This is a genomic window from Streptomyces sp. NPDC031100, assembly GCF_055570785.1.
This window is the reverse complement of record NZ_JBVIGN010000005.1, coordinates 343,960-399,144: the sequence shown is the minus strand read 5'-3', so window position 1 is coordinate 399,144 and position 55,185 is coordinate 343,960. Positions and strand designations below refer to the sequence as shown.

General features: G+C 72.0%; 55 protein-coding genes and 1 tRNA gene (1 of these 56 only partly in view). 31 read left to right on the top strand and 25 right to left on the bottom strand.

The features are described 5' to 3' along the window. On the bottom strand, nt 1-417 hold the 5' end (the start) of the coding sequence (hmgA, locus tag ACZ5DS_RS17675) for a homogentisate 1,2-dioxygenase (protein ID WP_468239056.1). It extends 897 nt beyond the left edge of the window; the window shows 417 of its 1,314 coding nt (coding positions 1-417); the start codon lies at nt 415-417; the stop codon falls past the left edge of the window. Between the two features lie 156 nt (nt 418-573). On the opposite strand from hmgA, the gene ACZ5DS_RS17670 reads away from it, so the two are divergent. From ACZ5DS_RS17670 to ACZ5DS_RS17620, 11 genes are all read left to right on the top strand, one after another. Next, nucleotides 574-1,095, top strand: a complete 522-nt coding sequence (locus ACZ5DS_RS17670; RefSeq protein ID WP_468239054.1) for a hypothetical protein — start codon at nt 574-576, stop codon at nt 1,093-1,095. Nucleotides 1,096-1,159: 64 nt separating this feature from the next. Beyond that, nucleotides 1,160-1,777: a TetR/AcrR family transcriptional regulator gene (locus tag ACZ5DS_RS17665; protein ID WP_468239052.1), complete on the top strand. Its 618-nt coding sequence runs from the start codon at nt 1,160-1,162 to the stop codon at nt 1,775-1,777. Between the two features lie 117 nt (nt 1,778-1,894). Beyond that, nucleotides 1,895-4,126 carry a molybdopterin oxidoreductase family protein gene (locus ACZ5DS_RS17660; protein WP_468239050.1) on the top strand — a complete coding sequence of 744 codons (2,232 nt, stop codon included), beginning with the start codon at nt 1,895-1,897 and terminating at the stop codon, nt 4,124-4,126. A 123-nt stretch (nt 4,127-4,249) separates the two neighbouring features. Further along, entirely contained in the window at nt 4,250-5,638 is a 1,389-nt protein-coding gene (locus ACZ5DS_RS17655) for a CitMHS family transporter (RefSeq protein WP_468239047.1), read from the top strand. A 22-nt stretch (nt 5,639-5,660) separates the two neighbouring features. Continuing rightward, a complete protein-coding gene (locus tag ACZ5DS_RS17650; protein ID WP_468239045.1) occupies nt 5,661-6,905 on the top strand; it encodes an MFS transporter in 1,245 nt (414 codons plus the stop codon). Nucleotides 6,906-7,005: 100 nt separating this feature from the next. Beyond that, on the top strand, nt 7,006-7,713 hold the full coding sequence (locus tag ACZ5DS_RS17645) for a hypothetical protein (RefSeq protein WP_468239042.1): 708 nt from the start codon (nt 7,006-7,008) through the stop codon (nt 7,711-7,713). Beyond that, the gene (locus ACZ5DS_RS17640; protein ID WP_468239040.1) at nt 7,700-8,452 is read left to right on the top strand and encodes a class F sortase; all 753 of its coding nucleotides are present in this window, start codon (nt 7,700-7,702) and stop codon (nt 8,450-8,452) included. The genes ACZ5DS_RS17645 and ACZ5DS_RS17640 overlap by 14 nt, the downstream gene beginning before the upstream one ends. 88 nt (nt 8,453-8,540) lie before the next feature. After that, complete coding sequence (locus ACZ5DS_RS17635) at nt 8,541-9,893, top strand: ABC transporter ATP-binding protein (protein WP_468239038.1); 1,353 nt, start codon at nt 8,541-8,543, stop codon at nt 9,891-9,893. A 52-nt stretch (nt 9,894-9,945) separates the two neighbouring features. Further along, complete coding sequence (locus ACZ5DS_RS17630; protein WP_468239035.1) at nt 9,946-10,395, top strand: DUF3574 domain-containing protein; 450 nt, start codon at nt 9,946-9,948, stop codon at nt 10,393-10,395. 93 nt (nt 10,396-10,488) lie between these two features. Then, nucleotides 10,489-11,877, top strand: coding sequence for an aldehyde dehydrogenase family protein (locus ACZ5DS_RS17625; RefSeq protein WP_468239033.1), 1,389 nt, complete (start codon nt 10,489-10,491; stop codon nt 11,875-11,877). Between the two features lie 15 nt (nt 11,878-11,892). Beyond that, nucleotides 11,893-12,975 carry a Zn-dependent alcohol dehydrogenase gene (locus ACZ5DS_RS17620; RefSeq protein WP_468239031.1) on the top strand — a complete coding sequence of 361 codons (1,083 nt, stop codon included), beginning with the start codon at nt 11,893-11,895 and terminating at the stop codon, nt 12,973-12,975. Between the two features lie 235 nt (nt 12,976-13,210). Here the strand turns inward: ACZ5DS_RS17620 and ACZ5DS_RS17615 are convergent, their stop codons facing one another. The 3 genes from ACZ5DS_RS17615 to ACZ5DS_RS17605 all read right to left on the bottom strand — a co-directional run bounded on the left by ACZ5DS_RS17615 (nt 13,211) and on the right by ACZ5DS_RS17605 (nt 15,753). Then, nucleotides 13,211-14,143, bottom strand: a complete 933-nt coding sequence (locus tag ACZ5DS_RS17615) for a DMT family transporter (RefSeq protein ID WP_468239028.1) — start codon at nt 14,141-14,143, stop codon at nt 13,211-13,213. Between the two features lie 211 nt (nt 14,144-14,354). Beyond that, nucleotides 14,355-15,065 (bottom strand): ArsR/SmtB family transcription factor, encoded by a 711-nt coding sequence (locus tag ACZ5DS_RS17610; protein ID WP_468239026.1) that lies wholly within the window; start codon nt 15,063-15,065, stop codon nt 14,355-14,357. Between the two features lie 46 nt (nt 15,066-15,111). Then, entirely contained in the window at nt 15,112-15,753 is a 642-nt protein-coding gene (locus ACZ5DS_RS17605; protein ID WP_468239023.1) for a TetR/AcrR family transcriptional regulator, read from the bottom strand. Between the two features lie 89 nt (nt 15,754-15,842). On the opposite strand from ACZ5DS_RS17605, the gene ACZ5DS_RS17600 reads away from it, so the two are divergent. The 3 genes from ACZ5DS_RS17600 to ACZ5DS_RS17590 all read left to right on the top strand — a co-directional run bounded on the left by ACZ5DS_RS17600 (nt 15,843) and on the right by ACZ5DS_RS17590 (nt 18,065). Then, entirely contained in the window at nt 15,843-16,994 is a 1,152-nt protein-coding gene (locus tag ACZ5DS_RS17600; RefSeq protein WP_468239304.1) for an acyl-CoA dehydrogenase family protein, read from the top strand. A gap of 67 nt (nt 16,995-17,061) precedes the next feature. Beyond that, nucleotides 17,062-17,349 (top strand): YiaA/YiaB family inner membrane protein, encoded by a 288-nt coding sequence (locus tag ACZ5DS_RS17595; RefSeq protein WP_468239021.1) that lies wholly within the window; start codon nt 17,062-17,064, stop codon nt 17,347-17,349. Nucleotides 17,350-17,441: 92 nt separating this feature from the next. Then, nucleotides 17,442-18,065, top strand: a complete 624-nt coding sequence (locus ACZ5DS_RS17590) for a TetR/AcrR family transcriptional regulator (RefSeq protein WP_468239019.1) — start codon at nt 17,442-17,444, stop codon at nt 18,063-18,065. Between the two features lie 13 nt (nt 18,066-18,078). Here the strand turns inward: ACZ5DS_RS17590 and ACZ5DS_RS17585 are convergent, their stop codons facing one another. Beyond that, nucleotides 18,079-18,540: a MaoC family dehydratase gene (locus tag ACZ5DS_RS17585; RefSeq protein WP_468239016.1), complete on the bottom strand. Its 462-nt coding sequence runs from the start codon at nt 18,538-18,540 to the stop codon at nt 18,079-18,081. 118 nt (nt 18,541-18,658) lie between these two features. Between ACZ5DS_RS17585 and soxR the strand changes: the two genes are divergently transcribed. After that, nucleotides 18,659-19,111 (top strand): redox-sensitive transcriptional activator SoxR, encoded by a 453-nt coding sequence (gene soxR / locus ACZ5DS_RS17580; RefSeq protein WP_468239014.1) that lies wholly within the window; start codon nt 18,659-18,661, stop codon nt 19,109-19,111. Nucleotides 19,112-19,177: 66 nt separating this feature from the next. Here soxR and ACZ5DS_RS17575 read toward each other — a convergent pair whose 3' ends face one another. The 3 genes from ACZ5DS_RS17575 to ACZ5DS_RS17565 form a co-directional block, all read right to left on the bottom strand. Further along, nucleotides 19,178-20,245 carry an RNA ligase (ATP) gene (locus ACZ5DS_RS17575; RefSeq protein WP_468239012.1) on the bottom strand — a complete coding sequence of 356 codons (1,068 nt, stop codon included), beginning with the start codon at nt 20,243-20,245 and terminating at the stop codon, nt 19,178-19,180. Between the two features lie 30 nt (nt 20,246-20,275). Further along, nucleotides 20,276-21,112 (bottom strand): 3-keto-5-aminohexanoate cleavage protein, encoded by an 837-nt coding sequence (locus ACZ5DS_RS17570; RefSeq protein WP_468239010.1) that lies wholly within the window; start codon nt 21,110-21,112, stop codon nt 20,276-20,278. Between the two features lie 123 nt (nt 21,113-21,235). After that, nucleotides 21,236-21,838: a hypothetical protein gene (locus ACZ5DS_RS17565; protein WP_468239008.1), complete on the bottom strand. Its 603-nt coding sequence runs from the start codon at nt 21,836-21,838 to the stop codon at nt 21,236-21,238. 255 nt (nt 21,839-22,093) lie between these two features. Between ACZ5DS_RS17565 and ACZ5DS_RS17560 the strand changes: the two genes are divergently transcribed. Further along, on the top strand, nt 22,094-24,883 hold the full coding sequence (locus ACZ5DS_RS17560) for a penicillin acylase family protein (RefSeq protein WP_468239005.1): 2,790 nt from the start codon (nt 22,094-22,096) through the stop codon (nt 24,881-24,883). A gap of 18 nt (nt 24,884-24,901) precedes the next feature. Here ACZ5DS_RS17560 and ACZ5DS_RS17555 read toward each other — a convergent pair whose 3' ends face one another. Both ACZ5DS_RS17555 and ACZ5DS_RS17550 read right to left on the bottom strand, forming a co-directional pair. After that, nucleotides 24,902-26,176 carry a serine-threonine protein kinase gene (locus tag ACZ5DS_RS17555; RefSeq protein ID WP_468239003.1) on the bottom strand — a complete coding sequence of 425 codons (1,275 nt, stop codon included), beginning with the start codon at nt 26,174-26,176 and terminating at the stop codon, nt 24,902-24,904. 79 nt (nt 26,177-26,255) lie between these two features. Next, nucleotides 26,256-27,476 (bottom strand): exo-beta-N-acetylmuramidase NamZ family protein, encoded by a 1,221-nt coding sequence (locus tag ACZ5DS_RS17550; protein WP_468239001.1) that lies wholly within the window; start codon nt 27,474-27,476, stop codon nt 26,256-26,258. A 179-nt stretch (nt 27,477-27,655) separates the two neighbouring features. On the opposite strand from ACZ5DS_RS17550, the gene ACZ5DS_RS17545 reads away from it, so the two are divergent. The 3 genes from ACZ5DS_RS17545 to ACZ5DS_RS17535 are packed head-to-tail and all read left to right on the top strand — an operon-like array spanning nt 27,656 to nt 30,712. After that, complete coding sequence (locus ACZ5DS_RS17545; RefSeq protein ID WP_468238998.1) at nt 27,656-28,429, top strand: SDR family oxidoreductase; 774 nt, start codon at nt 27,656-27,658, stop codon at nt 28,427-28,429. Further along, complete coding sequence (locus ACZ5DS_RS17540) at nt 28,426-30,093, top strand: class I adenylate-forming enzyme family protein (protein ID WP_468238996.1); 1,668 nt, start codon at nt 28,426-28,428, stop codon at nt 30,091-30,093. The genes ACZ5DS_RS17545 and ACZ5DS_RS17540 overlap by 4 nt, the downstream gene beginning before the upstream one ends. A gap of 25 nt (nt 30,094-30,118) precedes the next feature. Further along, nucleotides 30,119-30,712: a TetR/AcrR family transcriptional regulator gene (locus tag ACZ5DS_RS17535; RefSeq protein WP_468238993.1), complete on the top strand. Its 594-nt coding sequence runs from the start codon at nt 30,119-30,121 to the stop codon at nt 30,710-30,712. A 53-nt stretch (nt 30,713-30,765) separates the two neighbouring features. Here the strand turns inward: ACZ5DS_RS17535 and ACZ5DS_RS17530 are convergent, their stop codons facing one another. The 7 genes from ACZ5DS_RS17530 to ACZ5DS_RS17500 all read right to left on the bottom strand — a co-directional run bounded on the left by ACZ5DS_RS17530 (nt 30,766) and on the right by ACZ5DS_RS17500 (nt 35,827). Beyond that, nucleotides 30,766-31,989, bottom strand: a complete 1,224-nt coding sequence (locus ACZ5DS_RS17530) for an acyl-CoA dehydrogenase family protein (protein WP_468238991.1) — start codon at nt 31,987-31,989, stop codon at nt 30,766-30,768. A 6-nt stretch (nt 31,990-31,995) separates the two neighbouring features. After that, a complete protein-coding gene (locus ACZ5DS_RS17525) occupies nt 31,996-33,018 on the bottom strand; it encodes a phosphotransferase family protein (RefSeq protein WP_468238988.1) in 1,023 nt (340 codons plus the stop codon). Between the two features lie 170 nt (nt 33,019-33,188). Beyond that, the gene (locus ACZ5DS_RS17520; protein ID WP_468238986.1) at nt 33,189-33,488 is read right to left on the bottom strand and encodes a hypothetical protein; all 300 of its coding nucleotides are present in this window, start codon (nt 33,486-33,488) and stop codon (nt 33,189-33,191) included. Between the two features lie 157 nt (nt 33,489-33,645). Next, complete coding sequence (locus ACZ5DS_RS17515; protein ID WP_468238984.1) at nt 33,646-33,969, bottom strand: DUF202 domain-containing protein; 324 nt, start codon at nt 33,967-33,969, stop codon at nt 33,646-33,648. Further along, on the bottom strand, nt 33,957-34,349 hold the full coding sequence (locus ACZ5DS_RS17510; RefSeq protein ID WP_468238981.1) for a YidH family protein: 393 nt from the start codon (nt 34,347-34,349) through the stop codon (nt 33,957-33,959). Before ACZ5DS_RS17510 ends, ACZ5DS_RS17515 begins: the two co-directional genes overlap by 13 nt. 21 nt (nt 34,350-34,370) lie before the next feature. After that, complete coding sequence (locus ACZ5DS_RS17505; RefSeq protein WP_468238979.1) at nt 34,371-34,886, bottom strand: NUDIX hydrolase; 516 nt, start codon at nt 34,884-34,886, stop codon at nt 34,371-34,373. 47 nt (nt 34,887-34,933) lie between these two features. Next, a complete protein-coding gene (locus ACZ5DS_RS17500; RefSeq protein ID WP_468238977.1) occupies nt 34,934-35,827 on the bottom strand; it encodes a DMT family transporter in 894 nt (297 codons plus the stop codon). A gap of 352 nt (nt 35,828-36,179) precedes the next feature. Here ACZ5DS_RS17500 and ACZ5DS_RS17495 point away from each other — a divergent pair, with 352 nt between their 5' ends. The 3 genes from ACZ5DS_RS17495 (at nt 36,180) to ACZ5DS_RS17485 (ending at nt 38,593) form a co-directional block, all read left to right on the top strand. Further along, nucleotides 36,180-37,181: a hypothetical protein gene (locus ACZ5DS_RS17495; RefSeq protein ID WP_468238975.1), complete on the top strand. Its 1,002-nt coding sequence runs from the start codon at nt 36,180-36,182 to the stop codon at nt 37,179-37,181. Nucleotides 37,182-37,248: 67 nt separating this feature from the next. Then, nucleotides 37,249-37,983, top strand: a complete 735-nt coding sequence (locus ACZ5DS_RS17490) for a molybdopterin-dependent oxidoreductase (RefSeq protein WP_468238972.1) — start codon at nt 37,249-37,251, stop codon at nt 37,981-37,983. Continuing rightward, nucleotides 37,967-38,593, top strand: coding sequence for a cytochrome b/b6 domain-containing protein (locus ACZ5DS_RS17485; protein WP_468238970.1), 627 nt, complete (start codon nt 37,967-37,969; stop codon nt 38,591-38,593). Before ACZ5DS_RS17490 ends, ACZ5DS_RS17485 begins: the two co-directional genes overlap by 17 nt. Nucleotides 38,594-38,689: 96 nt before the next feature. Here the strand turns inward: ACZ5DS_RS17485 and ACZ5DS_RS17480 are convergent, their stop codons facing one another. Further along, nucleotides 38,690-40,141 (bottom strand): GntP family permease, encoded by a 1,452-nt coding sequence (locus tag ACZ5DS_RS17480; RefSeq protein WP_468238968.1) that lies wholly within the window; start codon nt 40,139-40,141, stop codon nt 38,690-38,692. 39 nt (nt 40,142-40,180) lie between these two features. Further along, a complete protein-coding gene (locus ACZ5DS_RS17475) occupies nt 40,181-40,699 on the bottom strand; it encodes a gluconokinase (RefSeq protein ID WP_468238965.1) in 519 nt (172 codons plus the stop codon). A gap of 140 nt (nt 40,700-40,839) precedes the next feature. Between ACZ5DS_RS17475 and ACZ5DS_RS17470 the strand changes: the two genes are divergently transcribed. Next, nucleotides 40,840-41,541, top strand: coding sequence for a FadR/GntR family transcriptional regulator (locus ACZ5DS_RS17470; protein ID WP_468238963.1), 702 nt, complete (start codon nt 40,840-40,842; stop codon nt 41,539-41,541). 5 nt (nt 41,542-41,546) lie between these two features. Here the strand turns inward: ACZ5DS_RS17470 and ACZ5DS_RS17465 are convergent, their stop codons facing one another. Beyond that, nucleotides 41,547-41,921 (bottom strand): YchJ family protein, encoded by a 375-nt coding sequence (locus ACZ5DS_RS17465; RefSeq protein ID WP_468238961.1) that lies wholly within the window; start codon nt 41,919-41,921, stop codon nt 41,547-41,549. A 115-nt stretch (nt 41,922-42,036) separates the two neighbouring features. Between ACZ5DS_RS17465 and ACZ5DS_RS17460 the strand changes: the two genes are divergently transcribed. From ACZ5DS_RS17460 to ACZ5DS_RS17450, 3 genes are read left to right on the top strand one after another with little or no spacing between them, the layout of a single operon-like run. Further along, nucleotides 42,037-42,348, top strand: a complete 312-nt coding sequence (locus ACZ5DS_RS17460; RefSeq protein ID WP_468238959.1) for a dsRBD fold-containing protein — start codon at nt 42,037-42,039, stop codon at nt 42,346-42,348. 12 nt (nt 42,349-42,360) lie between these two features. Beyond that, on the top strand, nt 42,361-43,665 hold the full coding sequence (locus tag ACZ5DS_RS17455; RefSeq protein WP_468238957.1) for a phosphoribosyltransferase family protein: 1,305 nt from the start codon (nt 42,361-42,363) through the stop codon (nt 43,663-43,665). A 9-nt stretch (nt 43,666-43,674) separates the two neighbouring features. After that, entirely contained in the window at nt 43,675-44,790 is a 1,116-nt protein-coding gene (locus tag ACZ5DS_RS17450) for a CapA family protein (protein ID WP_468238954.1), read from the top strand. 10 nt (nt 44,791-44,800) lie between these two features. Here ACZ5DS_RS17450 and polX read toward each other — a convergent pair whose 3' ends face one another. Then, a complete protein-coding gene (gene polX, locus ACZ5DS_RS17445; protein ID WP_468238952.1) occupies nt 44,801-46,528 on the bottom strand; it encodes a DNA polymerase/3'-5' exonuclease PolX in 1,728 nt (575 codons plus the stop codon). A gap of 61 nt (nt 46,529-46,589) precedes the next feature. Next, a tRNA-Leu gene (locus ACZ5DS_RS17440) sits at nt 46,590-46,677 on the bottom strand. A gap of 198 nt (nt 46,678-46,875) precedes the next feature. Here ACZ5DS_RS17440 and ACZ5DS_RS17435 point away from each other — a divergent pair. From ACZ5DS_RS17435 to ACZ5DS_RS17425, 3 genes are all read left to right on the top strand, one after another. Next, a complete protein-coding gene (locus ACZ5DS_RS17435) occupies nt 46,876-48,201 on the top strand; it encodes a M20/M25/M40 family metallo-hydrolase (protein WP_468238950.1) in 1,326 nt (441 codons plus the stop codon). A gap of 146 nt (nt 48,202-48,347) precedes the next feature. Beyond that, entirely contained in the window at nt 48,348-48,581 is a 234-nt protein-coding gene (chpH, locus tag ACZ5DS_RS17430) for a chaplin ChpH (RefSeq protein ID WP_468238947.1), read from the top strand. 142 nt (nt 48,582-48,723) lie between these two features. Next, a complete protein-coding gene (locus ACZ5DS_RS17425) occupies nt 48,724-49,560 on the top strand; it encodes a chaplin family protein (RefSeq protein WP_468238945.1) in 837 nt (278 codons plus the stop codon). 70 nt (nt 49,561-49,630) lie between these two features. Here the strand turns inward: ACZ5DS_RS17425 and ACZ5DS_RS17420 are convergent, their stop codons facing one another. Continuing rightward, nucleotides 49,631-49,819, bottom strand: coding sequence for a DUF5703 family protein (locus tag ACZ5DS_RS17420; protein ID WP_046732800.1), 189 nt, complete (start codon nt 49,817-49,819; stop codon nt 49,631-49,633). A 47-nt stretch (nt 49,820-49,866) separates the two neighbouring features. Here ACZ5DS_RS17420 and ACZ5DS_RS17415 point away from each other — a divergent pair, with 47 nt between their 5' ends. Beyond that, entirely contained in the window at nt 49,867-50,595 is a 729-nt protein-coding gene (locus tag ACZ5DS_RS17415; protein WP_468238942.1) for a hypothetical protein, read from the top strand. A gap of 96 nt (nt 50,596-50,691) precedes the next feature. Here the strand turns inward: ACZ5DS_RS17415 and ACZ5DS_RS17410 are convergent, their stop codons facing one another. Both ACZ5DS_RS17410 and ACZ5DS_RS17405 read right to left on the bottom strand, forming a co-directional pair. Continuing rightward, a complete protein-coding gene (locus tag ACZ5DS_RS17410; protein ID WP_468238940.1) occupies nt 50,692-52,857 on the bottom strand; it encodes a helix-hairpin-helix domain-containing protein in 2,166 nt (721 codons plus the stop codon). Further along, a complete protein-coding gene (locus ACZ5DS_RS17405) occupies nt 52,854-53,837 on the bottom strand; it encodes an aldo/keto reductase (protein WP_468238937.1) in 984 nt (327 codons plus the stop codon). The genes ACZ5DS_RS17410 and ACZ5DS_RS17405 overlap by 4 nt, the downstream gene beginning before the upstream one ends. A 173-nt stretch (nt 53,838-54,010) precedes the next feature. On the opposite strand from ACZ5DS_RS17405, the gene ACZ5DS_RS17400 reads away from it, so the two are divergent. Next, nucleotides 54,011-55,066, top strand: coding sequence for an LLM class F420-dependent oxidoreductase (locus ACZ5DS_RS17400; RefSeq protein ID WP_468238935.1), 1,056 nt, complete (start codon nt 54,011-54,013; stop codon nt 55,064-55,066). The last annotated feature ends 119 nt before the right edge of the window (nt 55,067-55,185 follow it).

Below are 55,185 nucleotides of genomic sequence, written 5' to 3'. Positions count from 1 at the left end.
GAGGTGCACGGCCATGCCGGTGCGCTGCGTCGCGTCGCCGTTGCCGCCCAGGGTCCACAGGCCCGCCAGGAAGTCCGTGCCCGCCGGCGGCTCGGGCAGCGGGTTCCAGCGCAGCCGGTTGGGGTCGGGCACCGTCTCGGCGAAGGGAGCCGTCCGGATCGCGCCGTTGCCGGTGCGGGTGAAGGCCGGGTGCGCGGCCGACGGGCGGATGCGGTACAGCCAGGAGCGGCGGTTGTGCGCCCGCGGCTCGGTGAACGCCGTACCGCTCAGCTGCTCCGCGTACAGGCCGAGCGGCGCGCGCTGCGGCGAGTTGCGGCCCTCGGGCAGGGCGCCCGGCACCGCCTCCGAGACGTGTTCGTTGCCGAACCCGGAGAGATACGACAGTCCCTCGGCGGTCTTCCGTGCATCCCCGCTCATGATCGCTCCCTTGCGCTCCCGATTCCTATGTAACACCGTAGGAATCAGCAGAGGGCGAGCGCAAGAGGGTCTTGGGCCGTCCTCCCTCCGGGGGTGGGGCGGGAACCAGACTTCAGGGGGATTCGGGTGCCGGAGCGTTTCACTAACCTCCCGGGCATGTCGTGGACGCGCAGAACTCTCATCGCGCTCGCGGCCTGTGTCCTGCTGCCGCTCGGAGCGCAGGGCTGCGGGACCGGCGAGGCGCACGGGCAGGGCGACACCGTCTCGCCCTCGCCGGTGGGCAAGGTCCTGGACGACACGGACGGGACCGGCCGGCACCTGCGCGAGGTCAAGCAGGGGAACGCACCCGAGGTCGGCGTCGAGGTCACCCCGGACGCCGCCGGCGGCTGGGACGTCCTGCTGACGCCGCGCCACTTCCGCTTCTCGCCGGCCGGCACGCAGCCGAGGGCGGTCCCCGGGCGCGGGCACGCAGGCCTCTTCGTCGACGGCCACTTGGTGACCCGGCTGCGGGGGCCTGCGTACCACCTGGCCGGCCGGCTCGTCCCGCACGGCACCCACCACGTCACCGCCCGCCTGTACGCCGACGACGGCACGGTGTGGGCCGTGCACGGCAAGCCGGTCGAGAGCACCGCCGACCTCACGGCGTCCGGTGCGGAGACGGACACCGCCGCCCGATGAGTGCACCGGCCACCCTTTTCCGTACCGGGGGGCGAGGTTCACCTCACCCCGGCGGAAAGGCATCATGAAGTCCGTGCCCCACGCGACCTCCCTTCGCCGCGCGCCCGTCCAGCGGCGCAGCGCCGAACGGCTGACCAGGATCCTCGACGCCTGCGCCGACCTCCTCGACGAGGTCGGCTACGACGCGCTGAGCACCCGGGCGGTGGCCCTGCGCGCCGGCGTGCCCATCGGCTCGGTCTACCGGTTCTTCGGCAACAAGCGGCAGATGGCCGACGCGCTCGCCCAGCGCAACCTGGAGCGGTACACCGAACGCGTCACCGAGCGGCTGAAGCAGGCGCAGCACGGGGACTGGCGAGCGGCCATGGACGCCGTCCTGGACGAGTACCTGAGCATGAAGCGCACCGCGCCCGGCTTCTCCCTCGTGGACTTCGGCAACCAGATCCCGGTCGGCGTCCGCCAGGCCGAGCCCAACACCCGCGTCGCCGAACGCCTCACCGCCCTGCTCTCCGGCTACCTCGGCCGCACCCCGGACGAGGAGCTGCGGCGCGTCTTCCTGGTCGCCGTGGAGAGCGCGGACACCCTCGTGCAGCTGGCCTTCCGGGTCGATCCCGAGGGGGACGAGGCGATCATCCACGAGACGCGGGAGCTGCTGCGGGCGTATCTGGGGCGCGTACTCGACTGAGAGCCTTTCGCAGCTTCCGCAGAGGGCTCCCCTCCATGCCTACTGGTCGGTATGCTCGGGTCCGAGCCCGCCCGTGCTTGAGCGGCACCGACGCCGCCGACCCCCTGGGGAGGACCCGTGTCCCGCACCGCCCTGCGAATCTGCCCCCTGTGCGAGGCCACCTGCGGGCTGACCCTCACCATCGAGGGCACCCGTGTCACCGGCGCCCGCGGCGATCGCGAGGACGTCTTCAGCAAGGGTTTCATCTGCCCCAAGGGCGCCTCCTTCGGCGCCGTCGACGGCGACCCCGACCGGCTGCGCACCCCGCTCGTGCGCGAGGACGGCGTCCTGCGCGAGGCCACCTGGGAGGAGGCCTTCGACGCGGTCGCCGCGGGCCTGCGCCCGGTCGTGGAGCGGTACGGCCCCGACGCCCTCGGTGTCGTCCTCGGCAACCCCAACGTGCACACCATGGCGGGTGCGCTCTACCCGCCGGTCCTCCTCGGCGCCCTGCGCACCCGCAGCCTGTTCACCGCCTCCACGGTCGACCAGATGCCCAAGCACGTCTCCAGCGGGCTGCTCTTCGGCGACGCGAACGCCATCCCGGTGCCGGACCTCGACCACACCGACCACCTGCTGCTCATCGGCGCCAACCCGTTGGAGTCCAACGGCAGTCTGTGCACCGCCCCCGACTTCCCCGGCAAGCTCAAGGCCCTCAAGGCCCGCGGCGGCCGGCTCACCGTGGTGGACCCGCGCCGCACCCGCACCGCCAAGCTCGCCGACCGGCACCTCGCCATCCGGCCCGGCGCCGACGCCCTGTTGCTCGCCGCGATGGCCACCGTGCTGTTCGAGGAGGGCCTGGTCGACCTCAAGGACCTCGCCCCGCACGTCCAGGGGGTCGAGCACGTGCGGGACGCCCTGCGGGAGTTCACCCCCGAAGCCGTCGCCGGGGCCTGCGACGTCGACGCGTCCGTCATCCGCACTCTCGCCCGCGAACTCGCCGCCGCCCCCACCGCCGCCGTCTACGCCCGCATCGGCAGCTGCACCGTCCCGCACGGCACCCTGGCCAGCTGGCTGGTCGACGTCCTCAACGTGCTGACCGGCAACCTGGACCGCCCGGGTGGCGCCCTGTTCCCGCAGGCCGCCACCGACAGGACGCCCCGCCCGGCGGGCCCCGGCCGCGGCTTCGCGCTCGGCCGCTGGCACTCCCGGGTGCGGCACCTGCCCGAGGCCAAGGGCGAGTTGCCGCTCTCCGCGCTCGCCGAGGAGATCGACACGGCCACCGCGGAGGGCGAGCCGATCCGCGCGCTCGTCGTGGTCGCGGCCAACCCGGTGCTGTCCGCGCCCGACGGCGACCGCCTCGACAAAGCCCTGGACTCACTGGACTTCATGGTCAGCGTCGACCCCTACCTCAACGAGACCTCCCGCCACGCCGATGTCGTACTGCCCCCGCCGCCCCCCTCGCAGAGCCCGCACCACGACTTCGCCTTCAACACCCTCGCCGTCCGCAACCAGGTCCGCTACAGCCGCCCCGCCGTCCCCCTCGAACCCGGCCGCATGGCCGAGACCGAGATCCTCGCCCGGCTGATCCTGGCCGCCACGGGCATGCAGGGCGCCGACCCGGCCGCCGTCGATGCGATGGTGATCGAGCAGACCCTCGCCAAGGCCGTCCAGGAGCCCCACTCCCCGGTGCACGGCCGTGACCCGAAGGAACTCGCAGGCCTGCTCACCGGGGACACCGGCCCCGAGCGCCGGCTCGACCTCATGCTGCGCCTCGGCCCCTACGGCGACGGCTTCGGCGTACGGCCCGACGGGCTGACCCTGGCCCGGCTGCTCGACCATCCGCACGGCATCGACCTCGGCCCGCTGCGCCCCCGCCTGCCGCAGCCGCTGAAGACCGTCAGCGGCAAGGTCGAGCTGCTGCCCGAGCCGATCGCCGGCGACCTGCCCCGGCTCCGGGCGGCCCTGGGTGAGCGCCCCGCGGGGCTCGTCCTCGTCGGCCGCCGCCATCTGCGCTCCAACAACAGCTGGATGCACAACGTGCCCGCCCTCACCGGCGGCAGCAACCGCTGCACCCTGCACATCCACCCCGAGGACGCGGAGCGCCTGGGAGTGCGCGACGGGGCGGACGTACGCGTGAAGGGAGCCGGGGGAGAGGTGGTCGCCCCCGCCGAGGTCACCGACGGCGTCCGGCCGGGCGTGGTGAGCCTGCCGCACGGCTGGGGCCACGACCGTCCCGGGACCCGGATGAGCCACGCGGTCCGGGAGCCCGGCGTCAACGTCAACCAGCTCCTCGACGGCAGCCTGCTCGACCCGCTGTCGGGCAACGCGGTCCTCAACGCAGTGCCCGTCGATCTCACCGCACAGCTGTGACCTGGAGTTTTGCGCTTATTGCTCGCGTGTCAACGTCTTGTTAACGCCGTTTGACGGGACCTAACGTCATCGCACCGCCAGCCCCCGGTGGGATGTTCAAGGGCGAACGTTAGGTATCCATTCATGCTGACCATCCTCGGCTTCGCCATGATCGCGACCTTCCTGGTCCTGATCATGCTGAAGAAGATGTCGCCGATCGCGGCGCTCGTACTGATCCCGGCGCTGTTCTGCGTCGTCGTTGGCAAGGGCGCCCAGCTCGGCGACTACGTCATCGACGGCGTCACCGGCCTCGCCCCCACCGCGGCGATGCTCATGTTCGCGATCGTCTACTTCGGTGTGATGATCGACGTGGGCCTCTTCGACCCGGTCGTCCGGGCGATCCTGAGGTTCTGCAAGGCCGACCCGCTGCGGATCGTCGTCGGCACCGCCGTCCTCGCCGCGATCGTCTCGCTCGACGGCGACGGCTCCACCACCTTCATGATCACGGTCTCGGCGATGTACCCGCTGTACAAGCGCCTGAAGATGAGCCTGGTCGTGATGACCGGCGTGGCCGCCATGGCCAACGGCGTCATGAACACACTCCCGTGGGGCGGTCCGACCGCCCGGGCCGCGACCGCGCTGAAGCTGGACGCCGGCGACATCTTCGTGCCGATGATCCCGGCCCTCGCCGTGGGCCTGCTCTTCGTCTTCTGCCTCGCGTACGTGCTCGGCCGCCGCGAGCGGCGGCGGCTCGGCGTGCTGACGCTGGAGGAGGCGCTGGCGGAGGAGACGGAGACGGTGCTGGTGGGCGCCGGTTCCGGCAAGGGCACCAAGAGCACCGGAGGTTCCGGCAGCGGCGCCGGCCTGCCGCAGGAGCCCGAGGAGGACGGCTTCCAGGGCCTCGACCCGAACCGCGCCAGCCTGCGCCCCCGGCTCTACTGGTTCAACGCCCTGCTCACGGTCGCCCTGCTCACCGCCATGATCATGGAGTGGCTGCCGATCCCGGTGCTGTTCCTGCTCGGTGCCGCGCTCGCGCTGACCGTCAACTTCCCGCACATGCCGGACCAGAAGGCCCGCCTGGCCGCGCACGCCGACAACGTCCTCAACGTCTCCGGCATGGTCTTCGCCGCCGCCGTCTTCACCGGTGTCCTGCAGGGCACCGGCATGGTCGACCACATGGCGAAGTGGCTGGTGGACAACATCCCCGACGGCATGGGCCCGCACATGGCCCTGGTCACCGGCGTGCTGAGCATCCCGCTCACGTACTTCATGTCCAACGACGGCTTCTACTTCGGCATCCTGCCGGTGCTCGCCGAGGCCGGGCAGGCACACGGCGTCTCCTCCCTCGAGATCGCCCGGGCCTCCCTCGTCGGCCAGCCGCTGCACATGTCCAGCCCGCTCGTCCCGGCCGTGTACGTCCTCGTCGGCATGGCCAAGGTCGAGTTCGGCGACCACACGCGCTTCGTCGTGAAGTGGGCGGCGCTGACCTCGCTGGTGGTCCTCGGCGCGGGAATCCTGTTCGGCATCATCTGACCACCAGAGGGAGGATGTACCCATGAGGCCCGGTAAGAGCCGCGGCTGGCTGATCCGCCTCGTCATCGCCTTCGGCTTCGCGCAGGGGGCGGTGTCGATGGCCCGGCCCGCCGTCTCCTACCGGGCGCTCGCCCTCGGCGCCGACGAGTGGGCCGTCGGCGTCATCGCTGGTGTGTACGCCCTGCTCCCGCTCTTCGCCGCCGTACCGCTCGGCCGCCGTACCGACCACGGCCGCTGCGCGCCCCTGCTGCCGGTGGGCGTGGTCCTCATCTCCGGCGGCTGTGTCCTCAGCGGACTCGTGAACTCCCTCTGGGCCATGGCCCTGTGGAGCGGAGTGATGGGGCTCGGCCACCTCAGCTTCGTGATCGGCGCCCAGTCGCTGGTGGCCCGCCGGTCCGCGCCGCACGAACAGGACCGCGCCTTCGGGCACTTCACCATCGGCGCCTCCCTCGGCCAGCTCATCGGCCCCATCGCCGCGGGAGCCCTGATCGGCGGCCCCGACCTGGCGGACAGCAGCGCCCTCGCCCTCGTCGTGGCGGGCGCCGGCGGGGCGGTCGCGCTCACCTCGCTGTGGCGCATCGAGGACCGTGCGGCCGTCAACTCCCGCTCCCCGCACGGTGACCCGGTGCCCGTAGGCAGGATCCTGCGTGCCCGGGGCGTGCCCGCGGGCATGCTCATCAGCCTCTCCGTGCTGTCCGCCACCGACATCCTCACCGCATACCTCCCGGTGGTCGGCGAGCACCGGGGCATCGCCCCCGCGGTGATCGGCGTTCTGCTCAGCCTGCGCGCCGGGGCCACCATCGCCTGCCGTCTCGTCCTCACCCCGCTGCTGCGCCTGCTCGGCCGGCCCGCCCTGCTCACCGTCACCTGCTTCCTCGCGGCCGTCCTGTGCGCGGGGGTGGCGCTGCCCGTGCCGGTGTGGGCGCTCGGTCTCATGCTGAGCGTCCTCGGCTTCTGCCTCGGCGTCGGTCAGCCGCTCTCCATGACGACGGTCGTCCAGGCCGCCCCCGAGGGGGCCCGTTCCACTGCGCTCGCCCTGCGCCTGACCGGCAACCGGCTCGGCCAGGTCGCTGCGCCGGCCGTCGCGGGCCTGGTCGCGGGGGTGGCGGGCGTGGCCGCGCCGTTCGCGATGCTCGGGGTGTTGCTCCTGCTGTCGTCGGGAGTGGCGCTGCGGTCGCCGGGCGCCGGAAGGCCGGCCGAGGGGGCCGAACGGGTGTCGCGCACCGGGCGGAAGGGCTCGGCGTTGCGCCGCACGAGCGATATCTGACGGCGCGTCCGGCGTTGGTGCCGCGGGCCGTGGAGTGCGTGGGTGACAGTCCCAACGAAAGGCCGATTTGTATGAAAATCGTCTAACCGGAGGAGCTGGCATGTCCACCCTGACACTTCCACGGACCTTCACCCGCGCGGGCGCGACCGTCGTCCTCGGCGCTCTGGCCGCGGCGGGCGCGTCGTGGGTGGCGGCGCCCACCGCGGCTGCGCAAGGGGAAAACGGCGACATCAGGATCCACCGTGTGGGCGTGCCCTTCGGCGTCTCGCATGACGACCCGGTGGTCTGCAGGTTCTACCTCGACGCCGTCAACTTCGACGTCCTGCCCGCCATCGCCTACGTCATCACGCCACAGCCACCGCTGCCCAGCGGCGCCGTCGTCACCGGGACGATCCAGCTCGCCGGCGGTGCCGGGCACACCGACCCGCTGGGACTGGCGGACGGCCAGTATCGGCTCACCTGGGTCGTGGCGGGCGCCACCAGGGAGAAGGTCTTCCGCGTCGACTGCCACGACGAGAAGCCGGACCCGGCGCACGGCCCGGGCCAGATCGAGGACCACCAGCAGGGCAACCAGCAGAACGGCCAGCACGACGGCCAGCACGACGACCAGCACAACGACTCGGGCTGGGCGCAGGGCGGCGACCACAACGACGGCCCGAAGGGCGGAGTGCACGCGGGCGGCGGCGGCCTCGTCGACACGGCGGGTGCCTTCTCGCCCGTGGCCGCCGCCGCGGGCGTGGGGCTGGTCGCGGCCAGTGCTGCGGTGTACGTCCGCCTGATCCGCCGCCGCCCGCATGGTGCCGCGTAGGCGCAGACGCAGGCCGTGGTACCGGACCCGCACCTACCGCCTGACCAGGACGGGCCTGCTCGCGGTCGTCCTGGTGACGGTGGGGGTCCGGTGCGGCGGAGACGGCCGGCCGGACACCTCCGTCCGGGCGGGCCACGAGAACGCCGGACCGGCCCGCCCGACGCCCCCGCCCCGCCCGCTGCCCCGGTCCCGCCCGACGTCCTTCCGTATCCCGTACCTGGGGGTCGACGCGCCGATCATCGGTCTGGGGCTCGACCGGAACCGGCAGTTGGAGACACCGCCGCTCGACAGGCCGAAGCTGGTCGGCTGGTACGAGAACGGGCCCACGCCGGGGGAGCCCGGCACCGCGATCGCCGTCGGCCACCGCGACACCAGGACCGGCGCCGCCGTCTTCGCCGCGCTCGCCCAGGTGCCGCCCGGCAAACTGATCGAGGCCTCGCGTGCGGACGGCCGTACCGCCGTCTACACGGTGGACCGGGTGAAGGTCTACGACAAGGCGACCTTCCCCGACGCCGAGGTGTACGGCCCGACAGGCCGCTCGGAGTTGCGCGTGCTCACCTGCGGCGGCCTGTTCAGCCGGCGCACGGGCTACACCAGCAACGTGGTGCTCTTCGCCCACCTCACCGCGACGAAGGGACCGCCGGTGCGGACCGCGGCGCCGGCACCGGCGGACCGAATCCCACCCTCCGGTGGGCCCACTGCCGCTTCCCGTCTTCCCCGGCCGGGCACATTCCGTTAACTTCCGTGACTCACAGGTCCCGTACGACCGACGGGACCTTCGGACCCACGGAGCAGCGGCGCTCCGGACAGCCCCGGGGGCGGCAGCCATGACACGCGCCATCTCTCTGCACGACGTGAGCAAGTCCTATGTGCGCGGCACCCGCGTCGTGGACGGGCTCTCGCTGGACATCGCGCCCGGCGAGTTCCTGGTGCTGCTGGGTCCCTCCGGCTGCGGGAAGTCCACCGTGCTGCGCATGATCGCGGGACTGGAGGACATCGACGAGGGCGAACTGTTCCTCGACGGGGAGCACGCCAACGACTGGCAGCCGGCCGAGCGGCGCATCGCGATGGTCTTCCAGAACTTCGCCCTCTACCCCACCATGACCAGCCGCGACAACATCGGCTTCCCGCTGCGCATCGAGGCCCCCGGCGCCGACCCCCGCCCGCGGGTGGACGCGACCGCCCGCATGCTCGGCATCGAGGACCTGCTCGACCGCTTTCCCAGCCAGCTCTCCGGCGGCGAACGCCAGCGGGTCGCCATGGGCCGGGCCATCGCCCGCCACCCCTCCGCCTTCCTGATGGACGAGCCGCTGTCCAACGTCGACGCCAAGCTCCGCAACCATCTGCGGGCCGAGATATCCCGGCTCACCCGCGAGCTGGGCGTCACCACGGTCTACGTCACCCACGACCAGGCCGAGGCCATGTCCCTCGGCGACCGGGTCGCCGTGCTGCGCGGCGGCGTGCTCCAGCAGGTCGGCGGCCCGCGCGAGGTGTACGCGCTGCCCCGCAACGTCTTCGTCGCCGCCTTCATCGGCACCCCGCGCATCAACCTGCTGCGCGGCCTGGTCCGCGCCCCGCTGGACGGCGCCATGACCATCAGCCTCGGCAAGCAGTATCTGCGGCTGCCCGAGCCCCTCAGCCTGGACCACCGGTTGCTGCGGGTGCAGCAGGGTCGCGAGGTCATCGTCGGGCTGCGCTCGGAGGCGGTGCGCATCGCCCAGCACAGTGCGGCCCGGCCCGGCGAGGTGCCGCTCACCGGGCTCGTGGAGCACATGGAGTTCCAGGGGCACGAGACCCTCGTCCACTTCAACACCGGATCCCGCCCGGCCGTCGTACCCGAGCTGGAGGCCCCGCGCCCGGCCGCCCGGCCCGCGCGCCGCCGCCGCAGGGCGGGGCCGGGCGTGCTGGACCGGCTGTGGGAGCGGGCCGGGTCGCTGCGTGCCGGGCCGGTGGTGGTCCTGGATCACCCGCCGGGGCGGGAAGGGGACGCGGCACCCGACCCTGCGCCCTCGGAGGGCCAGCTCCCCGGCGACCTGGTCGTCCGCGCCACCCCCGACCTCCGGCTGCACCACGGCATGCAGGTCCCGCTCCTCGTCGACCTCGCCCACCTGTTCGTCTTCGACCAGGACGGCGAGCGCATCTGCCCGTCCCCGGCGCGGCTGCCGGACCTGGACGAGTGACGTCCGCGAGGAACGCGTACGGGCATGAGTGAGCTCCGCTAGAGATGCGTGCATGAACACGCACATCACCCGAAACCGGGCCGCCCTCGCCGCGGCCGGTCTGCTGCTCGCCGCCGCCCCCACCGCGTACGCCACGCTCGCCACCGCGGACTCCCCGACCCAGGTGCGCGGAAAGCCGTACATCGAGACCCGGCTCCTCTTCGGCACCGCGCGCCCGGACGGCGGTCCGGCCGTCACCGACCGGCAGTTCATGGCCTTCGTCGACAAGGAGGTCACACCCGACTTCCCGGACGGACTCACCGTGCAGAGCGGGCGCGGACAGTGGCGCGACGCGAACGGCACCATCGAGAAGGAGCGGTCGTACGCGCTCATCCTGCTGTATCCGCAGGGCCGGGCGGACGCGAGCGACCGGAGCATCGAGGACATCCGGCGGGCCTACGAGAAGGCTTTCGGCCAGGAGTCCGTGGGCAGGGTGGACGAAAGGGCGCAGGTCGACTTCTGATATCCACGGGGACGTCCGGTTACGTATGGCGCGTGAAAACTATCGCCGCTAGTTTGTGTGCCGGACGACGGAGACCCGCCGGGAGGAAGCAGCATGAAGGCACACGACGGCCTGTACATCGACGGCGCCTGGCGCCCCGCCGAGAGCCAGGACGTGATCGAGGTCGTGAACCCGGCCGACGAGCAGGTCATCGGCCGGGTCCCGGCCGCAGGCGCCCTCGACGTCGACACCGCCGTACGCGCCGCCCGTGCCGCCCTCCCGGCCTGGGCCGCCACGCCCCCGGCCGAGCGCGCCGCGCGCCTGGCCGCGCTGCGGGACGTCCTCGTGGCCCGCAAGGACGAGATCGCCGAGACCGTCACCGCCGAACTGGGCGCGCCGCTCGCGTTCTCCCAGACCGTGCACGCCGGCGTGCCGATCGCGGTCGCCGGCTCCTACGCCGAGCTGGCCGCCACCCACCCCTTCGAGGAGAAGGTCGGCAACTCCACCGTCCTGCACGAGCCGATCGGCGTCGTCGGCGCGATCACCCCCTGGAACTACCCGCTCCACCAGATCGTCGCCAAGGTCGCCCCGGCGCTCGCCGCCGGCTGCACGATCGTCCTCAAGCCCGCCGAGGACACCCCGCTCACCGCCCAGCTCTTCGCCGAGGCGGTCCACGAGGCGGGCGTCCCCGCGGGCGTGTTCAACCTCGTCACCGGCCTCGGCCCGGTCGCCGGGCAGGCCCTCGCCGAGCACCCGGGCGTCGACCTGGTCTCCTTCACCGGCTCCACCGCGGTCGGCCGGCAGATCGGTGCGGTGGCCGGCGCTGCCGTCAAGAAGGTGGCGCTCGAACTCGGCGGCAAGTCCGCCAACGTCATCCTGCCGAGCGCCGACCTCGCCAAGGCGGTCAACGTGGGCGTGGCCAACGTGATGTCCAACTCCGGTCAGACGTGCAGCGCCTGGACCCGGATGCTGGTCCACCGCGACCAGTACGACGAGGCCGTCGAACTGGCCACGGCCGCCGCCGCCAAGTACGGCGACCGCATCGGCCCCGTCGTCAGCGCCAAGCAGCAGGCACGCGTGCGCGGCTACATCGAGAAAGGCATCGCCGAGGGCGCCCGCCCGGTCGCCAGCGGACCCGAATCCCCGCGCGACAAGGGCTACTTCATCAGCCCCACGGTCTTCGCGGACGTGACCCCCGAGATGACGATCGCGCAGGAGGAGATCTTCGGCCCGGTCCTCACGATCCTGCGCTACGAGGACGAGGAGGACGCCCTGCGCATCGCCAACGGCACCGTCTACGGCCTCGCCGGCGCGGTCTGGGCCGGTGACGAGGCCGAAGCCGTCGCCTTCGCCCGCCGCATGGACACCGGCCAGGTCGACATCAACGGCGGCCGGTTCAACCCCCTCGCCCCCTTCGGCGGCTACAAGCAGTCCGGGGTCGGCCGGGAACTCGGCAGCCACGGACTCGCCGAGTACCTCCAGACCAAGTCCCTCCAGTTCTAAGGAAGTCCTCCCCCCATGGCCGTACGAGCCGCCGTTCTGCCTGCCATCGGCGCCCCCCTGGAGATCACCGACATCGAGCTGCCCGACCCGGGCCCCGGACAGGTCCGGGTCCGGCTTGCCGCCGCCGGGGTCTGCCACTCCGACCTGTCCCTGGCCGACGGCACCATGCGGGTACCGGTCCCCGCGGTCCTCGGCCACGAAGGCGCCGGCACGGTCGTCGCGGTGGGGGAGGGCGTCACCCATGTCTCGCCCGGCGCCCCCGTGGTCCTCAACTGGGCCCCCTCCTGCGGCAGTTGCCACGCCTGCACCCTCGGCGAGGTCTGGCTGTGCGCCAACGCGATGAACGGCGCCGCCGACGTCCACGCCCGCACCGCCGACGGCACCGATCTGCACCCCGGCCTGAACGTCGCCGCGTTCGCCGAGGAGACCGTGGTCTCCGCGTCCTGCGTGCTGCCCCTGCCGGAAGGCATCCCGCTCACCGACGCGGCACTCCTCGGCTGCGCCGTCCTCACCGGCTACGGCGCCGTCCACCACTCGGCACAGGTCCAACCGGGCGAGACGGTCGCGGTGTTCGGCGCCGGCGGAGTCGGCCTGGCCACCCTCCAGGCGGCCCGGATCGCGGGCGCGTCCCGGATCATCGCCGTGGACATCTCCCCGCAGAAGGAGGAACTGGCCCGCGCGGCAGGCGCCACGGACTACGTCATCGCCTCCGACACGACTCCCCGCGAGATCCGCGCCCTCACCGGCAAGCAGGGCGTCGACGTCTCCGTGGAATGCGTGGGCCGCGCGGTCACCATCCGCGCCGCCTGGGAGTCCACCCGCCGCGGCGGCCGCACGACGGTCGTCGGCATCGGCGGCAAGGACCAGCAGGTCACCTTCAACGCCCTGGAGATCTTCCACTGGGGCCGCACCCTGTCCGGCTGCGTCTACGGCAACACCGACCCGGCCCGCGACCTGCCGCTGCTCGCCGAACACGTACGCGAGGGCCGACTGGACCTCTCGTCGCTGGTCACCGAGCGCATCGCCCTGGAGGGCATCCCGGCGGCCTTCGACAACATGCTCGCGGGCAAGGGCGGCCGGGCGCTGGTGGTGTTCTGAGAGCCTGTGTCATATCTCCGGTCGGATCGGCGCGCGGCGTCTGGTGCGTGCGATCGCAAGGCGCCGGAGCGCCCTCGATGGGGGTGCCCCCGCGCGAGCGAAGCCGAGCGTGGGGGAGGAGCCACGTGGGTGGTTCGGCAACGCGGCTGGGGGTCCCCCCACGCCCTTAAGGCAGTGGGGGAGTGCGTGCCAGGCGTCGCGCGCCCGGCCGGGGATATGACACAGGCTCTGAGCCTCAGCCCACCTTCTCGGGTCGCGGCTCCCCGGCTGCGACCCGCCTGCTGCGCCCGCGCACACGGGACCGTGAAACCCCCACGCCCGCGAGGCACAGCACCCCGCCCGCCAGCGTGAGCAGCCCCGGCACCTCCCCGAGCGCCAGCCACGACATCAGCACGACGAGGGCCGGAACCGCGTACGTCGTCGCACCCATCCGGCTGGCGGTGGTGCGGGCGAGGGCGTAGGCCCAGGTGGTGAAGGCGAGAGCGGTCGGAAAGACACCGAGATACACCATGTCGAAGGTGGCCGAGACCGGCGCACGGGCCGCCTCCCGCACCAACTGCCCGGCGAACGGCAGGCAGGCCACGGCACCGACGAGACACCCGTAGGTCGTCACCTGCAGGGCACTCGCGTGCCCGAGGGCGGGCTTCTGCGCGACGACCCCGGCGGCGTAGGCCACCGCCGCGAGCAGACACAGCACCACCCCGAACACCGAGGACCCGCCCCCGGCCGACATCGACAGACCGACCGTCACGGCACCGGCGAACGACACGGCCATCCCCGCCAGCAGCCTCGGCGGCATAGGATCGCCGAGCAGCCTGGCACCGAGCAGGGCCATCAACAGCGGGCCCACGTTCACGACGAGAGCGGCGGTGCCGGCGTCCACCTGCTGCTCGCCCCAGTTCAGGACCACCATGTAGAACCCGAACCACAGCACCCCGGACAGCCCGATACCCCGCCACGCACTCCTGGGCGGCAGCCCTTCCCGCCGTACGACACAGATGACCCCGAGCGCCACGACCCCCGCGACCAGCCGCCCGAGCGCGAGCGCACCCGGCGAGTAGGCGTCCCCCGCGGTCCGGATCGCCACGAAGGCGGAGGCCCAGAGCACGACGGAGACGACGGCTGCGACGGTGGCGAGCAGCTGTTGGCGTGGGGCGCTGTTCATCATGCTCCTGAGGCTAGGTAGGGACACGTACAGGGGCTGGCGGAATTCGGACGGGGCAACTGGGCTGGGCGGGGGCGGGGACGCTCCCCGGCGCCGGCAGGGTGCGTATGCGGCCGACGGGGCTGCAACTCCCCAGGGGCGCGGGGAACTGCGCGACCAGCCCCCACACACCCGCACCCGGCAAACCACACACCCCCCACCCCCGTAGCCGAACTCAACCCAACCCCGCCACCTCAATGCCGAGCAACTCAAATAGCGCCCGCTCCCCCGACGGAGTCACCTTCACGGCCCGCTCGGAGCCGATACGCACGCACCAGCCCACGTCCATCGCGTGCCGGCACAGCGCCGCCCCCGCCGCCCCCGCGAGATGAGGCCGCCGCTCGGTCCAGTCGAGGCACGCTCGGGCCAGCGGACGCCGGCTCGAACGGTCGAGGGGGATACCCGCCGTACCGAACCACTCCAGCCCCGCGTCCGTGAGCGCGAACCCGGTGTCCTGGCGGAGCAACCCCCGCTCGGTCAGCGCATCCGTGACCGCGATCCCGAGCCGCCCGGCGAGATGGTCGTAGCAGGTACGGCCCCGGGCCATCGCGGAGCCCGCGCTCGACTCCCGCAGCGTGCACGGGCGTACGGCCTCGGCGGGGTCCACCTGCGCGGCGAGATCCTCGACCAGCTGAGCCGCCCCCGCATCGGCCAGCCGCACATACCGGTGCCGCCCCTGCCGTTCCTCCGCGAGCAGGCCGCCGGCCACCAGCTTGCCCAGATGCTCGCTCAGCGTGGAGGGGGCGACCCCTGCGTGTCTGGCCAGCTCACCGGCGGTCCAGGCCCGCCCGTCCAACAGCGCCAGCAGACACGCGGCCCGGGTCTCGTCGGCGACCAGCGAGGCGAGTGCGGCGAGGCCGGCGGCCCGGGAGTCCTTGGAGGTCATGCCCCCAGCATGCGGCATGGACACTTCGGCCCCCGCCGAAGTGTCCTCACGCGTTGAGGCGCACCTGCTCGTACTGCTGCGCCAGCCCGTCCAGCAGCGCCGTCAGCCCCGTCTCGAAGGCACGCTCGTCGATCTTCTCCTGCTGCTCGGCGAGGAGATGGGCCTGCCCGAGGTGGGGATAGTCGGCGGGGTCGTAGGCGCTCGCGTCGTCCACGAAGCCCCCGGCGAAGGAGCCGAGCGCGGAGCCCATGATGAAGTACCGCATCAGCGCGCCGATGGAGGTCGCCTGCGCCGGGGGCCAGCCCGCGTCGACCATCGCGCCGTAGACCGCGTCGGCCAGCCGCAGGGCGGCCGGGCGCCGGCCGGGCCCGCGGGCGAGGACCGGGACGATGTTCGGGTGGTCGCGCAGGGCCGCCCGGTAGGAGACCGCCCAGTCGTGCAGCGCGGTCCGCCACTCCCGGCCGTCCTCGAACATCGACAGGTCGACCAGCCCGCTCACCGAGTCCGCGACCGCCTCGAGGATCTCGTCCTTGGTGCGGAAGTGGTTGTAGAGCGAGGGCCCGCTCACCCCCAGCTCGGCGGCGAGCCGTCGGGTGGAGACAGCCGCCAGGCCCTCCGCGTCCACGAGTTCCCGTGCCGTCTCGACGATCCGGTCGGTGCTGAGGAGGGGCTTGCGCGGTCGGGCCATGGCGCACATAGTAGGGCTGCACTGGAAACTAGCAGTGCTAATTTAAATGTACGGCTTTCAAGATCCATCTGGTGTGGGGTGATCTCGTGGTGAACCTGGGGCTCAGCGCGGAGCAGACCGCGGTACGGCGGCTCGCCCGGGACCTCGTGGAGCGCGAGATCGCCCCGCACGCGGTCGCCTGGGACCGCGCCGAGGAGGTCGACCGCGGCATCGTGAAGAAGCTCGGCGAGGTCGGCTTCCTCGGCCTGACGATCGACGAGGAGTACGGCGGCTCGGGCGGCGACCACCTCGCGTACTGCCTGGTCACCGAGGAGCTGGGCCGCGGGGACTCCTCGGTCCGTGGCATCGTCTCCGTCTCCCTGGGACTGGTTGCCAAGTCGATCTCCGCCTGGGGGAGCGAGGAGCAGAAGCGGCGCTGGCTGCCGGGGCTGACCACGGGCGAGTGCGTCGGCTGCTTCGGCCTCACCGAACCCGGCACCGGCTCCGACGCGGGCAACCTGACCACCCGTGCGGTGCGCGACGGCGACGATTACGTCATCAGCGGCACCAAGATGTTCATCACGAACGGCACCTGGGCCGACGTCGTCCTGCTCTTCGCCCGCTCCACCGACGCCCCCGGTCACAAGGGCGTCAGCGCCTTCCTCGTGCCCACCGACACCCCCGGCCTGACCCGCCGCACCATCCACGGCAAGCTCGGCCTGCGCGGCCAGGCCACCGCCGAACTGGTCCTCGAGGACGTCAGGGTGCCCGCCTCCGCCCTGCTCGGCGAGGAGGGCAAGGGCTTCACGGTCGCCATGTCCGCACTGGCCAAGGGGCGGATGTCGGTCGCCGCGGGCTGTGTCGGCATAGCCCAGGCCGCGCTGGACGCGGCCGTGAAGTACGCCGGTGAGCGCGAGCAGTTCGGCAGGTCCATCGCCCACCACCAGCTGGTGCAGGAGCTGATCAGCGACATCGCCGTCGACGTGGACGCGGCCCGGCTGCTCACCTGGCGGGTCGCCGATCTCGTCGACCGCGGGCAGCCGTTCGCGGTCGAGTCCTCCAAGGCCAAGCTGTTCGCCTCCGAGGCCGCCGTCCGCGCCGCCAACAACGCCCTCCAGGTCTTCGGCGGCTACGGCTACATCGACGAGTACCCGGCCGGCAAACTCCTGCGCGACGCCCGGGTGATGACCCTCTACGAGGGCACCAGCCAGATCCAGAAGCTGCTCATCGGGCGGGCGCTGACCGGGGTCTCCGCCTTCTGAGTTCTGAGTACGCTCCTGAGTATCTCGGCGGATGTGGCGCGGGCCACGTCCGCCGATGCTTGCTCCCATGAGTGACACACCGGTCAAACAGCAGAGCACGGCCGCCTTCTACGGCCAGTCCGTCGCCTCCTTCGCGGTCGCCATGGCGGCCACCGCCATAGGCATCTACCAGCTGAACGCCAACGCCTGGGTGCGGGCCTTCCTGGCCATCGCCGTCCTCTACCTCGTCACGTCCGCCTTCACACTCGCCAAGGTGATCCGGGACCGTCAGGAGGCCGGGCAGCTCGTCAGCCGGGTCGACCAGGCCCGCCTGGAGAAGCTGCTCGCCGAGCACGACCCCTTCGAAAAGGTCTGACCAGGTCCGGGAAGCGCCGAGCGGGCCGCTAAGCGAGCGCTCACCTTCGGCGGTATGGTGGTGCTCCTGTCACCGAGAGGGGCGAGCGAGCGATGAGTACGGCGGAGGAGACGACCGGCGGCGAGGTAGAGCCGTGGGAGGAGGTCACCCCTGAGGCGGCCCGGCGACTGCTCGTCGCCGCCGTGGAGGCCTTCGCCGAGCGCGGCTACCACGCGACGACGACCCGCGACATCGCGGGCCGCGCCGGCATGAGCCCCGCCGCGCTCTACATCCACTACAAGACCAAGGAAGAGCTGCTCCACCGGATCAGCCGGATCGGCCACGACAGGGCCCTGGACATCCTGCGGACGGCGGCCCGGCGCGAGGGCACCGCCGCGGAGCGGCTCGCCGACGCCGTCAGCTCCTTCGTCCGCTGGCACGCGGGGCGGCGCACCACCGCGCGGGTCGTGCAGTACGAACTCGACGCGCTCGGCCCCGAGGCCCGCGCCGAGATCGTCGCGCTGCGCCGCCAGGTCGACGCCGAGGTGCGCGGGATCATCGAGGACGGGGTGGCGGCGGGCGAGTTCCGGGTGCTGGACGTGCAGGGCACCACCCTCGCCGTGCTCTCGCTGTGTATCGACGTGGCCCGCTGGTTCACCGTGGACGGGCCGCGCACCCCCGAGGAGGTCGGCGCGCTCTACGCCGACCTCGTGCTGCGGATGGTGGGCGCCGAGTAGGGCGCCCTCGGGCTCAGAGGTAGTACCGGGACACCGACTCCGCGACGCAGACCGGCTTGTCGCCGCCCTCGCGCTCCACGGTGAAGGCGACGGTCACCTGGACGCCGCCCGGGACGTCCTCGACGCCGGTGATCGTCGCGGTGGCGCGCAGCCGGGAGCCGACCGGGACGGGGGAGGGGAAACGGACCTTGTTCGTCCCGTAGTTGACGCCCATCCTCACGCCCTCGACGTGGATGAGCTGCGGCCCGAAGAGCGGGAGCAGCGAGAGCGTCAGGTAACCGTGGGCGATGGTGGTCTTGAACGGCCCCGCTGCCGCCTTCTCCGGGTCCACGTGGATCCACTGGTGGTCCCCGGTGGCCTCGGCGAACAGGTCGATCCGCTTCTGGTCGATCTCCACCCAGTCGGTGTGGCCCAGCTGCTCGCCCACGGCGGCCTTCAGCTCGTCGGGGGAGGTGAAGGTCCTCGGTTCTGCCATGTTCCCGGCCTCTCGCTCGCATGTCTAAGCAACTGCTTAGCATGGTCGCCTGCCAGGGGGATGTCAACGGATGGCGGCTCGGCCGGGTGGATGCCCTTCACTGGGTAGTGTCTGAGGAGTGCCCCAGATTCCCGAGAAGATCCACGAGCTGAGTGTCGGCCAGTTGTCCGCGCGCAGCGGCGCCGCCGTCTCCGCCCTGCACTTCTACGAGGCCAAGGGGCTGATCACCAGCCGCCGTACCTCCGGCAACCAGCGTCGCTACACCCGCGACACGCTGCGCAGGGTCGCCTTCATCCGCGCGGCCCAACGGGTCGGCATCCCGCTGGCCACGATCCGCGACGCCCTGGCCCAGCTCCCCGAGGAACGCACCCCGACCCGCGAGGACTGGTCCCGCCTCTCGGAGGCCTGGCGCTCCGAACTGGACGAACGCATCAAGCAGCTGAACCGCCTGCGAGACCACCTCACCGACTGCATCGGCTGCGGCTGCCTGTCCTTGGACACCTGCGTACTGTCCAATCCGGACGACGTGTTCGGCGAACGGCGGACGGGGTCGAGGCTGATGCCCACGTAGCTGCGGGCAGCCGTGCCTCCCCCAGTGCCTCAAGGGCCCTGGGGGACAGCCCCAGCGGACGGCGCCTCACTCGTACTCGGTGCCGCCCTTGCGCGTCAGGTACGCCGGGCTGACCGCCTTGGCGATCGCGCGACCCCCGGTCACCGTGCTGTACCGCTCCACCGCAGGCCGTATCACCACACCCTCCCGCAGATGCAGCTCCCGCCCGGACACGGTCTCCCGCCCGCTCGCGAACTCCAGCACCCGCTCGATGTCGTACGGACCCGAGAACAGCCTTGGTACCAAGGGCAGTTCCCCTTCCAGCACCTCAGCCGCGTCCAGCCACCGCACCGCACCGCCGATCTCCGCCGACACGTCGAACGCCGCGTACCCGAGCGTCTCGCGCCGCCCGTCGGCCCCGTACGTCAGGTCCTGGACCCCCGCGCCGTACACCTCCCCGAAGATGCCGACCCGCGTGGCACCCAGCCGCTCGCAGAGCCGCGCCGCGGCCTCGGCGACGCCGTGCCCGCGCACCGCCCGCCAGTACAGGTTCCGCGGATCCTCCTTCAGCGCCAGGGACTTCCCCCCGAAGCCCTTGGAGGACACGTACACCCGGCCCTCGTCGGCGAGATACGTCAGCAGGCACGCCGAACCGTGCAGCTTCTCCGTCAGCACGACCGGCTCGCCCGGTGTGAAGATGTCCGGGTACCGCTGGATGTTCTCGATGTCGACCCATGACAGCAGATCGGGAGCGGACTCCACCTCCCCGCTCATGGTCGGCGGGATCGGCGGCACCCACTTGGTGATGCCCAGCCGCTCGGCGAAGTCCGTCCCCTCGGCCGCGGCCCGCGCCAGGTCGACGTCCCCCAGTGCCTTCGGCCGGCACACGATGCCCTGCGACAGCTCGCCGCGCAGCCGCACCGCCTTGACCCGGTTGGCCTCGCCGCCCGCCAGCCGCCCGGTCAGCCCCAGCTCCTCGATCAGGTCGGGCGGGAGCACGGACTGCTCGGGTATGTAGACGGCGGCCTCTCCGCTGCGGTACGTGCCCTTGGCGACGACGGCACGGTACAGGCCCACCTGGGCCAGTTCGAGCGCATCGGCGTTCGGATGCTCGTGGACGGTCAGCACTTCGGCGGTGACGCGCAGCGTCGACATCTGGGGACTCCTCGGTTCCTCAGTTCGGTCTCATCGACTCCCACTCTCCGGACGGGAAAGGGGTGGAGCGACCGGATTAGGGCCTGCTAGCGTCACGCCCTTCGGCCGCGCGGTGAAGCCCGGCACGGAGTAACCGAACGCGGCCGAACTCCTGGCGGACCCGTACTGGACCAACCCCTCCGCCACCAACCGGGCGTTGGACGGGGCCCGCCGGCCGTCCGGCAGGACCAGCGTGTCCTCGAGGCCGATGCGGGTGGCCAGGCCCAGCCGTCCGGCCAGGCGCAGCACCGGCCAGGTGCCGCCCTCCTCGCCGTGCAGCAGGACCGGACGGCCGCGCGCGGCACCGAGGGAGGCGAGCAGGGCGTGGGCCGATGCCTCGGCCGTCGCCGGGTCCGGGTCGGTCACCTCCGCGAGCACCCGCAGCACCCTCGGCCCGAGCGGCGAGGCCGCGAACCGGGCTGCTGCGTCGGTGCCGGACCAGATGCCCGCCTCCACGCCTATGCCCAGGGCGAGCAGCTGCTCGGCGAGCTCCTCGGCGCCGGGCTCATGCCAGTTGACCGAGGCGAAGTCGGGCAGCACCGACCAGCTGCGCACCCGGTCGAGCCGGGCGGCCGGGTCGGGCTCGGCCCAGGCACCGGTGGTCACCCCGACCGGCACCGGCACCCGCGCCCGTATCGCGTCGAGTGTCGGGGCGAGCACCCGTGGGGACAGACTGTCGTGCCCGCACGGCGTCTTCGGGTGGACATGGATTTCCGTGGCCCCGGCCGCGACGGCTTCGGCGGCGGACCGGGCCAGCTCCTCGGGCGACAGCGGCACGCTCGCGCCGTCCACGGCCGAGCGGTTCCCGTTGAGACACACCTGCACCATGCCTCGATGGTGCCAGCCGCCACCGACAACGCCCCGCGGCGCGTCACACGGGCGCCCAACGGCGCGTCCCGGCAAGGGGTGCGGCATCCCCCAGCGCACCCCCCAGTTCCACCCCCCGGCGGGTCAGGCCGACATCAGCAGCCGTTCCCGCCTGGCGTATGCCAGCGCCTGCGGGGTGAGCACGGGCCGGGGCACGAGGATCCCGCAGTCCGCGCAGACCGGACCGGACGAGGGCTCGTGGTCCAGGCCGTACTTCCACATCAGGCGCTCACCGCCGCACACCGGGCAGGTCGCACCCGGCTCCCGCTCCAGCGCGGCTATCAGCCGGCGCAGCACTTCGGCGAGCGGCTCGTCGGGGTGGAGTCGCGGGTCGTCGCACCAGGCGACCCCGAACCCGCCCCAGGTCATGCGGTGCCAGTCGTCCACCGTGCCCGGCCGACGCAGCCCGTCGTGCTTCTCCTTCTTGCGGCGCTCGGCGAACTCGCTCTCATAGGCGAGCCAGACCGCCCGGGCCTCCTCCAGCTCCTGCAGCGCGGCCACGAGCCGCGCCGGGTCGGGGGACCGGTCCTCCGGACCGAAACCGGCCCGGGAGCACAGATGGTCCCAGGTGGCCCGGTGCCCGTATGGAGCGAACCGCTCCAGGCACTTGCGCAGTGAGTAGCGCCGCAGTGCCAGATCGCACCGCGGATCGCGCACCTGTCTCGCCAGACTTCGGAATCCGGCCATCGCCCTGCACCTCCGTCACACCTGCGTCCGCTCTTCGGTCACTTCGGCGTCGCCGAACGGGTCCGCGCGACGTCGACGAGTAGACGTGTCGACACACGATCCGGCTCCATCCGATTTCCGATGCCCTCCCATAAGGCGCCCCGGGTTGACCGCCGGGCATCGACTCCACTGACACGAAAAGTTGACGCATGTTCATCTTCAATCCCGGGGATACCGGCGGTAACGTCCGCCCAACCCCCGTCGGGAGGAGCTGCCATGCCACGGCGCACCCCACGTAACGCGCTGTTCGACAAACTGAGAACTCCCCGCAGGCTCTCCGGGTTCCTGAAGACGGCATCGGTCTGCGTGCTGATCGCCGGAGTACTCTCCCCACTCACCCAGGCGGCTGCCGCGCAGACCGCCACGGCCTCGAACGACTACTGCGGTGGCCGGTGTTCCGACATCCTGCCGCCCGGCGAGAACGGCAACGCCACCCTTGCCCAGATCCTGCTCAACCAGGCCTTCGGCACCCAGCCCTCCCATGCCGAGGACCAGCTCGGCCCCTACGCCAACCTGGCAAAGGGCTACTCGGGCCTCACCGACGCGACGATCAACACCTTCTTCAACGACGCCTCCTTCGGCGTCCCTTCCGACCAGGTCGCCTCGACGGAGAAGCCCGCCGGCCGCAGTGATGTGACCATCGTCCGCGACAAGAAGTCAGGTGTGCCGCACATCACAGGCACCACCCGGTACGGCACCGAGTTCGGCGCCGGGTACGCGGCCGCCGAGGACCGGCTGTGGCTGATGGACGTCTTCCGGCACGTGGGCCGCGGCCAGCTGACCGGCTTCGCCGGCGGCGCGGCCGCCAACCAGGGCCTGGAGCAGCAGTTCTACCGCAACGCCCCGTACACCGAGGCCGACCTCCAGGCGCAGATCGACAACGCCGTCGCGAACAACGGAGCCCGCGGCCGGCAGGCCCTCGCCGACGCGGGCGCCTACCTGGCCGGCATCAACTCCTACATCGACGCCTCCGACAGCGGCCGCTACTTCCCCGGCGAGTACGTCCTGACCGGCCACAAGGACTCCATCACCAACGCCGGCACCATAGACCACTTCAAGATCACCGACCTGGTGGCGCTCGGCTCCGTCATCGGCTCCCTGTTCGGCTCCGGGGGCGGCGGCGAGGTCAACAACGCCCTCTCGCTGATCGCCGCCCAGTCCAAGTACGGCGTGGAGCAGGGCACCAAGGTCTGGGAGTCCTTCCGCGAGCGCAACGACGCCGAGGCCGTCCTCACCGTCCACAACGGCGAGAGCTTCCCCTACGCCGCCAAGCCCGACGACCCCAAGGGTGAGGCCCTGCCGGACCCCGGCTCGGTGACCCAGGAACCGCTGTTGTACGACCGCACGGGCAGCGCCGCCACCGCGAGCGCCAAGAGCACCTCCTCGGCGGCGGCCAAGACCACGCTCGGCTCCGCCAAGCGCGGGATGTCCAACGCCCTCGTGGTCAGCGGCAAGTACACCGCGAGCGGCCACCCCATCGCCGTCTTCGGGCCGCAGACCGGCTACTTCGCCCCGCAGCTGCTCATGCTCCAGGAGATCCAGGGCCCGGGCATCAGCGCCCGCGGCGCCTCCTTCGCGGGCCTGAGCATGTATGTCGAGCTGGGCCGCGGGCAGGACTACTCGTGGAGCGCGACCACCTCGGGTCAGGACATCATCGACACCTACGCCGTCGAGCTGTGCCAGGACGACTACCACTACCTCTACCACGGCACCTGCACCGCGATGGACAAGGTCGAGCAGAAGAACGCCTGGAAGCCGACCGTGGCCGACGGCACGGCGGCGGGGTCGTACACCATGCGGGTGTGGCGGACGAAGTACGGACCGGTGGAGTACCGCGCCACCGTCGGCGGCAAGAAGGTCGCCTACACCACCCTGCGCTCCTCCTACCTGCACGAGGCCGACTCGATCATCGGCTTCCAGATGCTGAACGACCCCGACTACGTCAAGGGCCCGGAGGACTTCCAGAGCGCGGCCCAGCACATCAACTACACCTTCAACTGGTTCTACGCCGACTCCCGGCACACCGCGTACTACAACAGCGGTGACAATCCGGTCCGGGCGAGCGGTGTCGACGCCGAGTTCCCGGTGTGGGCACAGCCCGCGTACGAGTGGCGGAACTGGGACCCGGCCACCAACACGGCCGACTACACGCCGGCCTCCGCGCACCCCAACTCGACCGACCAGGACTACTACGTCTCCTGGAACAACAAGCAGGCCAAGGACTACACCACCGCGTCCTGGGGCGACGGGTCCGTGCACCGCGGCAACCTGCTGGAGGACCGGGTGAAGAAGCTGGTTGCGGCCGGCGGAGTGACCCGTACGAAGCTGGTGCAGGCCATGGCGGACGCGGCCCTCGCCGACCTGCGCGCCGAGGACGTGCTGCCGAAGCTGCTGAAGGTGATCAACTCATCCCCGGTGACCGACTCCACGGCAGCCGCCGCGGTGAGCAAGCTCCAGGCGTGGGTGACCGCGGGCGCCAGGCGCACCGAGACCTCGGCCGGTTCGAAGACGTACGCCGACGCCGACGCGGTCCGCATCCTGGACGCCTGGTGGCCGCTGCTGGTGAAGGCGGAGTTCGAGCCCGGCCTGGGCAGCGACCTGTACACCGCGTTCACCGACAACCTGCCCGTGGACGAGGCCCCGTCCGCCGGACACGGCCCGACCGGCTCGCACGCCGGAAGCTCCTTCCAGTACGGCTGGTGGAGCTATGTCGACAAGGACATCCGGGCGGTGCTCGGCGAGTCCGTGCAGGGCGGACTCGCGCAGCAGTACTGCGGCGGCGGCAGCCTCGGCACCTGCCGGGACACCCTGATCAGCACCCTCAAGCAGGCGGCCGGCCTGACCGCCGCCCAGGTCTACCCAGGCGACGACCAGTGCTCGACCGGCGACCAGTGGTGCGCCGACTCGATCGTCCAGCGCACCCTGGGCGGCATCAAGCACGGCAAGATCAGCTGGCAGAACCGGCCGACCTTCCAGCAGGTCGTGGAGTACACGTCACACCGGTGACGTCGGAACGGCGGCGGGTCACGCGATACGGCCCGCCGCCAGCACCACCCGCGCCAGCTCCGGGTGCACGATGTCGCTGTGCGCCCCGGCCGGCGGGCCCCCGCGCCGGACGACCGCGGCCGCGTCGACGTTCACACAGCCGGAAGCCGGCAGAGCTCCGTTCAGGGCCGCGGCGAGGTCCAGCCTGGCGGTGCCGGGTACGGCCTGCACCCCGTCGTGCCCCATGGCTCCCCACTCGGAGCCCAGCACGGCCGCGATGTCGACGCCCATGACCGAGTGGTCGTCCCCGGCGAGGCGCGAGGCGAGCGGATAGAAGGTGCCGAGCGCCCCGTCGAAGTGCGAGTAGCAGCACACCAGCGGGCCGTCGATCCGCTTCTGCCGGTCCTTGAGCGCACCCGCGGTGTCCGGGTCGTGCGGCAGCCGGGCCGCGAACGCATAGTGCGAGAAGGCTCCCTGCAGCAGCGTCACGGACTTCACCGCGCGCACCCCGTCCGGCAGGCCGCGCAGCGCGAACGCCACCAGCCGTCCGCCGAAGCTGTGCCCGACCAGATGCACCCGCACATCCGATGCCGCATGCGCCAACTGCCCGATGACGGGCCCGAGTCCGTGTTCACCGACCGTCCCGGCCCGCTGTTTCATCGTGTAGTACGTCGCCTGCCGCAGCAGCTCCTTCGCGCCCTCCCACGGGTTCGGCAGGCTGAACTCGGCGTGCGGCCCGGACAGGGCGTCGGCGAACTCCGCGCAGACGCTCGTCGTGTCCCCGCTGAACACCAGGGGCTCGCCCTCCTGGGAGGTGTCCGCGGCGGCAGACTGCCGGGGCGGCTCGACCAGCTGACGCACCAGCCGCCCGAACTCCGCCAACCCCTCGTCCCCGCCCGGCTGTTTGTCCAGTATCCGGGCCAGCCGGTCGAGCACGTCGGTGTGGCCGGGGAAGGTCTCCAGCAGGGCGCGCCGGGTGTCCGCGTCCAGCGCCGGGCCCGCCCCGACGGCCGCCACGGACCTGGGGAAGTCCGGGATCGGCTCGTCGCAGAACCGCATCGACGGCCAGATCACGCCCACGTACCCGATCCGCGCCTTCGGGGCGAGTTCCGGGATCGGGGCGAAGAAGTGCCGGTACAGCGCGGTGGCGCCCGAACGGTCGTTGTTCCAGCCGTGCGCGAAGACGATCAGGTCACGGACCCCGTGGTCCGTGACCTGCGCCAACAGCCGGTCGCGGGCGGGGCCGTCCACGTCCCCGTCCGCATCGAAGGTCAGCTCCCAGTAGGGAGACACGCTCATCCCAGGATCCGCCATGTCAGGCTCCTCGTACCCCGAACGATGCGATATGCGCGTATCGTCCTGCGGCGGCGCGGAGTTGACCAGACACGGCGGGTCACTTGTACAGCAGATATTCCTTTCGAACGGTCCGGAACGCCGCCAGCTCGTCCTGCCAGGCGCCGGCCACCTCGTCCGGGCCGGCTCCCGCGTCGATCATCGTCCGCACCCGGGTCGAACCGGTGAGCTTGTCGATCCAGTGGTCCGAGCGCCAGGCGAAGCCGTCCCAGACCTTCTTCGCGGTCACCAGCAACGCGATCCCGGTGCGTACGGGGTCGTAGGCGGCCCGGTCGTGCACATGGATCTGTACACCCCCGACCGTCTTGCCCTGGAACTTGGAGAAGGTGGGCGCGAAGTACGCCTCCCGGAACCGCACCCCCGGCAGCCCGAGTCCGTTGACCGCGGCGGCCCACCGCCCGTCGACGCCCTCGGCGCCGAGAAGTTCGAAGGGCCGGGTCGTACCGCGTCCCTCGGAGAGGTTGGTGCCCTCGAACATGCAGGTCCCCGAGTACACCAACGCGGTGTCCGCAGTCGGCATGTTCGGGCTCGGCGGCACCCAGGGCAGGCCGGAGGCGTCGTAGAACGAGGTGCGCTTCCAGCCCGTCATCAGCACGGTCTCCAGCGGGACGGGCGTGCTCAGGAACTCCCCGTTGAACAGCCGGGCCAGCTCGGCGACCGTCATCCCGTGCGCCTGCGCGATGGGCTGCCGGCCGACGAAGGTGGCGAACTCCTTGTGGAGGACGGGGCCTTGGGCCTGCCGGCCGGTGACCGGGTTCGGGCGGTCGAGCACGACGAACTTCTTGCCCGCGAGCCGGGCCGCCTCCATGCAGTCGTACAGGGTCCAGATGTACGTGTAGAAGCGGGCGCCGGCGTCCTGGATGTCGAAGACGATCGTGTCGACGCCGGAGGCGGTGAAGATGTCCGCCAGCGGGCGGCCGCTCTTCAGGTACGTGTCGTAGACCGGCAGGCCGGTCGCCGGGTCGTCGTAGCGGCCTTCGGAGCCGCCGGCCTGGGCGGTGCCGCGGAAGCCGTGTTCCGGGCCGAAGACTGCCGTCAGCTTGACGTGGGGGTCTTCGTGCATGGCGTCGACGATGTGGCGGGCGTCTCTGGTGATGCCGGTGGGGTTGGTGACGATGCCGATGCGCTGGCCGCCGAGTACCGAGTAACCGTCGGCTGCGAGTCTTTCGAACCCGGTGTGCAGTTGTTCGCGGTGTTGGGGTGTGACGGGCACGGTTGCCATCGTGGCCGATGCGAGAAGAGTCCGTCGGGACAGGTGCATGGGTGCCTCCGTCGTGTCGAGGGTGCCGGCCGCATGTGGTTGCTCGCGCACGCGCGGCGGAGCCGCATATGGACACTGCCCCGCGCCCCTTAGGGTGTGGCAGTTACCCTTTCCTTCACACATACCGACTGGTTAGTCTGGCCGTCGCTGACCGAGTCGCGCCGTGTCGAAGGAGACCGATGGTGGAAGCCGTGCAGGATGCGGGAGTGGTCGTCACCGGAGCGGGCGGTGGGATCGGGGCCGCGTTGGCCCGTAGGTTCGCCGCCGAGGGTGCCCGGGTGGTCGTCAACGATCTGGATGCCGACAAGGCCACGGCGGTCGCCGAGGAGATCGGCGGGATCGCCGTGCCCGGGGACGCCTCCGCGATCGTCGGTGATGCCCGGGACGCGCTCGGCGGCGCCGTGGACGTCTACTGCGCCAACGCCGGCGTGGCCTTCGAGGACGCGGGTGCCGGCGCGGCCCTCGACGAGAGGGGCTGGGCACTGTCCTGGGACGTCAACGTGATGGCGCACGTCCGGGCCGCCCATGCGCTGTTGCCGCACTGGCTGGAGCGCGGTCGCGGCCGGTTCGTCTCCACGGTCTCGGCCGCCGGACTGCTCACCATGATCGGCGCCCCCTCCTACGCCGTCACCAAGCACGGCGCGCTGGCCTTCGCCGAGTGGCTGTCCCTCACCTACCGCCACCGGGGTGTCAAGGTGCACGCCATCTGTCCCCAGGGCGTCCGTACCGACATGTTGGCCGCCACCGGCAGCGCGGGTGACCTGGTGCTCCAGCCCACCGCGATCGAGCCGGAGGAGGTCGCCGAGGCGCTGTTCCGGGGCATCGAGGAGGACCGCTTCCTGATCCTGCCGCACCCCGAGGCCGCCGAGTACTACCAGGCGCGGGCCGCCACTCCCGACCGCTGGCTCGCCGGGATGAACCACATCCAGCAGAAGTGGGAGGCCGCCCGGTGAGCGCCTCCGCGTACGCGGCCCGGCCCTGGCTGGCGCTGCTCAGCGAGGCCCAGCGCGGCCCGATCGACCCCGCCGACTCCCTGGTGCACGCCCTGCGCCGTGCGGTCGCCGAGGCCCCCGACCGCACCTTCCTCGCCTACTTCGACGCCCGGCTGACCTACCGCGAGGTCGACGAGCTGAGCGACGCGGTGGCCGCCCACCTCGCCGGGCGCGGTCTGGAGCGCGGCGACCGGGTCGCCGTCCTGCTGCAGAACTCCCCGCACTTCGTGCTGGCCGCCCTCGGCGCGTGGAAGGCGGGCGCGACCGTCGTGCCCGTCAATCCCATGTACAAGTCGGCCGAGGTCGCCCACATCCTGCAGGACGGCGAGGTCGCCGCGCTGATCTGCTCCGAGCGGGCCTGGGAGTCGTACCTGCGGGAGACGGCCGCCGGCTCGCCGGTGCGGATCGTGCTCACCGGGTGCGAGCTGGACTTCCAGACCCGCGACGACGCGCGCGTGCTCACCTTCGAGCGGCTGCCTCAGGCCCCCGACGCCGACGACCTCGTGGCCGTCGCCCGGCAGGGCGGCCGCGCCCCCGAGGGCCGCGACCCGCGCCCCGACGACATCGCGCTGGTCAGCTACACCTCGGGCACCAGCGGCACCCCGAAGGGCGCCGTCAACACGCACGGCAACATGATGCACAACGCCGAGCGCCAGCGGACCGGGCTCGGCCTGCCCGAGGCACCCGTCTACTACGCGCTCGCCCCGCTGTTCCACATCACCGGGATGGTGTGCCAGTTCGCCGCCTGCCTGAACAGCGCGGGCACGCTGGTGCTCGCCTACCGCTTCGAGCCCGGCGTCGTCCTGGAGGCGTTCGCCGAGCACCGCCCGCACTACACGGTCGGCCCGTCCACCGCCTACATGGCCCTCGCCGCCCACCCCGACGTCACCCGCGAGCACTTCGACTCCTTCGTGAACCTCTCCTCGGGCGGCGCCCCCGTGCCGCCCGCGCTGGTGGAGAGGTTCCGCGAGCGCTTCGGGCCGTACATCCGCGTCGGCTACGGCCTCACCGAGTGCACCGGCCCCTGCGCCGCCGTACCGCCCGGCCTGGAAGCGCCCGTCGACCCCGTCTCCGGGACGCTGTCCGTCGGCGTGCCCGGCGCGGACACGGTCGTGCGTATCGTGGACGAGCAGGGCGCGGAGGTCCCCTTCGGCGAGCAGGGCGAGATCGTCGTACGCGGGCCCCAGGTGGTCCCCGGCTACCGGCGGCGCCCGGAGGCCACCGCCGAGGCCTTCCCGGACGGCGAGCTGCGCACCGGCGACATCGGGTTCATGGACCCGCAGGGCTGGCTGTACGTCGTGGACCGCAAGAAGGACATGATCAACGCGTCCGGCTTCAAGGTGTGGCCCCGCGAGGTCGAGGACGTCCTCTACACCCATCCGGCGGTGCGCGAGGCGGCCGTCGTCGGCGTCCCCGACGGCTACCGCGGGGAGACCGTCCGGGCCTACATCAGCCTGCGTCCGGGCGCCGAGGCGGACCCGGATGAACTCGCGGTGTACTGCAAGGAGAGACTGGCCGCCTACAAATACCCGCGCCAGGTGGAGATCCTGCCCGACTTGCCCAAGACGGCCAGTGGGAAGATCCTCCGTCGGGAACTGCGTTCCCGCGCGCACGACCCCCAGTAGGAACGACGGAAAGGCAGGTGGCGCAGTGCCCAGGACGACGGACGGAGACGGGACGCCCGTTCCGCAGCGGCTGCTGGACGCCGCCACCCGCCTCTTCGCCGAGCAGGGCTACGACCGCACCTCGGTGCAGGAGATCGTGGAGGCGGCCGGCGTCACCAAGGGGGCGCTGTACCACTACTTCGGCTCCAAGGAGGACCTCCTGCACGAGGTGTACGCGCGCGTGCTGCGCGTCCAGCAGGAGCGGCTGGACGCGTTCGCGGACGCGGACGAGCCCGTCGAGAAGCGGCTCAGAGACGCGGCCGCGGACGTCGTCGTCACGACCATCGAGAACCTCGACGACGCGATGATCTTCTTCCGCTCCATGCACCATCTGAGCCCGGAGAAGAACAAGCAGGTGCGCGCCGAGCGCCGGCGCTACCACGAGCGCTTCCGCGCGCTCATCGAGGAGGGTCAGCGCGAGGGCGTCTTCTCCACGGCGACCCCCGCGGACCTGGTCGTGGACTACCACTTCGGCTCGGTCCACCACCTGTCGACGTGGTACCGCCCGGACGGCCCCCTCACCCCGCAACAGGTCGCCGACCACTTGGCCGATCTGCTGCTGCGGGCACTGCGCCCCTGACGGCAAGGGGTAAGGGGTGGCCGCCATGGCGGCCACCCCTTACCTGCGCTCCTCTAGAGGTACTTCTTCAGCTCCCGTCGCGCCAGTGACCGCTGGTGGACCTCGTCCGGGCCGTCGGCGATCATCAGGGTGCGGGCGGCGGCGTACAGCTCGGCCAGCGGGAAGTCCTGGCTGACGCCGCCCGCGCCGTGCAGCTGGATGGCCCGGTCCAGGATGCCGACCACCGCGCGCGGGGTGGCGATCTTGATGGCCTGGATCTCCGTGTGGGCGCCCTTGTTGCCGACGGTGTCCATCAGCCAGGCCGTCTTCAGCACCAGCAGCCGCAGCTGCTCGACGGTCACCCGGGCGTCCGCGATCCAGTTGTGGACCACGCCCTGCTGGGCCAGCGCCTTGCCGAACGCGGTGCGGGACACCGCCCGCCGGCACATCAGCTCGATCGCCCGCTCGGCCATGCCGATCAGCCGCATGCAGTGGTGGATGCGGCCGGGGCCGAGGCGGGCCTGGGCGATGGCGAAGCCGCCGCCCTCCTCGCCGATCAGGTTCGACACCGGCACGCGCGCGTGGTCGAAGACCACCTCGGCGTGGCCGCCGTGCGAGTGGTCCTCGTAGCCGAAGACCTGCATCGCGCGCTTCACGGTGACGCCCGGGGTGTCGCGCGGGACCAGGACCATCGACTGCTGGCGCCGGATGTCCGCCCCGTCCGGGTCCGTCTTGCCCATGACGATGAAGATCTTGCAGTCGGGGTTCATCGCCCCGGAGATGTACCACTTGCGGCCGGTGATGACGTACTCGTCTGTGCCATCGGAGGCTCGCTCGATGAGCGTGGTGATGTTGGTGGCATCCGAGGAGGCCACCTCCGGCTCGGTCATCGCGAACGCTGAGCGGATCTCACCGGCCAGCAGCGGCTCCAGCCACTGCTTCCTCTGCTGCTCGTTGCCGAACTGCGCCAGCACCTCCATGTTGCCGGTGTCGGGCGCGGCGCAGTTCGTCGCCGTGGGTGCCAGATGCGGGGAGCGGCCGGTGATCTCGGCGAGCGGCGCGTACTGGAGGTTCGTCAGCCCGGCGCCGTACTCGGCGTCGGGGAGGAAGAGGTTCCACAGGCCCTGCCTGCGGGCCTCCGCCTTCAGCTCCTCGACCACGGCCGGGGTGTCCCAGGGGGACGCCAGCGCGGCCCGCTGCTCCTCCGCCACCGCCTCCGCCGGGTAGACGTACTCGTCCATGAAGGCGAGCAGCTTGCCGCGCAGCTCCTCCGTACGCGCGTCGAACGCGAAGTCCATGTCCGGTCAGCCTTCCTGAAGAGTGGTCAGTCCGTGGTCGATGAAGACGGGCACGAGGTCGCCGATGCGGTCGAAGCCGCGCCCGACCGTCTGGCCGAGCGTGTACCGGTAGTGGATGCCCTCCAGGATCACGGCGAGCTTGAACCACGCGAACGCCGTGTACCAGGAGACGGCCGAGACGTCGCGCCCCGAGCGTTCGGCGTACCGCTCGATCAGCTCCTGCGGGGACGGGTGCCCCGGCGCCTCGGCGGTGGTGGAGACGGGGGAGTGCGCCATGCCGAGCGGCTGGCTGTACATCACCAGCAGGCCCAGGTCGGTCAGCGGGTCGCCGAGGGTCGACATCTCCCAGTCGAGGATCGCCTTGATCTGGTCGTTGTCGCCGATCAGGACGTTGTCCAGCCGGTAGTCACCGTGTACGACGGCCGGCGCGGGGGAGGTGGGCAGGGCGCGTCCGAGGGCCGCGTGCAGCTCGTCGATGCCGGCCAGCTCGCGGTTGCGGGAGGCGTCCAGCTGCTTGCCCCAGCGGCGCAGCTGCCGGTCCAGGAAGCCCTCGGGGCGGCCGAAGTCCGTAAGGCCCACCGCGGCGGGGTCCACCGCGTGCAGCTCGACCAGCGTGTCCACCAGGGACAGCACCGCGTTGCGGGTGCGCTCCTCGCCCAGCGGGGCGAGCTGGTCCGCGGTGCGGTACGGGGTGCCCTCGACGAACTCCATGATGTAGAACGGCGCCCCGAGCACCTCCTCGTCCTCGCACAGCAGCACCGGACGGGGGACCGGCACCTCGGTCGGGTGCAGCGCGCTGATCACCCGGTGCTCGCGCTTCATGTCGTGCGCGGTGGCCAGCACATGGCCGAGCGGCGGCCGCCGGACGACCCACTTCGAGGTGCCGTCGGAGAGCGCGTACGTGAGGTTCGACCGTCCGCCCTCGATCAGCCTGCCGCTCAGCGGGCCGTTCACCAGCCCCGGCCGCTCACGGTCGAGCAGGCCGCGCAGCCGGTCGAGATCGAGTCCGGGCGGGTGGTCGGCGCTCATACATCACTCCTACGAACGGGTGAACAGGAACCCGACTCATGATGCCGACCGGTCGGTATGCCGTCCAGTGCATACACCGAACGTGGCGCGAAACGTGACCGGAGCCACGATAGGCCGACGGCTCCCCGGCGCGCTGCCCGGGGAGCCGTCGGACCCTGCCGTCCGGCAGCTCAGTGATCGTCCCAGTGGTCGCCGTGCTCGGCGTGCCGGTGCCCGTCGTGCAGGTAGTCGATGTGGTCGCCGTGCCGCACCTGTGCGTGCCCGCACTCCTCGTGGTGCACGTGCTCGTGGCCGTCGTGCCGGGTGTGGCCGGCCGGCTCGCACTCGTCCCAGTGGCCGCCGTGCTCGCGGTGCAGATGGCCGTCGTGTGCGTAGTCGAGGTGGTCGCCGTGCGGCACGGCCGTGTGCCCGCAGCCCGGACCGTGGCTGTGCGTGCCGTGCCCGGTGTGTTCCTGGTGAAGCGTCGTCATGGTGCTCGCCTTCGGGGGGATGCTTTCGGGGGGATGCCTTCGGGGGATTCGGAATGGTGCGACCGACAGGCTACGTGCGAAAGGTGCATATCCGGGCATATCGAATGCGTGGCGTGCGCCCTCCCGAACGGGGGCCTCGGGAACGCAGGCACGGGCTTCAGAACGCGAGCACAGCCGCACACGCGGCCATCGCCACCGCGCACAGCACCGCCGCCGTCGCGTGCCGGGGCGCCAGCGCTGACGGACGGGGGCTCGTCGCAAGGGCGCGGATCCGCTGGTGGGCCACCCACAGGAAACCCAGCCAGAGCGCACAGCACAGTGCGCACAGCACGATGCCGGTGACCGAGGCCCCGCCGTGCAGGGCGGTCTTCATGGCGAGGACGGCGGCCACGGTGCTCGACAGCGTCGTACGCCGCCAGGCCAGCCGGGTGCGCTCCGGCTGCAGGCCCGGATCCCGGACCTCGGCGCTCACCCCTCCCATCCGACCAGCACCACCACGACCATCGCGACGGCCACCACCGCGACCACCAGGCTCAGCACGGCCGGGAAACGGGACGCCGGCAGGTCCTCTCCCCGCCGCATCGCCCGCTCGCAGCGCACCCAGTGGTTCACCGCGCGCAGCGAGCACAGCACACCGGCGCCGAGCAGGGCGAGCGCGAGACCGACCCGCCACGCCCAGCGCAGGTCCGGCAGGAACTGGTCCACCGCGAAGCCGCCGCCGATCAGCGCGAGCGCGGTCCGCAGCCAGGCCAGGAACGTGCGCTCATTGGCCAGCGAGAACCGGTAGTCGGGGGTGCTGCCCTCGTCCCGTACCTGCTCAGGGGCGAACCAGAGCCGGACGTTCCGCACGAATTCCATCACGCGCAGGACCCTACCGGGGCGTCACCGGGCCGCCCGGAACGCCCTCAGCCGCTTGTACGCCGCCAGCCCGTCCGGCACCCACTCCCATGTGCCGAGCCGCTGCTCCACCTCGTCCTCGGGCAGGAAGTCGTACCACTGGACCTCCTCGGTCTGGGGCCGTACCGGAAGGTCGCAGCGCACCTCGTAGACCGCCGACCACCAGCTGTTCCCGGCCCCGTCGTCGTACAGGAACGTGAACAGGTGCGTCGGCCGGGGCAGACCGCTGACCCCCAGCTCCTCCTCCGCCTCCCGCAGCGCCGCCTCGTCGTAGGACTCGCCGGCGCCCACGACCCCGCCGACGAACATGTCGTAGAGGGAGGGGAACACCAGCTTGGTCGCGGTGCGGCGGTGGACGAAGAGCCGCCCGGCCGCGTCCCGGGCCTGGATGAACACGCACCGGTGGCGCAGGCCCTTGGCGTACGCCTCGCCGCGCGGGGCCTGGGCGACGACCCGGTCGTGCTCGTCGACGATGTCGAGGATCTCCTCAGCAGGGTTCATGACCGTATCCAAGCAGGGCCCGTACCACCCCTGCCGGTCCGGCGGGCTCAACGCCGCTGGAGGTCCCGGGCGTGCTCCGCCTCCGCCGTGCCGCACGGCATCGCCGGGTGCAGCCCGAGCAGCACGATGCCCGCGACGATCCCCGCGAGCCCCGACGCCTCCCAGGCCAGCGCCCCCGTGTCGGTGTGCAGCCGGTCGCCGAGGAAGCCCACCCCGCACAGGATGCCGGCGAGCGGCTGGGCCGCGGTGAGCGCGGGCAGCGACATGCGCAGCGGGGCCGTCTCGAAGGCGCTCTGCACCAGGACCAGCCCGCTGACGCCGAGCGCCAGCACACCGTACGGCTGCCAGCCGGTGAACAGCTCCGGGAAACCGCCCTCGGAGAAACGGGTGCCGCTCACCCGGGTCAGCGCGTCCTGCACGCCGTACAGCAGCCCGGCGGCGGTGGCCAGCAGCACCGGACCCCAGCTGAGCCGGGACCGTTTGGCGTACGTCGTGAGCACCATGGCCGCGCCGAGCATCGCGCCGATGATCAGCCAGTGCCGCACCGGGTCGGCGACCGCGCTGCCGCCGCGCGGCTCGCCCGCCATGATGAACGCCGTCACACCGCCCGCGAGCAGCGCGAGGCCGGCCCAGCCCTGGCGGCCCAGGGACTGCCGGGTGCGAGAGCGGGAGAGGGCGAGCGCGAACAGCAGATTCGTGGCGAGCAGCGGCTCGACCAGGGAGATCTCGCCCTTGCCGAGGGCGATCGCGCCCAGCACCATGCCGGCCACCATCAGGGCGATGCCGCCCAGCCAGCGCGGCACCCGCATCAGGTCGAGCAGCAGCCGGAACGACAGGAAGTCGCCGAGCGGTGCCTTCTGGGCCGCGTCCTGCTGGAGTACGAACCCGAAGCCCAGGCAGCAGGCCGCACTCACGGCGAGAAGGAGAACCAGAACGGACACGCTGCGTACCTCGATCATCCGGCCGGACCACGGGTGCGTAGTGGCCGACTGTAGCGTTCCCGGGCGGCATTGCCCCGGAGAAAGCCCGGAACCGGGCAGTTGACTCGGTCACGATGCCCGGCCCCTCGCGGGGGGCGCCCGAGGCGCCGGCGGGATCGTCCGGTCATGGTCCGCCGCGCCGACGGGCCCCGCCATGGCGTACGCCACAGAGAGGGGCGCCCGTCCGCCAAGTGCCCTTGCGGGCATGCTGGTTGAAGGCGATAACACCCGGGTTCCGCTTGACGCAAACCTTGGCTGAGGGTTTGCTGTGCGTGATCGGTCGATGGCAGCCCGAGAATCAGGAAGTCCTGCGGTGCCCCCACTCCCGCCTCTGCTCGGCGTTCGCCGGGCCCTCACGGACCAGTCCGGCGACAGCACGCCGGACGACTCCAGTGCGTTAGAAGCTGTCTTCGACGACGCTCTCGGTGACGCCGAACTCCTCGCCGCCCGGGCCGCGTTGGCGCAGGGCCGGTGGCAGGCCGCCCGCTCGTTGCTGTTGCACACCGGCGACGACTGGGACCGGCGCGGCCACCGGATCACCGTGCTCGCCGGGGAGCCGTACGCCACCGCCTGGGCCCGCGAGTGGCTGCTCGCCGAGCCCGGGTCCGCGGACGCCGCCGCCCTGCACGCCCTGGCCCTCGTCCAGCGCGCCCTGCGCGGCAAGGAGGACACCGACCGGGCGCGCGAGGCCTGCCGCACCGCCGCGCCGCTCGCCCCCGCCGACCCCACCCCCTGGCTCGGCCTGCTCCTGCTGGCCCGCACCCTGGGCCCGGAGAGCGAACTGCTGCATGCCTTCGCGGAACTCCGCGAGCGGCACCCCGAGCACCACCACGGCCACCATCTGCTGGTCGCCCGCCTCGCCGAGCGCCCCGAGGGCGGCCGGGCCGAGTCCCACGAGGTGTACGACCTCGCCGAGCGGGCCGCCGCCGAGGCCCCCGCCGACTCACCGCTGGCCGTCCTGCCGGTCGTCGCCCACGCCGAGCGCCACCGGGTGCTGGCCGCGAGCGGCCCGGCCTGCGCCGACCCGGCCGGCTCCGGGCACTGGTCGGGCTCCCGGGCCCGCCGGATCCTGCGTGCCGCCTTCGACTGGTGGCTGGAGTGGGAGCACGACGAGCACCCCCGCCGCCACACCGACCTCAACCATCTGGCGTTCGCCATGACCTGCGCCGGCCGCCCGGCCGAGGCGGCGGCCCTCTTCCAGCGGATCGGCCGGCACGCCACCCGGGCCCCCTGGTCCTCCCTGCACCACGACGCCTCGCAGGCCTTCCACGCGGCCCGCGCCCGAGCGCTCGGCGGGCACGTGCGTAAGAAGTGATTACGGAACTCTGACCGATGGCCGCACTCCCTGGCCCCACCGGGACCGGAAGTGCTCGAATGAATACGTGAACCCTGAACAATCCGAGGAACCCGAGTCCCAGGGCAGGCCCGTCGGCCGCCGCGTCTTCCTCGGCACTCTCGGTCTGGGCGCTCTCGGCGTCGCCGCCGCACCCGTGCTGCAACGCGGCCTGGAGGGCTTCCTCGGCACCGTCTCCGGCAAGGACCCGACAGGCCTGACCGGCCTGCTGCCCAACGGCGGCGGCTTCCGCTACTACTCGGTCGCCGCGTCCGTCCCGCACCAGGGCCCCGCCGACTACCGGCTCACCGTCGACGGGCTGGTCGACCACCCGCGCACCTACACCCTCGCCGACCTGCGCGCCCTGCCCCAGACCCGGTTGGTCAAGGACGTGCAGTGCGTCACCGGCTGGCGGGTCCCGGGCACCCCCTTCGAGGGCGTACGGCTCTCCCGCCTGCTGGACGCGGCGGGTGTCCGGTCGTCGGGCAGGGCGATCCGCTTCACCTGCTTCGACGGCACCTACACCGAGAGCCTCACCCTCGACCAGGCCCGCCGCCCGGACGTCCTGGTCGCCCTGCGCATGCAGGACAAGGACATCGGCCACGACCACGGCGGCCCGGTCCGCCTCTACGTCGCCCCCATGTACTTCTACAAGTCCGCCAAATGGCTCTCCGGCATCACCGTGACCGACCAGGTCCGGCCCGGTTACTGGGAGGAGCTCGGCTACGACGTCGACGCCTGGGTGGGCCGCTCGAACGGACGGACCGATGAGCCTACGAGCTGAGACCCCGGCGCCGCCGAGCGCGCGGGTCCGCCGCTTCAGCCGGGCCGAGCGGTGGGTGCACCGCACGACGGCCGCGCTGATGGGCGTGTGCGTGGTCACCGCCGCCTGCCTCTACATCCCGCAACTGGCCGTACTGGTCGGGCGCCGCGAACTGGTCGTCCGCATCCACGAGTGCGCGGGGCTGGCCCTGCCCGTCCCCGTCCTCCTCGGCCTGGCCTCCCGTGCCTTCCGCGCAGACCTGCGCTTCCTCAACCGCTTCGGCCCGCACGACCGCATGTGGCTGCGTGCCGCGCTGCTGAGGGACAAGCGCCGCTCCTCCCGGCCGGCGGGCAAGTTCAACGCGGGCCAGAAGGTCTACGCGGCCTGGATCGCCGGGGCGACCCTGGTCATGCTCGGCACCGGCCTGATGATGTGGTTCACCCACCTCACCCCGCTGATGTGGCGCACCTCGGCGACCTTCGTCCACGACTGGCTGGCCCTGACGATCGGCGTGGTCCTGGCCGGCCACGTCGGCATGGCGCTCGGGGACCCGGAGGCGCGACGGGGTATGCGGACGGGGTCGGTGAGCAGGGAGTGGGCGCAGCGAGAGCACCCGTTGTGGCGGCATTAGCCGATCTCCGCCACAACGGGGCTCAGCGACCACGGTGTCGACCGGCGGCGCCGACCCCACCGCAACCCGGCCTGCGAACTCCTCGCCGTACCGCTCCTAGAGCACGAGGGACAACAGCAGGACCAGACCGCCGGCGACCACCGAGATGATCGTCTCCATCACCGACCAGGTCTTGACGGTCTGCCCGACGCTCAGCCCGAAGTACTCCTTCACCAGCCAGAAGCCGGCGTCGTTGACATGGCTGAAGAAGAGTGAGCCGGCGCCGATGGCGAGGACCAGCAGGGCCGCGTGGGTGGTCGACATGTCGGCGGCCAGCGGGGCCACGAGACCCGCGGCCGAGACGGTCGCCACCGTGGCCGACCCCGTCGCCAGCCGGATCGCCACCGCGATCAGCCAGGCCAGCAGCAGTGCCGGGATCGACCAGTCCTTGGAGATGTCCAGGATCATCCGGCCCACTCCGGAGTCGATCAGCGTCTGCTTGAAGCCGCCGCCCGCGCCGACGATCAGCAGGATGCCCGCGATGGGCATCAGACCCTTCTCGACCGTCTGCTGAAGGCGTTCCCTGCTGAACCCGGCGGGCCGGCCCAGCGTGAAGAACCCGACGAGCACGGCGGCGAGCAGCGCGATCAGCGGGGAGCCGATGACGTCGAACACCCGCTGGGTGGTGTCCGTGGGATCGTCGACGACGATGTCCACCAGCGCCTTGGCCAGCATCAGCACCACCGGCAGCAGCACGGTGGCGAGCGTCGCGCCGAAGCCGGGCCGGCGCTCCAGCTGCTCCGACGGGCGCTGCGGCAGCATCCGGTCCGGGGCCGGGACGTCCACCCAGCGGGCGGCGACCCGCGAGAACAGCGGACCGGCGATGATCACGGTCGGTATGGCGACGAGGATGCCGAGCGCCAGGGTCACGCCCAGGTTGGCGCCGACCGCGTCGATGGCGACCAGCGGGCCGGGGTGCGGCGGGATCAGGCCGTGCATCACCGACAGACCGGCCAGCGCCGGAATGCCGATGCGCATCAGGGAGTAGTTGCCGCGCTTGGCGACCATCAGCACGACCGGGATCAGCAGCACGATGCCGACCTCGAAGAACAGCGGCAGGCCGACCACGGAGGCGATCAGCACCATCGCCCAGGGCATCGCGCGCCCTCCCGCCCGTCGCCCGCCGCCACCCTTCTGCGGAAGGGCCTCCGGCCCTACACCTCCCCATTTGGCGAGGATCGTGTCGACGATCTGGTCGGCGCCACCGGAGTCGGCGAGCAGCTTGCCCAGGATCGCCCCGAGCGCGATCAGGACACCCACGCCGGCCACGGTGGTCCCGAGCCCGGTGGTGAAGCTGACGATGGCCTTGTCCAGCGGTGCTCCGGCGACCGCGCCCAGCACGAGCGAGCCGACGGTCAGCGACAGAAAGGCATGGAGCTTGAACTTGGTGATGAGCAGGACGATGACGGCGATGCCCACCAGGACGGCGATGCCGAGCTGGGCGTGGCCGGCGGAGGTGATCGGCGGAGGTGCGTCCGCTGCCAGCATCTCGACGCTGAGTCTGGTCACGGGGGTTCCCTTGCAGGTACGGGGGATGGGGGTGGGGTGCTACTCGCGAATGTCGGGAAGCGCGTCGAGCGCCTTGACGGCCCGCTCGGTGATCTCCTGGGGGCTGCCGCTGACGTCCACGTCGACGCCCGCCTCGTCCGGCTCGAGCGGCTGGAGCGTGGCGAACTGGGAGTCCAGCAGCGCGGTCGGCATGAAGTGACCCTGCCGGTGGGACATCCGGTCCTCGATGAGCTTCCGGTCGCCCGTGAGGTGCACGAACACGATCCCGGGAGCCACGGCCCTGAGCCGGTCGCGGTACGACCGCTTCAGCGCCGAGCTGCTGACCACCCCGCCGAGACCGGCCCGCCCCCTGGCCCAGTGGCCGATGGCCTCCAGCCACGGCCACCGGTCGGCGTCCTCGAGCGGGACACCGGCCGACATCTTGTCGATGTTGGCCTGGGGGTGGAAGTCGTCGCCCTCGGCGTACGGGACGCCCAGCCGGGCGGCGAGCAGGGGACCGATCGTGGTCTTGCCCGTCCCGGCGACGCCCATCACGACGACGACCTGGGGGGTGCGCATGACTGCCTCGCTGTCTTCCTCGACATCCGACGCCACAGCGGCGTCGCCACACTGAAACCCATTAGGTACGACGAATTCAAGACTGTGTGACTTATAAGTCTGACTTTTTGTCTCCGTGATCCACGCCGTACGCTGAGTGCATGACCACACCGGGCCGGGGGCTGCACGGCCATGTACTGGACACCCTCGGTCCCGCGATCACGGCGGGCGAGTACCCGCCGGGCAGCGTGCTGCGTACCGACGAGCTGGCACAGCACTTCGAGGTGTCACGCTCCGTGATGCGCGAGGCGGTCCGCGTGCTGGAGTCCATGCACCTGGTCGAGTCCCGCCGCCGGGTGGGCGTGACGGTCCGCCCCAAGTCCGAGTGGAACGTCTACGACCCGCAGGTCATCCGCTGGCGCCTCGCGGGCGCCGACCGCCCGCACCAGCTGCGTTCCCTGACCGTGCTGCGTTCGGCCGTCGAGCCGGCGGCGGCCGGCCTCGCCGCCAGGAACGCCACACCCGAACAGTGCGCCGAACTCACCGAGTGCGCGCTCGGCATGGTCGCCAACTCACGCGGCCACCAGCTGGAGGGGTACCTGGTCCACGACATCGCCTTCCACCGGGTCATCCTCACGGCGTCGGGCAACGAGATGTTCGCCCGCCTCGGCGACGTCGTCGCGGAGGTGCTGGCCGGCCGGACCCATCACGAGGTGATGTTCGAGGACCCCGATCCGGCCGCCGTCACCCTGCACGTCCAGGTCGCGGAGGCGGTCCGCGCGGGCGACGCCCCCCGCGCCGAACGGCTCACCAGGGAGATCACCATGGGCGCCCTCCAGGAACTGGACGTCCTGGCGCCCTAGTCGCGTCAGTCCAGGAACTCCCCGTCGACGTACACCCACGCCCCGTCCACCCGCTCGAACCGGCTGCGCTCGTGCAGCGAGCCGCCCCGGTGGGAGGCGCGGAAGGTCACGGTGCCGGTCGTGTGGAAGGCGGACCCCTCGGTGCTGTCCAGGATCTCCAGCCCCGTCCACCTCATCCGCGGATCCAGGTCCAGCCGCTCCGGCCGGGTCCGCGGGTGCCACGTCCGCAGGAGATACCCCGCGTCCTGCTTCACGAACGCGCTGTACCGCGACCGCATGAGCGCCTCGGCGGTCGGCGCGGCGGCGGCTCCCGTGTGGAAGCGGCCGCAGCAGGCGTCGTAGGGCTCGGGGCGTCCGCAGGGGCAGGTGCGCGTGGTCATGAGCCACATTCTGCCCGTACCAGGGGAGGCGCCGGGCGCCGGTGCGATGCACAGTGGAAGTGGTGACGCGCCGCTGCGTCCCGTTGCCCCGCAGCGCAGTGAGGAGAGACGGACGATGACCCAATCCGTGAGCAACCGTCCTCCGTCCGTCAAGGAATGGCGGCTGAACCTGTACCTGTCCGAACACGACCCGGACACCACGGCCCGGATCATCCTGGACACCGGGGACAACGTCCTGGAGAGCCATGCGGAGGCCAGGCGGAACCCCTACGACACGGACGTGCCCGAGATCGGCGACGAACTCGCGGCCGGCCGCGCGCTGATCGCCATGGGCCGCATGCTGCTGCGCGCGGCCGCGGGCGACATGAAGGAGATGGGTGCCATCGAGGAGGACAGCCCCACGCCCCTCTGGATGGCCAAGGAGTGACGGAGCCGTACCGTGTTCTTCACCGACCGGCTCGAAGCGGGACGGCAGTTGGGTGCCCGCCTGGAATACCTCAGGGGCCAGGACGTCGTGGTCCTGGGGCTGCCCCGCGGCGGGGTGCCGGTCGCCGCGGAGGTCGCCGAGGCCCTTGACGCGCCCCTGGACGTCTGCCTGGTCCGGAAGCTGGGCGTGCCCGTCCAGCCCGAGCTGGGCATGGGTGCGATCGGCGAGGACGGCGTGCGCGTGATCAACCAGGACGTGCTGCGCCACACCGGCGTCGGCCAGGCCGACCTGGACCGGGTCGAGGCACGCGAGCGCGAGGTGCTCGAACAGCGGGCCGCCCGCTACCGGCGCGCACACGCCCCCGTCCCCGTCGCCGGCCGGACCGTCGTGGTCGTCGACGACGGCGTGGCCACCGGCTCCACCGCGAAGGCCGCCTGCCAGATCGCCCGGGCCCGGGGCGCGGCGCGCATCGTGCTGGCGGTCCCCGTGGCACCACAGGACTTCGCACGGCGACTCGGCGGGGACGCCGACGAACTGGTCTGCCTCGACACCCCGGCCGAATTCTTCGCGATCGGCCAGTTCTACGGCGACTTCACCCAGGTCGACGACGAGGAGGTCACCGTCTGCCTGCGGCAGGCCGCCAGGCGATACGACCTCTCCGCGGGCACCGGCCCCGAGGACCGCGAGGTGACGGTGACGGCCGGTGCCGTCCGGCTGAGCGGGCGGCTGACGCTGCCCGCGGGGGCGACCGGGGTCGTCGCCTTCGCCCACGGCAGCGGCAGCAGCCGGCACAGCCCGCGCAACCGGTTCGTGGCCGAGGGACTGAACCGGGCCGGCCTCGGCACCCTGCTGTTCGACCTGCTCACCGAGGACGAGGAGCGCGACCGGCGCAACGTGTTCGACATCGCCCTGCTGGCCGAGCGCCTGGTCGCCGTCACCGGCTGGCTGCGCGAGGAACCCGACGTCGAAGGGCTGGCCGTCGGCTACTTCGGCGCCAGCACCGGCGCGGCCGCCGCCCTCTGGGCCGCCGCCGAGCCGTCGGCACGCCCCGCCGCGGTCGTCTCCCGCGGCGGCCGGCCCGATCTCGCCGGACCTCGGCTGGCTGCGGTGACGGCACCCACCCTGCTCATCGTCGGCGGCGCCGACACCCAGGTGCTCGGCCTCAACCGGGAGGCACAGGCCCGACTGCGCTGCGAGAACCGGCTCGAGGTCGTCCCCGGCGCCACGCATCTGTTCGAGGAGCCCGGCGCGCTGGAGCGGGTGACCGAGCTGGCCCGCGACTGGCTCACCGACCACATGGCACCCGCACACGTGTAGGTGGGGATCATGCCCGAGGGGGCCGTCACCCTGTTCGTCGCCGGTGACGTCATGCTCGGCCGGGGCATCGACCAGATCCTCCCGCACCCCGGGGATCCGGCCCTGCGGGAGGACTATGTGCACGACGCCCGCGGCTACGTGGCCCTGGCGGAGGCGGCGAACGGGCCGATACCCCGGCCGGTCGACCCCTCCTGGCCCTGGGGCGAGGCGCTGCCGGTCCTGGACCGCGCGGCGCCCGACGTACGAGTGATCAATCTGGAGACCGCCGTCACCCAGGACGGCGACTTCGCACCGGGCAAAGGCGTCCATTACCGGATGAACCCGGCCAACCTGCCCGGTCTCGCCGTGGCACGCCCCGATGTCTGTGTCCTCGCCAACAACCACGTGCTCGACTTCGGGCCGCTCGGCCTGGCCGAGACACTGGACTCCCTGGCGGCGGCCGGGCTGCGCACCGCGGGGGCCGGCCGGGACGAGGCCGCCGCATGGCGGCCGGCCACCGTTCCCCTGCGGGCGGGCGGACGCGTGCTCGTCCTCGCCGTCGGGATGCCGACCAGCGGAATCCCGCACAGCTGGGCCGCCGGCCCCGAGCGCTCCGGAGTGGCCCTGATCGCCGCGCCGACCGAGGGCGCAGCGGCCGCCTTCGCCGACCGCCTGCGACAGGTCGCGCGGCCGGACGACATCGTGGTCGCGTCCGTCCACTGGGGCTCCAACTGGGGATACGGCGTCTCGCGCGCCGAGATCCGCTTCGCGCACGCGCTCGTCGACGCCGGCGTGCACGTCGTCCACGGCCACTCCTCGCACCACCCCCGGCCGCTGGAGGTGTACCGGGACAGACTCGTCCTCTACGGCTGCGGCGACCTCGTCGACGACTACGAGGGCATCGGCGGCTACGCGCGCTACCGGGACGACCTGCGCCTGCTGTACCTGGTCTCGCTGGAGCCCGGCACGGGCCGGCTGACCGGCCTCAGGATGGTGCCCCTCCAGGCGCGCCGGATGCGCCTGGAGCACGCGTCGGCCGACGACACCGAGTGGCTGCGCACCACCCTCGACCGGTGCAGCCGAGCCTTCGGCACCAGGGTCGAGCACGGGGACGAGGGCACCCTCACGGTCCGGCCCCTGCCGTGAGACGGGCGTTTCAGGCCCGGCCGCCCTTCCGCAGGAACCTGCGCAGGCGGGTCAGCGTCCAGGTGTTGATCACGTCCTCCTTGGTGAGCCAGCCGCGCTGCGCCGTGGCGACGCCGTAGCGCAGGTGGGCGAGGTGGAGGACGGAGTGGGCGTCGGTGTTCACGGCGAACTTCACCCCGTGCTGCCGGGCCCTGAGGATGTCCTCGTCACGCAGGTCGAGGCGGTCGGGCTGGGCGTTGACCTCCAGCGCGGTGCCGGTGCGGGCACACACGGCGAACACCTCGTCCCAGTCGGCGTCGACGCCCGGCCGTTTGCCGATCAGCCGGGTGGTCGGATGGCCGATGACGTTCACGTACGGGTTCTCGCAGGCCCGCACGAGCCTGCGGGTCATCTCCTTGCGGCTCTGGTCGAAGTGCGAGTGCAGGGAGGCGACGCAGAGGTCGAAACCGGCCAGGAACTCCTCGGGCCAGTCCACCTCGCCGTCGGGGTCGATGTTCAGCTCCGTGCCGTGCAGCAGCCGCATCCGGTGCCGGGTGCCGTCCAGCTCCCGCAGCCGCTCCCGCTGGGCGAGGATCTTCTCGTCGGTCATGCGCTGCATGTACAGGTTGGGGGCGTGGTCGGTGACCGCGTAGTACCTGTAGCCGCGTTCGGCGGCCGCCTCCACCATCGTCTCCAGCGGAGCGAGGCCGTCGGTGAGGTCCGTGTGGGTGTGCAGATCGCCGCGGATGTCCCGCTCGGTCACCACCTCGGGCAGTTCGCCGTGCAACGCCGCCTCGATCTCCCCGCGGTCCTCCCGCAGCGTCGGCGGGATCCAGGGCAGGCCGAGCCGGTCGTACACCTCCTCCTCCGTACGGGAGGCGAGCGATTCCTCGCTCTCCGCGTCGAACAGGCCGTACTCGGACAGCTTCAGCCCCTGGTGCACGGCGATGGTGCGGGTGCGGATGTTGTGCGCCTTGGAGCCCGTGAAGTACTGCAGTCCGGCGCCCCACGACTCCGGTGGCAGCACCCGCAGGTCGACCTGGAGGCCCTTGCCGGTGCGGATCGACGTCTTCTTCGTGCCCTGTGCGATGACCTCGGCGGTGGACGGCAGGGCGCACAGCGCCTCCATGAAGGGGGCGGACCGTTTCGCCGCCACGAGCACGTCGAGGTCCCCGATGGTCTCCTTCATACGGCGCACCGACCCGGCGTGGGTGCAGCGCCGGCAGCCGGTCAGCGCGGACAGCTCGGCGACGATCTCCTCCGCGGTCTCGAGGGCCAGGGACAGCGGGATCCGCCCGCCCGCCCGCTGCAGCAGCTCGATGCCGTGCCGGAGGTTCTCCTGCGTCTTCTCCCCGAACCCCTTCAGATCAGCCAGCGCGTCCGCCTCGATGGCCGCGGCCAGCTCGTTCACCGAGGAGATGTGCAGGTCCTCGTAGAGCCGCAGTGCCTTCTTCGGGCCGAGCGTGGGGATCGTGATCAGCTCCCGCACCCCGGCGGGGATCTTCGCCCGGCGCTCCTCGACCACCGCCATGGTGCCGGTGCGCAGATACTCGGCCACCTTCTCGGCGATCGACTTGCCCACGTTCGGGATCTCCCTGAGGCCGTCGACGTCCAGCTGGGAGATGTCGGTGGGATGGCCGCCGATGGCGCGCGCGGCCTTCTCGTAGGCGCGCGCCTTGAAGGCGTCGCCTCCTGTGATCGCGATGAGGTCCGCGTACTCCTGCAGGAGCGCCTCGACCTCCTCGTTGGGCCGGGCCACACCACCAGTGTAGAAAACACCAGCGGCGCCGACCGGATCCGGTCGACACCGCTGGTGTTCATGGTGTCCGAGGGGGGACTTGAACCCCCACGCCCGATAAAGGGCACTAGCACCTCAAGCTAGCGCGTCTGCCATTCCGCCACCCGGACAAGGTGTCTGTCGTGCGGGGTTTCCCCCGCGGCGACGAAGGAAACATTACCAGGCTTTCGAGGGTGGCTGATCACACCCCGTCCCGGAGGTCCGGTCCGCGTGAACGGCGTGTGACGGGCCGGCACCGGTCTTGGGCCGCGGCCGGGCCGGAGAGAGGATGAGGAGGACCACCAGCAGTGACAGCGGGAGGAAGCAGCGTGAGCGAGACGGACACGGCCAAGGGCGTCACCGGCGAGGACGAGGTCGTGGACCTCTGCCGCGAGCTGATCCGGTTCGACACCAGCAACTACGGCGACCACTCCGGGCCGGGCGAGCGCAAGGCCGCGGAGTACGTCGCCGGGAAGCTTGCGGAGGTCGGGCTGGAACCGAAGATCTTCGAGTCGCACCCCGGGCGCGCCTCGACCGTGGCCCGGATCGAGGGCGAGGACCCGTCCCGGCCCGCGCTGCTCATCCACGGCCACCTGGACGTCGTACCGGCCAACGCCGACGACTGGACCCACCACCCGTTCTCCGGCGAGGTCACCGACGGGTGCGTCTGGGGGCGCGGGGCCGTCGACATGAAGGACATGGACGCCATGACCCTCGCGGTCGTGCGGGACCGGCTGCGCAGCGGGCGGCGGCCGCCCCGGGACATCGTCGTCGCCTTCCTCGCCGACGAGGAGGCGGGCGGCACCTACGGCGCCCGGTACCTGGTCGACCGCCACCCCGACCTCTTCGAGGGCGTCACCGAGGGGATCAGCGAGGTCGGGGGGTTCTCCTTCACGGTGAACGAGCAGCGGCGGCTCTATCTGATCCAGACGGCCGAGAAGGGCATGCACTGGATGAAGCTCACCGTGGCCGGTACCGCCGGGCACGGCTCGATGATCCACCGGGACAACGCCATCACCGAACTCTCCGAGGCCGTCGCCCGGGTCGGCCGGCACAAGTTCCCGGTGCGGGTGACCAAGACCACCCGGGCCTTCCTCGACGAACTGGGCGACGCGCTCGGCACGGAGCTGGACCCGGAGGACATGGAGGCCACCCTCGCCAAGCTGGGCGGCATCGCCAAGCTCATCGGGGCGACCCTGAGCAACACCGCCAACCCCACTCAGCTGAACGCCGGTTACAAGGTCAACGTCATCCCGGGCGAGGCCACCGCGCACATCGACGGGCGCTTCCTGCCGGGCCACGAGGAGGAGTTCCTCGGCGACCTCGACCGGCTGCTCGGCCCGCACGTGCGACGCGAGGACGTGCACTCCGACAAGGCGCTGGAGACCAGCTTCGACGGGGCGCTCGTCGAGGCCATGCAGTCCGCGCTGCTGGCCGAGGACCCGACCGCCAAGGCGATCCCCTACATGCTCTCCGGCGGCACCGACGCCAAGTCCTTCGACGACCTCGGCATCCGCGGCTTCGGCTTCGCGCCGCTCAAGCTGCCGCCGGAGCTGGACTTCGCCGGCATGTTCCACGGCGTGGACGAGCGGGTGCCGGTGGACGGGCTGAAGTTCGGGGTGCGCGTGCTCGACCGGTTCATCGACGCGTCGTGAAGTCATGGGCTCAGGTAATCGGGCGCCCGTACGAGATCGAGCTGAGAAGAGTGAATGCGACCATAAGCTCGTAGCTCCATTAGTTCCTCCTCGTTACAGGTGATGCGATCAGCGATTGAGATCGCTTTTGCCAACAAGGAGGAATAATGCTCAAGAAGGTCGTTGCTGCTGCGGCTGCCACGGGTGGTCTGGTTCTCGCGGGTGCGGGCCTGGCCGTCGCTGACTCGGGTGCCCAGGGTGCCGCCACGCACTCGCCGGGCGTCGTTTCCGGCAACGTCGTCCAGGTGCCCGTCCACGTCCCGGTCAACGTCTGTGGCAACACCATCAACGTCATCGGGCTCCTGAACCCCGCCTTCGGCAACACCTGCATCAACAAGTGACGCAGGCTCCCTGAGGGGCGTCTTCTACGAGCCGTCGGCCTCCGAGCGCGCGCCATGCGCTCCGAGGCCGACCGGTCTTTTTCCGCGGAACTCCGTTGCGCGGAAACGCACTGAGAACCGAATGCAGGGGTGGAATTCAGAAATGCGACAGGGCACCCGCAAGGGCCTGATGACGGTGGCGGCCGCCACCGGTGTGATCGCCGCGGCGAGCGGCTACGCCCAGGCCGACTCGGGCGCGACCGGCTTCGCGGCCGGCTCGCCCGGCGTACTGTCCGGCAACACGGTGCAGGCACCGGTGCACGTGCCGGTGAACGTCTGCGGCAACACCGTGAACGTGGTCGGGATCCTCAACCCGGCCATGGGCAACAAGTGCGCCAATGACGGCGGCAGCCAGGCGGGGGGACACGGCGACACGAGCGGCCACGGCGGCTCGCACGCCGACGGCCACACCGGGGGCTCGCCCGGCGTCGGCTCCGGCAACACGGTCCAGGTGCCGATCGACGCGCCGGTGAACGTGTGCGGCAACAGCGTGGACGTCGTCGGTGTCGGCAACGCCACCGAGGGCAACGACTGTGCCAACGGCGGCGGTCACCACGGCCGGCCGCCGGGCGGTGGGCACGAGAACCCGCCCGGGAATCCGGGCCAGCCGGGACATCCCGGTCAGCCGGGCCACCCTGGTCACCCGGGTCAGCCCGGCAACCCTGGCCACCCCGGCAACCCGGGGCACCCCGGCACCCCGGGCCACCCGGGTACGCCGGGTCAGCCGGGCCACCCGGGAACGCCGCCCGGCACGGGAGGCCACACTCCCCAGGGCTCGTCCCAGGTCACGGACCACGGCGGACGCTCCGACCAGCCTCTGAGCCCCGCGCAGCTCGCCCACACCGGCAGTGAGGTGCCCCTGGGCATCGCGCTGCCGGCGGGCGCGGGCGCGCTGCTCGCGGGCGCGGTGCTGTACCGCAAGGCCCGGGCCTCGGCGTAGCACGGCAGGCCGTACGGAACGGAGCGGACCCCGCCCTGCGGCGGGGCCCGCTCCGTTCACGTCTCCCGGGTCACCAGGTGGCCCGGACCTGGCGGATGATCCGTCGGCGCAACCGCACCCTGCGGCTGCCGTCGCGCATCAGGCTCAGTCGGTCCAACTCCCAGTGTCCGTACTCGGCATGGTCCGTCAGCAGACGTGTGGCCTCCTTGCGGGACACCCCGCGAGGCACGTACACGTCGACAAATTCGTATTCCGGCATCGCATCTATTGTGCGGGCTGGTGCCCGGTACGGATAGCGTCTGCACTATGTCTGATGCTGCGCAGCCCACCGCTGCCGAGGTACGCGCCGCCGCCGAGGCCATCAAGACCGCGCTCGACCGCCATCTGGCGGCGGTCGAACGCCGGTCGGGCGAGGACGACCCGGCCGTCTACGAGGCGTTCAACCAGCTGGCCGCGGCCGCCGAGGCGTACGACGAGCTGCTCTACGACCGCTATGACGAGGTCACGCCCTTCGAGATCCCCGGTGCGGAGGACTCGCTGCCGCCGTACGCGGGCCCCGAGGAACCGAACGCGATCAGCGTGCTGATCCGCCGCGACTACGCCGTGGCGGAACCCCAGCGGCTGCTGGCGCAGGCCCAGCGGGTCGAAGCGGTGGAGTACGAGGACGGCGCAGGCACGGGCGAGGACGCCGCCGGCACGGTCCCGGGGGCACTCGGCGTCCTGTTCGGCGAGTTCGAACCGGACGAGATCGCATCCCGGCACAAGGAGTTCGGCCTGGAGGAGGGCGACTCCACGCTCTGGGTCACGGCCGCGGACGAGCCGGCCGAGCCCGGCGAGTGGCTGGAGGCGCCGTTCGAGCAGGTCGACCCGCAGCGGGTGGTGTGCCGGTTCGACGTCAGCGCGGTCTTCGACGAGGACGTCTCCGACGACCTCGACGAGGAGGACGACCTCGAGTTCGACGGAGACGAAGACGCGGACGAAGACGAGGACGAGGACGAGGACGCGGATCCGGAGCCGCTGGACGCCGAGCGGTGAGGTGAGCGTCCGGCGGTGCCGTGGGGCCTGGGGCCCGGGACGGCACCGCCGGAATCAGCCGTTGTGGTCGATCGCCGTCGGAGCGGGGAGAGTGCGTCAGCCTGCCGACGGGACCTGGGTGCGCAGCAGCGTCTGCAGGCGCGTCGTCCGGGGCTTGGCCGGGACCTCTGCCACCGCCTCGGGCAGCGCCTGTTCCACACCGTGCACCACCGACAGATGCCGCTCCGCCCGGCCGAACGCCGTGTACACCCAGGGTCTGCTGAGCGTCTGCGCGGCATCGCCGGGCAGCACCACCACCGCGGCCGGCCAGCGCCCGCCCACCGCCTGGTGCGCGGTCAGCGCCCAGCCGTGCCGTACGCACTGCTCCACCCGCTCGCGCGGTACGACGACGCGCGCGCCCGCGCACTCCAGGTGCAGCCCGTCGGCGTCGGCGTCCACCACTCGGCCCGGCACCGTACGGCCCGGGGCGGGGGAGTGGGCGATCCGGTCGCCGGGGTCGAAGCCGCCGAAGCGGCCCGGGCCCGGATTGAGGCGTTCCTTCAGGGCGGAGTTGAGGGCCCGGGTGCCGGCGGCGCCGCCGTGGCCCGGCGTGATCACGACCGTCTGCTCGGGTGGCACGCCGATCGCCCGCGGCACCGAGTCCGCGACCAGCTGCACGGTCCGGTGCACGGCCTCGCCCGCGTCCCGCACCGGCACGATGACGATCTCCTTGCCGGGCGCCTCGACCTGGTTCAGCTCGCCGATGCCGATGCCGGAGACCAGCTCGCCGAGGGGACCGGGGTCGGGGGTGCGGGAGGCGATCTGCGGGCAGGAGCGAGCCGCGAGCAGGTCGGCGAAGACCCGCCCGGGCCCGGCCGACCACAGCACCGCAGGGTCGCCGCTGAGCACCAGCCGGGCGCCGTCGCGCAGCGACTCCACCAGCATCGCGGCGCTCTCCACGTCGAGTTGGGGCGCGTCCAGCACGATCAGCAGATCCAGGTCCAGGGCGCCGTCCGCGTCCCTGCCGGGGCCCTCGGCGCCGGACAGCAGCCCGGCGACCGTGCCCACGGCCTGCTCCGCCGCCTCCTCGCCCAGCAGAGAGGCGGCGCGACGGCGTCCGTCCGGGGTGTGGCAGACGGCGAAGGCCCGCAGGCCGGCGGCACGGGCGGCGCCGAGCAGGGCGGCCGGTTCGGCGCGGGCCGCCTCGGCGCCGGTGTGCAGCACCAGGCCGTGCCCGGCGACCGCGCGGGCCAGCTCGGCGGCACCGCCGGACGCCCCGGCCACAGCCGTCTTCCAGGACTCGGCGGCTTCCTCGGACACCGAGTTGACCAGGCGGGCCAGGCCGTCGGCCAGGCTCTCCTCGGCGAGTGCGTACCGCTCCAGGCCGACGAGGACGCGCACCGGACGCTCCTCGCCCTCGTCCTCCTCTTGGCCGGCGGTGTCCTGCGGCGCCGGAGCCCCGGGCTCCTCCAGGGCGTCCTGGAAGACCAGCGCCTCGCCCTCGGCGAGCGTGCTCTGCACGGCCGCGTCCGGGTCGGGCACGCCCCGCTTGGCCAGGGCGGCGGTGAGCGCCGGCAGCTCCAGCGCGGTGTGCCCGGCCAGCGCCGCCTGCTCCAGCAGCCAGACGGTCACCGCGCGGCCGCGTCGCTCGTCGTCCGGGCCGCAGGCCGCGCCGAGCAGCGCCCGCGCGAACCCGTCGGCCTGCTCCGTCCGTACGCCGCCGATCCGCAGCAGCTGCCAGGGGTCCTCCCGGAGCACGGTGTCGGCACCCTCGCCGAGGCCGGCCGCCACCTGGGGCGCGAGCGACTCGGGTGCGCCGCCCTCGCCCAGCACCCGGCGCACGGCCTCGACGGCCTCCGGCGCAGGGGCGCCGGGCGCGGCTGCGGCCGGGGCGGGCTGCGGCCGGCGCACGGGCTCCGGGGCGGGACGGCGCGGGGCCGGCTCGGGCTCGGCGAACACCGCGGCGACGGGCTTCTTGCCGCTCTCCACCGCCCGGACCGCGGCGAGCAGGTCGGCCGCCTTGCCGCTCAGCTTGCCGCCGCTGTCGAGGGGCCCCTTCTTCTCGGCCTTGCGCCGCTCGATCCGGTCCCGCTCGATGCGCTGCGCGGCCAGCTCGGCCTCCGCCTCGGACCTCCCGGGCGCGGCTTCTCCGTCGGGGGTCTCGGCACCGGTGCCCTCACGGCTCTCGCCGGCCGCCGTGTCCTGCTCGGGGGTCCCCGGGCGCTCCGGGGTTTCCGGGGTCCCCGGCCCGGTTTCCTCCGTGGTCTCCGGCTCCGTGCTCACAGCGTGCTCCAGTCGTGATCGGGATAGCGGTGCACAGGCGCCGACACGTCGTCGAGCGCCCTGCAGATCTCGTCAGGAAGACTAAGCGCCTCCACTGACAATGCCGCCGTGAGCTGCTGTGCGTTGCGTGCGCCGACGATCGGGGCGGCCACTCCGGGCCGGTCCCGGACCCAGGCGAGGGCCACCTGGAGCGGGGTGACCGCGAGCCCGTCGGCGGCCGTCGTCACCGCGTCCACGATCCGGGTCGCCGTGTCGTCCAGATACGGCTCGACGAACGGCGCGAGGTGCTCGGACGCCCCGCGCGAATCGGGGGGAGTGGAGTGCCGGTACTTGCCGGTCAGCACACCACGGCCCAGCGGGGAGGAGGGCAGCAGGCCGACGCCCAGGTCGAGCGCGGCGGGCAGCACCTCGCGCTCGACTCCGCGCTGGAGCAGCGAGTACTCCAGCTGCGTGCTGGCCAGCCGGGTGCGGGTGCCCGGTGCGGCGAGCTGCCAGGTGGCCGCCTTGGCGAGCTGCCAGCCGCAGAAGTTGGAGACTCCCGCATACCGGGCGCGGCCGCTGCTCACCGCCAGGTCGAGGGCCTGGAGGGTCTCCTCCAGCGGGGTGTCGGGGTCGAACGCGTGGATGTGCCATACGTCGACATGGTCCGTGCCGAGACGGGTCAGGGAGGCGTCCAGGGCGGCGAGCAGATGGCCGCGGGAGCCGTCGAAGCGGCGGTCGGGATCGGGGACGCTGCCCGCCTTGGTGGAGACCACCAGGTCCCGGCGCGGCACCAGGCCGTCCATGAGCTTGCCGAGCAGATACTCCGCCTCGCCGTCGCCGTACACGTCCGCGGTGTCGACGAGGGTGCCGCCGGCCTCCCAGAAGGCCTTCAGCATGTCCGCGGCGTCGTGCTCGTCGGTGTCCCGGCCCCAGGTGAGGGTGCCGAGTCCGATGCGGGACACGCGCAGGCCTGTGCGGCCGAGATGCCTCTGCTCCATGTGCGCGAGATTACTGGCCAGAACTGGTGCCGTGGGTTGCCTGTGGATAACTCGATTTCACCGGGACGGGACGGGTTGCCGGCCGCCGATCCCGGGCAGGCCCTGCCCGTCGGCCCCGGCCCCGCGCTAAGGTCTGCGCCAAGCGACGTTACTCATGGGTAAGGGGATTGGCCATGCAGCTCGGGATCAACCTCGGCTACTGGGGTGCCGGGATGGACGCGGACAATCTGGCCGTGGCACAGGAAGCCGAGCGACTGGGGTACTCCGTGTGCTGGGCCGCCGAGGCGTACGGCTCCGACGCGGCCACGGTGCTCTCCTGGGTCGCCGCGCAGACCGAACGCATCGACGTCGGCTCGGCCATCTTCCAGATCCCGGCCCGGCAGCCGGCGATGACCGCGATGACCGCGGCGACGCTCGACTCGCTGTCCAAGGGCCGCTTCCGGCTCGGCCTCGGCGTCTCCGGACCGCAGGTCTCCGAGGGCTGGTACGGCGTCAAGTTCGACAAACCGCTGGCCCGCACGCGCGAGTACGTGGAGATCGTGCGCAAGGCGATGACCCGTGAGCGCCTGTCGTACGAGGGCGAGCACTGGACGCTGCCGCTGCCCGGCGGTCCGGGCAAGCCGATCAAGCTGACCGTGCACCCGCAGCGCGAGCACATCCCGCTGTACATCGCCGCCATCGGACCGAAGAACCTGGAGCAGACCGGCGAGATCGCCGACGGGGCGCTGGTGATCTTCCCGTCCGCGGAGCACCTCGAGGAGACCACCGTCACCCATCTGCGCGCCGGGCGGGCGAAGGCCGGCAAGACCCTCGACGGTTTCGACATCTGCCCCACCGTGCCGCTCGCCGTCGGCGACGACAAGGACGTCTCCCGGCTGGCCGACACCTTCCGCCCCTACACCGCCCTGTACGTGGGCGGCATGGGCAGCGCCAAGCAGAACTTCTACAACCAGCTCGCCAAGCGCATGGGGTACGAGAAGGAGGCCGCCGAGGTCCAGGAGAAGTACCTGTCCGGGGACAAGCAGGGTGCCGCGGCCGCCATTCCGCACGACCTCATCGACAAGACCACGCTGCTCGGCTCGGTGGAGCGCATCGCCGACCGCATGAAGGCCTACGCCGCCGCCGGGGTCACCACCCTCAGCCTCGCCCCCGCCGGCTTCACCCTCGACGAGCGGCTCGCCTCCCTGCGGGCCGGCAGCGAGGCGCTGGAGCTCGCCGGGCTCGCCTGAGAGCCTGAGAGAGGGGATGTCAGCGGCCGTGGTGGGGGCTCGGGGGTCTTCCCCGCCACGGCCGTCACGGGGAACAACGCGCCGGGCGCCGCGCGGTTACGACCCCGGTGCTCCACCTT

Coding starts and splice junctions, on each gene's coding strand:
- ACZ5DS_RS17670 (WP_468239054.1), top strand. CDS start 574: ATGTCGTGGACGCGCAGAACTCTCATCGCGCTCGCGGCCTGTGTCCTG.
- ACZ5DS_RS17665 (WP_468239052.1), top strand. CDS start 1,160: ATGAAGTCCGTGCCCCACGCGACCTCCCTTCGCCGCGCGCCCGTCCAG.
- ACZ5DS_RS17655 (WP_468239047.1), top strand. CDS start 4,250: ATGCTGACCATCCTCGGCTTCGCCATGATCGCGACCTTCCTGGTCCTG.
- ACZ5DS_RS17650 (WP_468239045.1), top strand. CDS start 5,661: ATGAGGCCCGGTAAGAGCCGCGGCTGGCTGATCCGCCTCGTCATCGCC.
- ACZ5DS_RS17645 (WP_468239042.1), top strand. CDS start 7,006: ATGTCCACCCTGACACTTCCACGGACCTTCACCCGCGCGGGCGCGACC.
- ACZ5DS_RS17640 (WP_468239040.1), top strand. CDS start 7,700: ATGGTGCCGCGTAGGCGCAGACGCAGGCCGTGGTACCGGACCCGCACC.
- ACZ5DS_RS17635 (WP_468239038.1), top strand. CDS start 8,541: ATGACACGCGCCATCTCTCTGCACGACGTGAGCAAGTCCTATGTGCGC.
- ACZ5DS_RS17630 (WP_468239035.1), top strand. CDS start 9,946: ATGAACACGCACATCACCCGAAACCGGGCCGCCCTCGCCGCGGCCGGT.
- ACZ5DS_RS17625 (WP_468239033.1), top strand. CDS start 10,489: ATGAAGGCACACGACGGCCTGTACATCGACGGCGCCTGGCGCCCCGCC.
- ACZ5DS_RS17620 (WP_468239031.1), top strand. CDS start 11,893: ATGGCCGTACGAGCCGCCGTTCTGCCTGCCATCGGCGCCCCCCTGGAG.
- ACZ5DS_RS17615 (WP_468239028.1), bottom strand. CDS start 14,143: ATGATGAACAGCGCCCCACGCCAACAGCTGCTCGCCACCGTCGCAGCC.
- ACZ5DS_RS17610 (WP_468239026.1), bottom strand. CDS start 15,065: ATGACCTCCAAGGACTCCCGGGCCGCCGGCCTCGCCGCACTCGCCTCG.
- ACZ5DS_RS17605 (WP_468239023.1), bottom strand. CDS start 15,753: ATGGCCCGACCGCGCAAGCCCCTCCTCAGCACCGACCGGATCGTCGAG.
- ACZ5DS_RS17595 (WP_468239021.1), top strand. CDS start 17,062: ATGAGTGACACACCGGTCAAACAGCAGAGCACGGCCGCCTTCTACGGC.
- ACZ5DS_RS17590 (WP_468239019.1), top strand. CDS start 17,442: ATGAGTACGGCGGAGGAGACGACCGGCGGCGAGGTAGAGCCGTGGGAG.
- ACZ5DS_RS17585 (WP_468239016.1), bottom strand. CDS start 18,540: ATGGCAGAACCGAGGACCTTCACCTCCCCCGACGAGCTGAAGGCCGCC.
- ACZ5DS_RS17575 (WP_468239012.1), bottom strand. CDS start 20,245: ATGTCGACGCTGCGCGTCACCGCCGAAGTGCTGACCGTCCACGAGCAT.
- ACZ5DS_RS17570 (WP_468239010.1), bottom strand. CDS start 21,112: ATGGTGCAGGTGTGTCTCAACGGGAACCGCTCGGCCGTGGACGGCGCG.
- ACZ5DS_RS17565 (WP_468239008.1), bottom strand. CDS start 21,838: ATGGCCGGATTCCGAAGTCTGGCGAGACAGGTGCGCGATCCGCGGTGC.
- ACZ5DS_RS17560 (WP_468239005.1), top strand. CDS start 22,094: ATGCCACGGCGCACCCCACGTAACGCGCTGTTCGACAAACTGAGAACT.
- ACZ5DS_RS17555 (WP_468239003.1), bottom strand. CDS start 26,176: ATGGCGGATCCTGGGATGAGCGTGTCTCCCTACTGGGAGCTGACCTTC.
- ACZ5DS_RS17550 (WP_468239001.1), bottom strand. CDS start 27,476: ATGCACCTGTCCCGACGGACTCTTCTCGCATCGGCCACGATGGCAACC.
- ACZ5DS_RS17545 (WP_468238998.1), top strand. CDS start 27,656: ATGGTGGAAGCCGTGCAGGATGCGGGAGTGGTCGTCACCGGAGCGGGC.
- ACZ5DS_RS17530 (WP_468238991.1), bottom strand. CDS start 31,989: ATGGACTTCGCGTTCGACGCGCGTACGGAGGAGCTGCGCGGCAAGCTG.
- ACZ5DS_RS17525 (WP_468238988.1), bottom strand. CDS start 33,018: ATGAGCGCCGACCACCCGCCCGGACTCGATCTCGACCGGCTGCGCGGC.
- ACZ5DS_RS17520 (WP_468238986.1), bottom strand. CDS start 33,488: ATGACGACGCTTCACCAGGAACACACCGGGCACGGCACGCACAGCCAC.
- ACZ5DS_RS17515 (WP_468238984.1), bottom strand. CDS start 33,969: ATGGGAGGGGTGAGCGCCGAGGTCCGGGATCCGGGCCTGCAGCCGGAG.
- ACZ5DS_RS17505 (WP_468238979.1), bottom strand. CDS start 34,886: ATGAACCCTGCTGAGGAGATCCTCGACATCGTCGACGAGCACGACCGG.
- ACZ5DS_RS17485 (WP_468238970.1), top strand. CDS start 37,967: ATGAGCCTACGAGCTGAGACCCCGGCGCCGCCGAGCGCGCGGGTCCGC.
- ACZ5DS_RS17475 (WP_468238965.1), bottom strand. CDS start 40,699: ATGCGCACCCCCCAGGTCGTCGTCGTGATGGGCGTCGCCGGGACGGGC.
- ACZ5DS_RS17470 (WP_468238963.1), top strand. CDS start 40,840: ATGACCACACCGGGCCGGGGGCTGCACGGCCATGTACTGGACACCCTC.
- ACZ5DS_RS17465 (WP_468238961.1), bottom strand. CDS start 41,921: ATGACCACGCGCACCTGCCCCTGCGGACGCCCCGAGCCCTACGACGCC.
- ACZ5DS_RS17460 (WP_468238959.1), top strand. CDS start 42,037: ATGACCCAATCCGTGAGCAACCGTCCTCCGTCCGTCAAGGAATGGCGG.
- ACZ5DS_RS17450 (WP_468238954.1), top strand. CDS start 43,675: ATGCCCGAGGGGGCCGTCACCCTGTTCGTCGCCGGTGACGTCATGCTC.
- chpH (WP_468238947.1), top strand. CDS start 48,348: ATGCTCAAGAAGGTCGTTGCTGCTGCGGCTGCCACGGGTGGTCTGGTT.
- ACZ5DS_RS17425 (WP_468238945.1), top strand. CDS start 48,724: ATGCGACAGGGCACCCGCAAGGGCCTGATGACGGTGGCGGCCGCCACC.
- ACZ5DS_RS17420 (WP_046732800.1), bottom strand. CDS start 49,819: ATGCCGGAATACGAATTTGTCGACGTGTACGTGCCTCGCGGGGTGTCC.
- ACZ5DS_RS17415 (WP_468238942.1), top strand. CDS start 49,867: ATGTCTGATGCTGCGCAGCCCACCGCTGCCGAGGTACGCGCCGCCGCC.
- ACZ5DS_RS17405 (WP_468238937.1), bottom strand. CDS start 53,837: ATGGAGCAGAGGCATCTCGGCCGCACAGGCCTGCGCGTGTCCCGCATC.
- ACZ5DS_RS17400 (WP_468238935.1), top strand. CDS start 54,011: ATGCAGCTCGGGATCAACCTCGGCTACTGGGGTGCCGGGATGGACGCG.